At 33.4% G+C, this 57671-nt stretch carries 55 protein-coding genes, 1 tRNA gene and 1 rRNA gene; 20 read left to right on the top strand and 37 right to left on the bottom strand.

Translation table 11 applies throughout. The features are described from left to right. Nucleotides 1-642: 642 nt before the first annotated feature. Nucleotides 643-873: a hypothetical protein gene (locus J2T59_RS06920; RefSeq protein ID WP_259135204.1), complete on the bottom strand. Its 231-nt coding sequence runs from the start codon at nt 871-873 to the stop codon at nt 643-645. Between J2T59_RS06920 and J2T59_RS06915 the strand changes: the two genes are divergently transcribed. Beyond that, a complete protein-coding gene (locus J2T59_RS06915) occupies nt 872-1570 on the top strand; it encodes a M23 family metallopeptidase (protein ID WP_259135203.1) in 699 nt (232 codons plus the stop codon). The genes J2T59_RS06920 and J2T59_RS06915 overlap by 2 nt on opposite strands. A 583-nt stretch (nt 1571-2153) precedes the next feature. Here J2T59_RS06915 and J2T59_RS06910 read toward each other — a convergent pair. Beyond that, nucleotides 2154-2996 carry a YihY/virulence factor BrkB family protein gene (locus J2T59_RS06910; RefSeq protein ID WP_259135201.1) on the bottom strand — a complete coding sequence of 281 codons (843 nt, stop codon included), beginning with the start codon at nt 2994-2996 and terminating at the stop codon, nt 2154-2156. A gap of 886 nt (nt 2997-3882) precedes the next feature. Between J2T59_RS06910 and J2T59_RS06905 the strand changes: the two genes are divergently transcribed. From J2T59_RS06905 to J2T59_RS06880, 6 genes are all read left to right on the top strand, one after another. Beyond that, on the top strand, nt 3883-4818 hold the full coding sequence (locus J2T59_RS06905; RefSeq protein ID WP_259135199.1) for a prenyltransferase: 936 nt from the start codon (nt 3883-3885) through the stop codon (nt 4816-4818). 161 nt (nt 4819-4979) lie between these two features. Next, the gene (locus J2T59_RS06900) at nt 4980-5159 is read left to right on the top strand and encodes a PLDc N-terminal domain-containing protein (RefSeq protein WP_259135197.1); all 180 of its coding nucleotides are present in this window, start codon (nt 4980-4982) and stop codon (nt 5157-5159) included. A gap of 177 nt (nt 5160-5336) precedes the next feature. Further along, entirely contained in the window at nt 5337-6023 is a 687-nt protein-coding gene (locus tag J2T59_RS06895) for a LiaF transmembrane domain-containing protein (RefSeq protein WP_374761082.1), read from the top strand. Nucleotides 6024-6223: 200 nt separating this feature from the next. Next, a complete protein-coding gene (locus tag J2T59_RS06890; RefSeq protein ID WP_259135195.1) occupies nt 6224-6802 on the top strand; it encodes a helix-turn-helix domain-containing protein in 579 nt (192 codons plus the stop codon). A 20-nt stretch (nt 6803-6822) separates the two neighbouring features. Continuing rightward, nucleotides 6823-7251, top strand: coding sequence for an acyl-CoA thioesterase (locus J2T59_RS06885; RefSeq protein WP_259135194.1), 429 nt, complete (start codon nt 6823-6825; stop codon nt 7249-7251). Nucleotides 7252-7311: 60 nt separating this feature from the next. Next, nucleotides 7312-8913, top strand: a complete 1602-nt coding sequence (locus tag J2T59_RS06880; RefSeq protein ID WP_374761083.1) for an AMP-binding protein — start codon at nt 7312-7314, stop codon at nt 8911-8913. Between the two features lie 24 nt (nt 8914-8937). Here J2T59_RS06880 and J2T59_RS06875 read toward each other — a convergent pair whose 3' ends face one another. From J2T59_RS06875 to glgP, 7 genes are all read right to left on the bottom strand, one after another. Further along, entirely contained in the window at nt 8938-10371 is a 1434-nt protein-coding gene (locus J2T59_RS06875) for a 2-oxoacid:acceptor oxidoreductase family protein (RefSeq protein ID WP_259135192.1), read from the bottom strand. A gap of 1 nt (nt 10372) precedes the next feature. Next, nucleotides 10373-11434 (bottom strand): 3-methyl-2-oxobutanoate dehydrogenase subunit VorB, encoded by a 1062-nt coding sequence (locus J2T59_RS06870; protein ID WP_259135191.1) that lies wholly within the window; start codon nt 11432-11434, stop codon nt 10373-10375. 16 nt (nt 11435-11450) lie between these two features. Continuing rightward, on the bottom strand, nt 11451-11684 hold the full coding sequence (locus J2T59_RS06865; RefSeq protein WP_259135190.1) for a 4Fe-4S dicluster domain-containing protein: 234 nt from the start codon (nt 11682-11684) through the stop codon (nt 11451-11453). Nucleotides 11685-11755: 71 nt separating this feature from the next. Beyond that, nucleotides 11756-13420, bottom strand: coding sequence for an AMP-binding protein (locus J2T59_RS06860; protein WP_259135188.1), 1665 nt, complete (start codon nt 13418-13420; stop codon nt 11756-11758). Nucleotides 13421-13456: 36 nt separating this feature from the next. Further along, nucleotides 13457-14014 (bottom strand): helix-turn-helix domain-containing protein, encoded by a 558-nt coding sequence (locus J2T59_RS06855; protein WP_259135186.1) that lies wholly within the window; start codon nt 14012-14014, stop codon nt 13457-13459. 94 nt (nt 14015-14108) lie between these two features. Next, nucleotides 14109-14690 carry a ferric reductase-like transmembrane domain-containing protein gene (locus J2T59_RS06850; RefSeq protein ID WP_259135185.1) on the bottom strand — a complete coding sequence of 194 codons (582 nt, stop codon included), beginning with the start codon at nt 14688-14690 and terminating at the stop codon, nt 14109-14111. Nucleotides 14691-14720: 30 nt separating this feature from the next. Further along, nucleotides 14721-16397, bottom strand: a complete 1677-nt coding sequence (gene glgP / locus J2T59_RS06845; protein WP_259135183.1) for an alpha-glucan family phosphorylase — start codon at nt 16395-16397, stop codon at nt 14721-14723. Nucleotides 16398-16676: 279 nt separating this feature from the next. Between glgP and J2T59_RS06840 the strand changes: the two genes are divergently transcribed. Genes J2T59_RS06840 through J2T59_RS06830 form a run of 3 tightly spaced genes read left to right on the top strand, consistent with a single transcriptional unit; the run spans nt 16677 to nt 18526 of the window. Next, nucleotides 16677-17183 (top strand): ArsR family transcriptional regulator, encoded by a 507-nt coding sequence (locus J2T59_RS06840; RefSeq protein WP_259135181.1) that lies wholly within the window; start codon nt 16677-16679, stop codon nt 17181-17183. Next, entirely contained in the window at nt 17184-17978 is a 795-nt protein-coding gene (locus J2T59_RS06835; RefSeq protein ID WP_259135179.1) for a DUF7839 domain-containing protein, read from the top strand. A gap of 17 nt (nt 17979-17995) precedes the next feature. After that, nucleotides 17996-18526 (top strand): metallophosphoesterase, encoded by a 531-nt coding sequence (locus tag J2T59_RS06830; protein WP_259135177.1) that lies wholly within the window; start codon nt 17996-17998, stop codon nt 18524-18526. 17 nt (nt 18527-18543) lie between these two features. Here J2T59_RS06830 and J2T59_RS06825 read toward each other — a convergent pair whose 3' ends face one another. Genes J2T59_RS06825 through J2T59_RS06815 form a run of 3 tightly spaced genes read right to left on the bottom strand, consistent with a single transcriptional unit; the run spans nt 18544 to nt 20346 of the window. Further along, entirely contained in the window at nt 18544-18777 is a 234-nt protein-coding gene (locus J2T59_RS06825) for a hypothetical protein (protein ID WP_259135176.1), read from the bottom strand. A 54-nt stretch (nt 18778-18831) separates the two neighbouring features. Continuing rightward, entirely contained in the window at nt 18832-19404 is a 573-nt protein-coding gene (locus J2T59_RS06820) for an RPA family protein (protein WP_259135174.1), read from the bottom strand. After that, nucleotides 19405-20346, bottom strand: coding sequence for a replication factor A (locus tag J2T59_RS06815; RefSeq protein WP_259135173.1), 942 nt, complete (start codon nt 20344-20346; stop codon nt 19405-19407). 214 nt (nt 20347-20560) lie between these two features. On the opposite strand from J2T59_RS06815, the gene J2T59_RS06810 reads away from it, so the two are divergent. Beyond that, nucleotides 20561-21271 carry a sulfite exporter TauE/SafE family protein gene (locus J2T59_RS06810; RefSeq protein WP_259135171.1) on the top strand — a complete coding sequence of 237 codons (711 nt, stop codon included), beginning with the start codon at nt 20561-20563 and terminating at the stop codon, nt 21269-21271. A 17-nt stretch (nt 21272-21288) separates the two neighbouring features. Here the strand turns inward: J2T59_RS06810 and J2T59_RS06805 are convergent, their stop codons facing one another. Then, nucleotides 21289-21879 carry a DNA polymerase ligase N-terminal domain-containing protein gene (locus tag J2T59_RS06805; RefSeq protein WP_259135169.1) on the bottom strand — a complete coding sequence of 197 codons (591 nt, stop codon included), beginning with the start codon at nt 21877-21879 and terminating at the stop codon, nt 21289-21291. Nucleotides 21880-21940: 61 nt separating this feature from the next. On the opposite strand from J2T59_RS06805, the gene sfsA reads away from it, so the two are divergent. From sfsA to J2T59_RS06785, 4 genes are all read left to right on the top strand, one after another. After that, nucleotides 21941-22609 (top strand): DNA/RNA nuclease SfsA, encoded by a 669-nt coding sequence (gene sfsA / locus J2T59_RS06800; RefSeq protein ID WP_259135167.1) that lies wholly within the window; start codon nt 21941-21943, stop codon nt 22607-22609. A 104-nt stretch (nt 22610-22713) separates the two neighbouring features. Continuing rightward, nucleotides 22714-23577 (top strand): class I SAM-dependent methyltransferase, encoded by an 864-nt coding sequence (locus tag J2T59_RS06795; protein WP_259135165.1) that lies wholly within the window; start codon nt 22714-22716, stop codon nt 23575-23577. A gap of 53 nt (nt 23578-23630) precedes the next feature. After that, on the top strand, nt 23631-25052 hold the full coding sequence (locus J2T59_RS06790) for a TIGR00297 family protein (RefSeq protein ID WP_259135163.1): 1422 nt from the start codon (nt 23631-23633) through the stop codon (nt 25050-25052). Nucleotides 25053-25084: 32 nt separating this feature from the next. Continuing rightward, nucleotides 25085-25480 (top strand): Mov34/MPN/PAD-1 family protein, encoded by a 396-nt coding sequence (locus tag J2T59_RS06785; RefSeq protein ID WP_259135162.1) that lies wholly within the window; start codon nt 25085-25087, stop codon nt 25478-25480. Between the two features lie 47 nt (nt 25481-25527). Here J2T59_RS06785 and J2T59_RS06780 read toward each other — a convergent pair whose 3' ends face one another. The 8 genes from J2T59_RS06780 to argH form a co-directional block, all read right to left on the bottom strand. Next, the gene (locus J2T59_RS06780) at nt 25528-26376 is read right to left on the bottom strand and encodes a methanogenesis marker 8 protein (RefSeq protein WP_259135161.1); all 849 of its coding nucleotides are present in this window, start codon (nt 26374-26376) and stop codon (nt 25528-25530) included. 98 nt (nt 26377-26474) lie between these two features. Further along, nucleotides 26475-26711, bottom strand: coding sequence for a hypothetical protein (locus J2T59_RS06775; protein ID WP_259135160.1), 237 nt, complete (start codon nt 26709-26711; stop codon nt 26475-26477). A 23-nt stretch (nt 26712-26734) separates the two neighbouring features. Beyond that, on the bottom strand, nt 26735-28036 hold the full coding sequence (locus J2T59_RS06770) for a phenylacetate--CoA ligase family protein (protein WP_259135159.1): 1302 nt from the start codon (nt 28034-28036) through the stop codon (nt 26735-26737). 434 nt (nt 28037-28470) lie between these two features. Then, nucleotides 28471-28544: transfer RNA gene (locus J2T59_RS06765), tRNA-Val, on the bottom strand. A 134-nt stretch (nt 28545-28678) separates the two neighbouring features. After that, entirely contained in the window at nt 28679-29377 is a 699-nt protein-coding gene (gene rpiA, locus J2T59_RS06760; protein ID WP_259135158.1) for a ribose-5-phosphate isomerase RpiA, read from the bottom strand. 30 nt (nt 29378-29407) lie between these two features. Beyond that, entirely contained in the window at nt 29408-30742 is a 1335-nt protein-coding gene (aspS, locus tag J2T59_RS06755; protein ID WP_259135157.1) for an aspartate--tRNA(Asn) ligase, read from the bottom strand. Between the two features lie 99 nt (nt 30743-30841). After that, on the bottom strand, nt 30842-32092 hold the full coding sequence (gene gatD, locus J2T59_RS06750) for a Glu-tRNA(Gln) amidotransferase subunit GatD (protein ID WP_259135155.1): 1251 nt from the start codon (nt 32090-32092) through the stop codon (nt 30842-30844). A 79-nt stretch (nt 32093-32171) separates the two neighbouring features. Continuing rightward, on the bottom strand, nt 32172-33641 hold the full coding sequence (gene argH, locus J2T59_RS06745) for an argininosuccinate lyase (protein ID WP_259135153.1): 1470 nt from the start codon (nt 33639-33641) through the stop codon (nt 32172-32174). Between the two features lie 724 nt (nt 33642-34365). On the opposite strand from argH, the gene J2T59_RS06740 reads away from it, so the two are divergent. Continuing rightward, a complete protein-coding gene (locus J2T59_RS06740; RefSeq protein ID WP_259135152.1) occupies nt 34366-35331 on the top strand; it encodes an NAD-dependent epimerase/dehydratase family protein in 966 nt (321 codons plus the stop codon). Between the two features lie 309 nt (nt 35332-35640). Here the strand turns inward: J2T59_RS06740 and J2T59_RS06735 are convergent, their stop codons facing one another. Both J2T59_RS06735 and J2T59_RS06730 read right to left on the bottom strand, forming a co-directional pair. Further along, nucleotides 35641-36606: an arsenic resistance protein gene (locus tag J2T59_RS06735; RefSeq protein ID WP_259135150.1), complete on the bottom strand. Its 966-nt coding sequence runs from the start codon at nt 36604-36606 to the stop codon at nt 35641-35643. A gap of 135 nt (nt 36607-36741) precedes the next feature. Further along, nucleotides 36742-37362: an FmdE family protein gene (locus tag J2T59_RS06730; protein WP_259135149.1), complete on the bottom strand. Its 621-nt coding sequence runs from the start codon at nt 37360-37362 to the stop codon at nt 36742-36744. Nucleotides 37363-37665: 303 nt separating this feature from the next. Here J2T59_RS06730 and J2T59_RS06725 point away from each other — a divergent pair, with 303 nt between their 5' ends. Beyond that, nucleotides 37666-38823 (top strand): LL-diaminopimelate aminotransferase, encoded by a 1158-nt coding sequence (locus J2T59_RS06725; RefSeq protein WP_259135148.1) that lies wholly within the window; start codon nt 37666-37668, stop codon nt 38821-38823. 70 nt (nt 38824-38893) lie between these two features. Here the strand turns inward: J2T59_RS06725 and aroC are convergent, their stop codons facing one another. Continuing rightward, on the bottom strand, nt 38894-39994 hold the full coding sequence (gene aroC, locus J2T59_RS06720; RefSeq protein ID WP_259135147.1) for a chorismate synthase: 1101 nt from the start codon (nt 39992-39994) through the stop codon (nt 38894-38896). Nucleotides 39995-40154: 160 nt separating this feature from the next. Here aroC and J2T59_RS06715 point away from each other — a divergent pair, with 160 nt between their 5' ends. Both J2T59_RS06715 and J2T59_RS06710 read left to right on the top strand, forming a co-directional pair. Then, entirely contained in the window at nt 40155-40928 is a 774-nt protein-coding gene (locus tag J2T59_RS06715) for an ATP-binding protein (protein ID WP_259135146.1), read from the top strand. Between the two features lie 32 nt (nt 40929-40960). Further along, nucleotides 40961-41875, top strand: a complete 915-nt coding sequence (locus tag J2T59_RS06710; protein ID WP_259135145.1) for a TIGR00269 family protein — start codon at nt 40961-40963, stop codon at nt 41873-41875. Between the two features lie 5 nt (nt 41876-41880). On the opposite strand, the gene J2T59_RS06705 is transcribed toward J2T59_RS06710, so the two are convergent. The 5 genes from J2T59_RS06705 to ftsZ form a co-directional block, all read right to left on the bottom strand. After that, nucleotides 41881-42816, bottom strand: coding sequence for a DUF7847 domain-containing protein (locus tag J2T59_RS06705; RefSeq protein WP_259135144.1), 936 nt, complete (start codon nt 42814-42816; stop codon nt 41881-41883). A gap of 136 nt (nt 42817-42952) precedes the next feature. Continuing rightward, on the bottom strand, nt 42953-44971 hold the full coding sequence (locus J2T59_RS06700) for a sodium-translocating pyrophosphatase (RefSeq protein ID WP_259135143.1): 2019 nt from the start codon (nt 44969-44971) through the stop codon (nt 42953-42955). Between the two features lie 371 nt (nt 44972-45342). Further along, complete coding sequence (locus tag J2T59_RS06695; protein WP_259135142.1) at nt 45343-45798, bottom strand: hypothetical protein; 456 nt, start codon at nt 45796-45798, stop codon at nt 45343-45345. Between the two features lie 466 nt (nt 45799-46264). After that, nucleotides 46265-47755, bottom strand: coding sequence for a dihydropteroate synthase-like protein (locus J2T59_RS06690; RefSeq protein WP_259135141.1), 1491 nt, complete (start codon nt 47753-47755; stop codon nt 46265-46267). A gap of 133 nt (nt 47756-47888) precedes the next feature. After that, nucleotides 47889-49076: a cell division protein FtsZ gene (gene ftsZ, locus J2T59_RS06685; protein ID WP_259135221.1), complete on the bottom strand. Its 1188-nt coding sequence runs from the start codon at nt 49074-49076 to the stop codon at nt 47889-47891. 314 nt (nt 49077-49390) lie between these two features. Between ftsZ and J2T59_RS06680 the strand changes: the two genes are divergently transcribed. Continuing rightward, entirely contained in the window at nt 49391-50035 is a 645-nt protein-coding gene (locus tag J2T59_RS06680) for an HAD family hydrolase (RefSeq protein WP_259135140.1), read from the top strand. 77 nt (nt 50036-50112) lie between these two features. Here the strand turns inward: J2T59_RS06680 and J2T59_RS06675 are convergent, their stop codons facing one another. The 8 genes from J2T59_RS06675 to rrf form a co-directional block, all read right to left on the bottom strand. After that, entirely contained in the window at nt 50113-52023 is a 1911-nt protein-coding gene (locus J2T59_RS06675; RefSeq protein WP_259135139.1) for a beta-CASP ribonuclease aCPSF1, read from the bottom strand. 131 nt (nt 52024-52154) lie between these two features. Then, nucleotides 52155-52787 (bottom strand): archaeal proteasome endopeptidase complex subunit beta, encoded by a 633-nt coding sequence (gene psmB, locus J2T59_RS06670; RefSeq protein WP_259135138.1) that lies wholly within the window; start codon nt 52785-52787, stop codon nt 52155-52157. 115 nt (nt 52788-52902) lie between these two features. Beyond that, nucleotides 52903-53415, bottom strand: coding sequence for an HDIG domain-containing metalloprotein (locus J2T59_RS06665; RefSeq protein ID WP_259135137.1), 513 nt, complete (start codon nt 53413-53415; stop codon nt 52903-52905). Nucleotides 53416-53499: 84 nt separating this feature from the next. Beyond that, entirely contained in the window at nt 53500-54000 is a 501-nt protein-coding gene (locus J2T59_RS06660) for a transcription factor (protein WP_259135135.1), read from the bottom strand. Between the two features lie 159 nt (nt 54001-54159). Further along, nucleotides 54160-55320 carry an ATP-grasp domain-containing protein gene (locus J2T59_RS06655; protein ID WP_259135133.1) on the bottom strand — a complete coding sequence of 387 codons (1161 nt, stop codon included), beginning with the start codon at nt 55318-55320 and terminating at the stop codon, nt 54160-54162. 45 nt (nt 55321-55365) lie between these two features. Beyond that, nucleotides 55366-56406: a 60S ribosomal export protein NMD3 gene (locus J2T59_RS06650; protein ID WP_259135131.1), complete on the bottom strand. Its 1041-nt coding sequence runs from the start codon at nt 56404-56406 to the stop codon at nt 55366-55368. Between the two features lie 23 nt (nt 56407-56429). Beyond that, nucleotides 56430-57374, bottom strand: coding sequence for a DUF362 domain-containing protein (locus J2T59_RS06645; RefSeq protein WP_259135219.1), 945 nt, complete (start codon nt 57372-57374; stop codon nt 56430-56432). A gap of 209 nt (nt 57375-57583) precedes the next feature. Continuing rightward, nucleotides 57584-57671 (bottom strand): 5S ribosomal RNA (rrf, locus tag J2T59_RS06640); the annotation flags it as partial.

The raw sequence follows: 57671 nt of genomic DNA, 5'->3' as shown, positions 1-57671 counted from the left end.
CAATTATTATCTGATATCACTTATAAGATTAGCACACCCTACTGTAGCCACAACTATAACTATAAAAAAACATATAGAATTTGTTTTGATGTTTTTGACATATAATACCTTCTAAAAAACTATAAAATAAATATTTGAGTGCTCATATAGAAAGATTTCTATCAGTTCCATATTATGATAACAATAAAAAAAGGTGAAATAGTGATATAACAAAAATTAAAAAAGAGCTAATAAAATCAAAAAAGATTAAATAAAAAACAGGAGTTCCTTTTTTGAAGATAACTATAACCCCGCATATTTGGCTATTAGTTTCTAGTAACCTTTAGTTATCTTAAATTAGATTTCAAAGCTGTTTTTTTAAGCTATACCTGCTTTGGTTAAGAGTATTTTTTGTTAGGTTTAATTAAAGCTGTTTAAGAATAATTTGAAAACTAGTATTAAAGGGTGGATTTCTTAAATCAAAAGTGTTTTTGCAAAGAATTATTTTCATTGATAAACACACACAAGTTTGATAAATCATAGTCTGCTTTTAATAGAAATGATTCCAATATTGGAGGAAATTTTTTTTAGATTCGATTTCGGAGCTGAACAAAAGAGGAGTAACACGGTGAGTACTAAAAAAAAAGTAATCAAGGTGTATTGTCAAATAAGTTCTAGATTTCGACGTATTAATTCTACAGTTGTTGGGTATCTTGGATTTATATCAGTCCCTGGTTTTTTATTCCCTTCATTACAACCGCTAACATTATGTGGGCTATTTTTCTTTTTTTGGCTATGGCCGTACATTTCGATGCTATGAACTACGCCCACAGATACTCCCCATCCTACCGATTGGATAGACTTTGGAGGTAAATCATATAATACAAAATTCATGATTACTTCAATCCTCACAATGTTCAATCCTTTCGTGCTTTTTGCCTCAATTAAACAACTTTTGGGTCATATTGCAATTTTTTTTCGATATTCGGAATCAATTCCTGGCATTGAGGAACACTCTAATAATATTGCTTACAGACTTCCTTTTGACGGCGAATGGACTGTGCTTAATGGAAATGTTGAAAAAGAACATTCACACTCGTGGTTCTTATATACTCAAAGGTATGCATATGATTTTGTCATCACAGATGAGAATGGGCGCACCCATAGAGTTTCTGGAATCTCAAATGAGGATCATTACTGCTTCGGTAAACCCATATATGCTCCTGGAGATGGAATAGTCATCGAAATGCGCACCTCTCATCATGATGCTCCTCGTCCAGGAGGATCACTGGATATTTTACAGAAAGATCTTCGAGGTAATTATGTTATTATTGATAATGGCCATGAATTCAGTGTCATTGCCCATCTAGCTTATAATAGCGTTACTGTCAACGTCGGTGACGTCGTAAAGCAGGGTACTTTGATTGGTTACTGTGGAAACTCGGAAACTCTACAGAACCACATCTCCATTTTCATATTCAGGATCATCCAAAGTTCTTCCTGGGAATGGGTTTACCTATCCTATTTAAGTCAATTGAGATTCATACTCCTAAAACTAATTCTACCGTGTTCAAAGAAAAAAGCTACGTGAGTGCAGGTCAAAGAGTCCAATACATTAAAGAATTCAGATGACATATAGTGAAATTTGTTTTTTTACACTTTAGTATTATTGGTCATTAAATAACTATTCAGCCTATGACAAATAAAAAATTGATTCTCATTTGACTGAAATCATAGGGATTTTAGGATGAAAATTTTTGAACAAAAAAAGCAACCACAAGCTGCAGTTAATCTAAATAAATTATAGATTATTTATGCATTAACCTTTTACTAAGGTGTTATAACTATCGATTTTTTCAGGGTTAATAGTTCCTACTCTATTAAAAATTATACAACAATAATTCCTAATACCCTACTTTTTTTGCATAAAAATCAATAACAACATGCAAAGACTTGTTTTCTAAAGCAAGCAGACATCCCATGCCCTACAAATATTGCAAACAAAACCTACAATAACTCCAAATAATGAACCTATTAAACCTAATAACAATTCATATGTCATCGATTAAGTGATGAATTCTAATAATCTACTTCAAGATTATAAATTTCTCAGTCTAATCTATTGTTATAAAAATAAAATTGAATAATAAATTTTTTTTTAATCTTAGAATACTTCACAGTTTATGCATGTAATCATACTCTTCATATATTTTTGTAAATTCTATCATAATGGTCACAATAACTGAAATAAAGAATACCCAGAGAAAGATAGCAATTAGGGATCCTATACTACCATAAAGTCCAGTTGGGTTAGCATGCATTAGATATATACTGAAAACATATTTACCTAAGGTCATTAGTCCAGCTGTAAGGAAACTACTTGGGATAATGAATTTATACTCCATTTTTATGTCCGGGAGTACTCTGTAAAGGTAAGCCAAAAAGAGTGAAACAATTATAAAATTCAATATTGAAGTTAGTGCTTGCACTGTCCAAGATGATATTGGTAAAATTTGTCCAATTTCTGGTAAAACAGTAGAAAATATTAATTCAAATATAGTTACCATAAATACAAAAAAAGTAAACACTAATACCGTAATTAAAGCAGTTTTTCTTTTTCCTATAGCTTTTTCATACCAGCTTTTTTCTTCATGAGATACACCCCACATAATATTAATTGTCTTCTGCAATTGTAGGAAAAGGTTAGTTGATATCCACAAAAATAAAATAAAACTTATTAGCAAACTAAAAGTGATGATATTAGTATTCGGAATGTGCTGGAAAATAATATGCAACAAGTTAATTGTTGATTGAGTTGCAATAGGAGAAATAAAATGTATAATTGACTCTTGTATTACCTTTTCCTTCAAAAAAAAGCTGCTTATAGATATCACAAATAATATCAATGCAGGAAAACTCATTAGAATCATAAAAGAAAGTGCTGCACTATAAGTGATACCATCATCATACCTCCACTTATGCACTGTTTTTTCAAAAATTTCTATTATTTTTTTCATGGAATCAATTTTTTAACCTTTTTTATATATGATTCATAAATTATTTTAACATAGTCCCATTTTAATTATGTCTTTTACCAAATCTTCCACTAAGTGTCTAGTCAGCAATGTAATACAATCCTTCCATATGAATCTTAGTAATTCAAAAAACCGAATAGTTATAAACATAACCATATTGTACCAACCATCTGGTTTTAGCTTTAAATTATAGTGTGAAAATACTTAGTTATTTAGTTGCATGAAATGAAAAATTATAATTACGTCTTCTCAATGTTCTTGCTACAACATGGCATCACAGAGGAATCGTATGAAGTTAACTGGTAGGATATATCTGACCTCTCAAAATTCTCAGGTTTATAGATTAAAGGAGTTATAGAACAAAAAATCAGCAAATAAATATAACTACACAATCTCAATTTGAAAATTAATTAACAGGTTCGACAGATACTATTGGTACAAATAAATAAAGTACTACCCTTTTTTATTTTTAACTTTTAGATTGTTGATACTAGCAGCTAATATTATTAAGAACCGTTTCAATCACAATAATTTCTTACAGGGCAAAATATTTCATGGACCAACGTTTTGAGGCATGATAGTTTTAAAAAAAGTGATATTTTCATGAAATATTTGCCCTGATATATTTAAAAACTACACACTTTAGAGATTAAGCCCATTTGTTAAATAGAAATAAGAACTTAATTTTCTAATTTATACTCTGAATAATTGCTACACGAATATATGTTAAAATATTTTTATAAATCATTATTATTTGTATATAAGCTAACTATTTATAAGATAAAAGCAGTTTTTTGTTAGTTTGTTAGTTATATGAATCAATCTAAAATTGTGCTTGCAGTAAGTGGATAAAAATATATTAAGATACATGAAATCAATTGAACCTACTTTTTTTAACCTTGTGAGAGGACATGGCCTCATTGCAATGTTAGCCCCTCTTCTAATAAGTACATCCACTACCTATATGATAACAAATGAGATATATATCCTGAATTTTTTTCTAGCATGCATTGTGGGGTTTAGTCTACACATATCTATGAATGTTTATAACGATATCTACGATACCAAACAAGGCTCAGATACACTAGAATCCAGCAAAAATCTTTTCAGTGGTGGTTCTGCATATTTAATAACTTACCCTAATTTAGAACAAAAAATGTTTTTCATCGCAAGAACTGGAATTATACTTGCATTTTTTGGAATATTAGGACTTCTTTTTGTTTCAGATAGTGAATTATGGCCTATATTTATCTTTATTTTTATCACTGCAACTTTTTTAAGCAAGTATTATACAGCATCTCCCATTAAATTTGCATATCGTGGATTAGGAGAAATTGTTGTTTGGTTTGGATTTGGGCCACTTGCTGTATTATTAGGAGCAGCTGCACAGGGCATAGTCATCCATCCTCTAATTTTTGCAATAATGCCTCTTACAGGAATTAGCACATTAATCTTTTCATTAAGTGGTGAAATGGTTGATCGCCCTTATGATATTAAAGCTGGTAAGAATGGTCTTGTAATCCGAATTGGCGTTAAAAAAAGCATTGTCATAGTTCTTTTATTGCATATACTTTTAATCTTAAATATTGCAATAATATCAACCTTAATAGAAAACAAAGGTTGGTACTTATTTTTGTTCCTCATGCCTTACTTTTTGTTACTACCTAAAACCTTCTCGTTCCTATTAAAAGGAGTAGATGATAGAGTAAACTTAGTTAAAGGAGCTAAATTCAACTTCACTACATTTGTAGTTTTTTCAATGATGAGCATAATTGGGTTTATTACATTAGCTTATATCCAATAAAAATAACACTATAAAATTAACTAGAATATTAGAACTATACTGTATTTTATTTCTATAATAATCACAACCATATTTATTTTTATTAATTAGTGTTAAAAGCAAAATCCATTGAGATAATTATTTATAAGGCATAGACTAAGTTCTAAATGGAGGTTTAAAAAATGCTTTCAACTATCTGGAGTTTAATTGTACTTTTTTCAGTTATATGGGTAGTATATGATGTATTAACTCAGAATACAGGACTGAAGCCTATTATGAAGGTTGTATGGATTCTTGCAGCTCTTTTATTTGGCATTATAGGCGCCATAGCATATTACTTCTTAGGGAAGAAAAAATTATGAAAAGGTCATATCTATAACTTTATTATTTTTAATGCATGCTATTTAAAAGAAAAATTAAGCATTAGTGACAACTAAAATCTTAATTGAGTGCTTTTTCTTTCAATTTAGAAGATTTATTATACTTATATCACAATCTATTTCCGTTAAAAATAACGAAGATTTGGTGGATTTCATAATATGAAGAAAATATCTTATCAACTAATTTTTGGTATAATTATAATCACAACTGGCTTTTTTCTCCTATTAGAAACTACTAGCATCTATGACACTAGTAATTTTGTTTTATTTATTCCATCTTTGTTTGTAATATATGGGCTGTATATCTTAATAGCAAGTAAATTTAGAAGATTTGTAAGTTCTTTATTAATTATATTATTATTTGGTCTTTTTCAATTGTATCTATTGGACATTTTAACAGCTACTTTGATAGTTGATTGGTCGCCTTTAGTTTTAATCTTCTTTGGTCTCTGGATAGTAATTAAAAAGTTTACGAGCAAACAAAATTCAAGTAATGATATGAATAATAATGACAGCGTGAATATGTCTAGTATTTTTGGAAATATTGAAATGATTAACGCTTCCAATAATTTTAAGGGTGGTAACATCAAATCGATTTTTGGAGCTTGTGATCTTAACTTGAAACTTGCTGAAACTGAAAATACAGCAGAAATTAAAGCTACTGTTATATTTGGAAGTGGTGAAATAATAGTCCCAAAAAACTGGAATATAAATATTGATTTAGTCCCTTTTTTTGCTGGGCTAAAAGATAATAGGTCTTTCATCAATACAGATAACAAAAAAGTTGATCTGATCATTACAGGAATAGTAGCTTTTGGTGAAATATCTCTAAAAAACGAATCTTAACAATAATAGGCCATTGGTTCATTATCCATAGAACTTTTGCTATTGATAAGGCAATAAGTTTATTTTACCTTTTTTTAAGTTGATATTTTTTTAACAAAAATTGTTTTTTTTTACTTCAATTAAATAAAAATGAAAACCTTATTTACGTATAATTAAAATTTGGCTTATACTAATAATATTAATTTAAAGAGGATGATTTAATGGAAAAATACAATTATGTAGGCGCAAAAGTTCGGCAATTACGGGAAGAACGAGAGATGAAACTAGAGGATCTTGCACATTCAAGTCAATGCTGTGTTGAACTAATTGAACAAATTGAAAATGGAAGTCTTATTCCTTCATTATCCCCATTGTTACAAATATCAAGAGGATTAGGAGTAAGGTTAGGTACACTCTTAGATGGTGCAGAACAAGATGGACCTATAATAACTACCTATGACAGTTCTCACAATGTAATGAGATTTTCAGGTAACACCTCTAATAACAACAGGCCAGCTTTAGAGTTCTATTCTCTTGCTGCCGACAAAAAAGATAGACATATGGAGCCTTTTTTAATTGATATTAAGTCTTTAAACGATAAAAATATTAATCTATCTTCTCATGAAGGTGAAGAATTCATTTTTGTTCTAGAAGGAGAGATTGAAATTGTGTATGGAAAAGATAAGTTTAACCTAAAAAAAGGAGATAGTATTTATTATGATTCGGTTGTCCCTCATAATTTGTACTCTACAAAAGAAGATGGTGCAAAGATAATTGCTATCATATACACCCCATTCTAATCAATACTAGGAGATAAAATATGTTCACTTTAACAGTCACACCACGTTTTGGAGATATTGATGGGTTAGGTCATATTAATAACACTGTTCTTCCGGGATGGTTTGAAACTGCTAGAAATCCGATTTTTAGAATATTTACACCTGACTTAGATTTAGGCGAAGATAAATGGAAACTTATCATGGTTAGGATGGAATTCGATTTTTTAGGTGAAATGTTCTTCGATGGTGATGTAGAAATTAAAACATATATCTTAAAAATAGGTAATACGTCTTTTACGATTGGACATGAAGCATGGCAGCACAATAAATTGAAAGTAAGGGGTAAAGCTGTAATTGTTCATTATGATTTCAAGGAAGAGATGTCTATTCCTATTCAAGGTGAATGCAGAAAGCGGTTAGAGAGCCATTTAGTTCCTGAAAATAACACTACCTGGGATTCTATAAAATGATTTTTGGAGTTAGATATTTTGAAATTCAAAGATGAAACAATTACCGATATTTTTGAAGAAATGGTGAAAATCGATCCGGAACATGAATTTATAGTTTATCCAGATCGAAATTTGAGGTTCACATATAGTGATTTCAAAGAGCGGGTAGATAAATTAGCTAAAGGGCTGTTAGCAATCGGATTACGTAAAGGAAATCACTTAGGAATATGGGCACGTAATGTTCCTGATTGGTTGACATTTTTGTTTGCAACTGCAAAGATTGGAGTAGTGCTTGTTACTGTTAACACAGCTTATAGAAGCCACGAAATAGCTTATGTGATAAAACAATCAGATATGAAAGCACTTGCTATAATTGATGGGTTTAGAGACATTAATTATATCGAAACCATTTATGAACTAATCCCCGAAATTAAAAAGAGTAAAAGAGGAAATCTGCAGAGCAAAGATTTTCCATTCCTTAAAAATGTAATTTTCATAGGACAAGAAAAACATCGAGGAATGTACAATACAAACGAGCTATTATTACTTGGAAGCACTGTAAATGATGATGAATTGACACGTATTTCAAGTTCGTTGAAAAGTGATGATGTAATTAATATGCAATATACCTCCGGTACTACGGGATTCCCAAAAGGAGTTATGTTAACACATAAGAATATCTTAAACAATGGTTATTATATTGGTGAGCGACAAAAATTTACAGAAATTGATAAGTTATGTTTACCGGTACCTTTATTCCACTGCTTTGGAATAGTTCTAGGAGTCTTAGCAACATTAACACATCGAGGTACATTAGTAATGATTGAGAACTTTGATCCCCTGATGGTTCTTGCAGCAGTCCAAAAGGAAAAATGTACTGCACTTTACGGAGTGCCTACAATGTTCATCGCAGAATTCTCTCATCCAATGTTTGAGTTATTTGACCTTTCATCACTGAGAACAGGAATTATGGCAGGTTCCCCGTGTCCAACTGAAGCTATGAAAAAAGTAATGACTGATATGCATTGTGATGAAATAACTATTGCATATGGATTAACAGAAGCTTCACCGGTATTCACACAAACCAGTACAGATGACCCTATCGAAAAAAGAGTGAACACAGTAGGGACAGCATTACCTGAAATAGATGTTAAGGTGATAGATACAGATACCGGTGAAGAGCTAGGTCCTAATCAACCTGGGGAGATTTGTTGTCGAGGTTATAATGTTATGAAAGGATATTATAAGATGCCTGATATGACTAAAAAAACAATTGATTCTGAAGGATGGTTACACAGTGGAGACCTAGCTATTATGGATGAAGATGGTTATTATAGTATCACTGGTAGAATAAAAGACATGATCATACGTGGTGGAGAAAACATTTATCCAAAGGAGATTGAAGAATTCTTATATACAGTCCCTGGAGTCAAAGATGCTCAAGTTGTCGGTATACCTGATGAGAAATATGGTGAAATTGTAGGGGCATTTGTCATATTAAATGATGATTCTGGTATAAATGCCTCTGATATCAGGGACTATGCTCGCACTAAAATTGCTAGGTACAAAGTACCAAAACATATTTTTATTGTGAATGAATATCCCATGACTGCTAGTGGGAAAGTTCAAAAATTTAAGTTAAGAGAATTAGCACAAGAACTAATTAAACAAAAAAAGGCATAATAAACTTGGCTTAAAAGCCAAGTTTCATTTGATGTTTTTTTCAGCCCATTTTACTGCCGCATTTAACACTTTTTTATTTAGCGGTATGAGCTTAGGTTTGTTTATAAAAGTTTCATCAAGTGCTTTATTAAAAGCTTCTGGTGGAAGTTTAGTTCTACCTGTGGCTAACATTATGCCTAACATCGCAGTATTAGCACCTTTTTTAGATCCAGCATCCATTGCAATTTTGGTTGCAGGTACTGATATCGATTTGATTCCCTCAGGAATAATATGGTCACAGTTACCTACTGTTGAATCATAAATTATTACACCATCTTTTTTAACATCTGAAGCGAATTTTTCCAATGAGGGCTGGTTAAAAGCAACTAGAATATCGGGTTCGTATACAATAGGCGAGCCTATAGCCTCACCTGATATAACTACCGAGCAATTGGAAGTACCCCCCCTTTGTTCAGGACCATATGATGGATACCATGAAACGTGGTACTGTTCATCACAAGCAGCTCTAGCAACCATTAATCCCATACTCAGCACCCCTTGCCCACCAAATCCAGCTATCTTTATACCTATATCACCAAAATTAGGAGTGTCTACGGAGTCAAGTGATGAATCTTTTTCAAGATTAAATATATTGTCCAAAGATTTTTTTGAAAAATCACTTGCTCCTCTAAACAAAGGAACTGTGCAATCTGATATATCTCTAAAATTCTTTAAAGGAAATTCCTTTTCAACTTGATTATTAATGAACCTAATACTTTCTTCACTACTTTGTCTTAGGTTTGTAGGACATGCTGCTAAAATTTCAACAAAAGCATACCCTTTACTTTCCTTTTGAACTTTTAAAGCTTTACTTATAGCTTTTTTAGCTTTTCTGATATGACCTATATCAGAAACTGATACCCTTTCAATAAAAACAGGTGCTTTCAGCTCGTTTAAGAGTTCAGCCATATGTAATGGATAACCAGCCTGTTCTGCAGTTCTACCTTCGGGACAAGTAACGGTTTTTTCTCCTATCATTGTAGTTGGAGCCATTTGTCCACCTGTCATGCCATAAACAGTATTGTTCACAAAGAACACAGCTACCTTTTCACCACGGTTTGCTGTTTGTATTGTTTCATTAAGACCAATTGATGCAAGATCTCCATCACCTTGATATGCCATTACAACAGCATCGTCTCTTGCCCTAGACATCCCTGTACCTACAGCAGGAGCCCGGCCATGAGCTACTTGAAGGTTTCCACAATCAAAGTAATAATAAGCGAACACTGCACAACCTACTGGGCTAATCATCACACTCCTGTCCTGTATATCAAGCTCATCCATTGCTTCTGCTATTAATTTGTGTATTATTCCATGACCACAACCAGGACAATAATGTGTTGCAGTTGGAGCAGCTCCACCTTTACGAGCAAATTCTGAATACATAGAGTCAGGTCTTTTAATAACTTTTTCTGCCATTTTAATTCTCCCTATCTGCAACTTCATATACTTTTTTCATAACCCCATCTAAAGTGACTATATTTCCACCCATTCGATTAACCAGCTCTACTGGTCTACTATACATTATAGACGCAAGGATATCCTCTCTCATCTGGCCATTACTCATTTCTACTGAAATAAAAGTACATTTTCTAGATCTAGCAAGTTCTAATAATTCTTTTCCAGGGAATGGAAACAGAGTTTTTGGTCTAAAAAGACCCACTTCAATTCCATCTTGTCTTGCAACATCGACAGCAGACCTACATATACGGCTACTGATACCATAAGATACTAGAATTATCGATGCATCTTTTATTTTATACTCCTCGTAATCAAATTCCGAGTTTTGTATGACATCATACTTCTCCTGCAATTGAAAGTTAAACTCTTCAAGTTGATCAAAATCAAGGAAAATTGAACTTACCAAATTGTGTTTAGTTTCAGCATTACCGCAAACTGCCCATGATTCATCAGGTTCTGGTGATATAGATTTTTCTGGAAACTTTAATGGTTCCACCATTTGACCTAATACGCCATCTGAAAGTACAAAGGCAGGATTTAGATATTTAAAAGAGAGGTCAAATGCCTGAATTGTCATATCACACATTTCCTGTACTGAGTTTGGTGCTAATACGATATTTTTAAAGTTACCATGTCCACCACCTTTTACCACTTGAGTATAATCACCCTGTTCTGGTCCAATATTTCCAAGTCCAGGACCTGCTCTCATTATATCAACAATGACAGCTGGTAATTCAGAACCCGCTAAATATGAGATACCTTCTTGCTTTAGACTTATACCCGGTCCAGAAGATGCCGTCATACTTCTATGTCCTGCAGCTGCTGCACCATATACCATATTAATAGCAGCTTCCTCAGATTCTGCTTGAACAAATTTTCTACCTACTTTCGGAAAATGAGCAGAAGCTTCATGTAATATTTCACTTGCAGGAGTTATAGGGTAACCAAAAAAGCAGTCGCATCCTGCATAAAGTGCTCCGATAATAACTGCAGTGTTGCCTTTTATTAATTGTGTAGCCATAATTAATCTCCAAAAATCAATTTTTCCTTTTAACTGGTATGTGTACCTCTATAGCAGATGGTTCTGGGCACGTATAATAGCAATTAGCGCAGCCTGTACAGCCCTCCCCAGAATATACTATGTAGTGATATCCACGTTCATTTAGATCACTGCTAAGGGAAAGTACATCTTTTGGACAATCTATGACACATCGTCCACATCCTTTACATTCAACTATATGTATTACTGGATAAGCATCGTTAGAACTCATAAAATCTACCACTTTAAATATTAGCAAAAGGGTAATATCAAATAAAGAATCTAAAATTTATCACTTTTACTTTAATTATCATATGATCTAATTTCAACACGTCTAATCTTTCCACTGATTGTTTTGGGTAATTCAGTAACAAACTCAATTACACGAGGATATTTGTATGGTGCAGTTACACTTTTCACATGTTCTTGAAGTTCCTTTTTAAGTTCCTCGGAGGGTGTATAACCACTTGATAGCACAATAGATGCTTTAATCACATGTCCTCTGATTTCATCTGGAACGCCGGTAATTGCACACTCTAGTACTGAAGGATGTTCTATCAAAGCACTTTCTACTTCAAATGGACCAACCCTATATCCAGATGTTTTTATGATATCATCGGCCCTGCCAACAAACCAATAATACCCGTCTTCATCCATCCATGCCATATCACCAGTATAATAATATCCATGTTTCCAAACATTTTTAGTTTTTTCAGGATCTGCACGGTACCCGCAGAATATACCTATAGGATTGTTTTTTTTCGTGTTCACTACTATCTCCCCTTCTTCTCCAACATCACAATGTTTACCCTCAGAGTTTAATAATTCAATATTATATTCAGGAGATGGTCGGCCCATAGAACCTGGTTTAGGTTCCATCCATGGAAATGTAGCTATGCTGACCACTGTTTCTGTTTGTCCAAAACCTTCCATCAGTTTGATACCCGTATGATCATAGAATTTCTGGAAAACTTCTGGATTTAGTGGTTCCCCAGCAACAACACAATACTTTAAGCTACTAAAATCATACTCATTTAAATTTTCACGTATTAAGAACCTATAGATAGTTGGAGGAGCACAGAAGGTATTAACACCATATTTTCCTGCTCTTGCTAAAAGGTTCTTAGCATTGAATTTATCATAGTCATAAACAAATACAGCACTGCCACAAATCCATTGACCATAAATAGTACCCCAAACACATTTAGCCCATCCTGAATCAGCTACTGTATAATGTAGCCCATTCTCTTCAACATTTTGCCAGTACTTTGCAGTTATTATGTGCCCTAATGGATATGCAAAATTGTGTTCTACCATCTTTGGAAGCCCAGTAGTACCCGATGAAAAGTACATCAAAGAAATATCACTATTATTAGTTGCTTGGTCACCAGTGGGTCTTTCAAACTTTTCTGATGCATCATCCAATTCCTTACTGAAATTAATCCAGTCTTCACGTTCACCTGAAAAAACTGCTTTATATTCTATTATACCTTTAGTCTCTTCATCAGCCTCATCAATTTGATCAAGTAGGTTGTCATCATGTACACTGATAATCATTTTGATATTACCATGCTCAAATCGATACTTTAAGTCTTTAGAAGTTAGCATATGAGTCCCTGGAACTGCTATTGCACCAATTTTATGTAGCCCTAACAGACAAAACCAAAATTCATATCTGCTCTTTAATGTCAACATGACATTATCGCCTTTCTTAATACCAAATTTTTTGAATACATTAGCAGCTTTATTACTAAAAGATTCTAAATCCTTGAAAGTAAATTTCATTTCTTCATTATTATCATTACACCAAACCATAGCTACCTTATGAGGATCCTTTTTCGCGTACACATCTACTACATCATATGCAAAATTGAAGTTATCTGGAACTATTATGTGTAAATTGTTTTTGAAGTCTTCATATGAATCAAATTCCGACCATTTTACAAATTTATCTAACATTGTAGACATTCTTTTTTCACCCGTAATTTTAAAAATATACCTAGATTATAGGATTATTGCTAAAAACTTAGCTGGTTTACCATCAAGTGCTTCCATTGCATGTCCATAATTGGAGTCAAAAAATAAAGAATCCCCTTCATTTAAAATAATCTCATTATTATGGATATATACTTTTAATCTACCTTGTAATACATAATTGAACTCTTGTCCAGGATGATGGTTAATAGAAGGACTCGTATTTCCAGGCTTTGGATCAACAGTAACTATAAATGGTTCTGCTTTCTTATGAATCATATTAGATGCTAGGTTTTGATAATCGTACTGTTCTCGTCTCTGAACACTTACACCTTTATCTTTTCTGGTGACTGTAAAAATATGCATTTTGGGATCTTCACCTGTTAATAGCACAGACATATCGACATTCAACTTTTGTGAAATCTCTAATAACATACTAGCCGGAATGTCTTCATTACCGTTTTCAATATCTATATAGGTTTGAAGTGGTATATCCAAAAATTCTGCCATTTCTTCAATTGAAATATTGGATAGTTTACGCAATTCTTGTATCCGTAAAGAAATTTCTTGCAATTTTTCTTTTTTCATAATATAACCTGTTTACTAGTAAATCATTTAAATGGAATAATAAAGAACCAAATTTAGAGAAATAATAATATTATTTATATCTTTATATTCTAAGTTATTTTCTCTTATCGAAAAATATGTAAATTACAACAATTCCCATCAAAATATACAATATACCAAGTGGATTATTGAAAGATAGGTCTGTGCCTATTAACAGTCCATGTATCAAAGCAAATAAAATCGCAACATAGTTAACTAAATGTATCTGTTTCCAAGTTACTTTTAGTCTTGCCCTATAGATACCAGCTAAAGCACCAATCATAAACAAATACAAAGCAGGCCTTCCAGCAAGTTCTAGAAAGGTTTCTAGTGGTGTGAATACCGGAATGAACGGTGAAAGACTGCCTACCTTTAAAGAAAAGGCCAAGGGATGAACTAAAATGAGTATTACTCCAGTGTATGCAAAATAATGATGGACTTTCAAAAACGGTTTACCTACTATTTTTTTAATCTCTGTCATATATTCAGTCATAACAATGGCTAGAAACAAGCTCATGAAACCAAACAAGGCTGAACCCCTTATAACTATCTCCAAGATATTCCCAGGGTTAAGATACATAGTATAAATGATCATGATTGCAATGACCATTATTCCTCCGTAAAAAAGAGACCTCTTCTTATCATTATCCTCTGTCACAATAAATAAACTCCTTAGATATTATTTGTTTTAAAGATAAGCATTTGTCACATATTGATGAACTACTCGATGACTATTAAAATAATAAGCTATCATCCCAATAGAGTTGTTCATAATTCTAATCCATCTATTTCTAGAGTGATAATATCCCGGAACAATCACATATTCAAGTTTATTGTAAAAATCATCATGCTCAAGTTTTTTTACTTGTTCATGGCTCCAATTTTCACTCGGATGTGGTCCTATTGACCAACCAGTTACACCTTCTATGCAACCTTCAATCCACCATCCTGCAAGCACACTGAAATTAATGACACCATTATGAGCAGCTTTCATCCCACTTGTTCCAGAAGCCTCCAGAGGTCTTTGTGGTGTATTCAGCCATACATCAACTCCAGATGTCATCTTGGACCCCAAATCCATATCATAGTCTTCTAGATAAACTATTTTGATATCATCTTTAAGTTCATCAATTATTCTATGGATATCTCTTATAAGTTCTTTACCTTCAATATCTTTTGGATGTGCTTTGCCTGCAAAGATTATCTGGATCTTACCTCTAGCATTAATTCTTCTTAATCTATCAATATCGTGGAAAATGAACTTTGGTCTTTTATAACCTGTAGCACGCCGAGCAAAACCTAGAGTCAAGGACTCATAGTCCATACCTATATCAGTCCTATCATTAACATAGTCAATCAAAATCCTTTTAGCACTCATATGTGTTTCCCATATTTCACTATCAAGTATTCCATGCGTCCTGACAAGCAGTTCTGGCTCATTTGCCCAACCAGGTATATATTTATCATATAATTTCCTGAAACATTCACATGTCCAGGTATAGGAATGTACTCCATTTGTTATAGCTTCAATTTTATAACCCGGAAACATTTGTGCAGATATTTCTTTATGCCTCTTTGCCACTCCATTAATAAAATTAGATAAATTCAAACCAAGTAGTGTCATGTTAAGTTTATCATGCCCACCATACTTTCTCAATAACATTCGGGTCTCTTCATCTACTATCAGCTTATCTACGATATCATAACTAAACTTATCGTGACCTGCATCAACTGGAGTATGTGTCGTGAAAACACAAAGGTGTTTTACAACCTTTGCATCCATATTATTCTTTTTGAGTAGTTCTATAGTTAAAAGACCTGAATGCCCCTCATTCATATGATATTTCCTAACGCTAAACCCAAGTGCTTCAAGCATTTTAGTGCCACCCATTCCAAGAACTATTTCTTGTTTCAAACGGTACACCTGGTCTCCACCATAAAGGTAATGAGTTATTTCTCTATCCACAGGTAAATTCTCATCAATATCAGTATCTAATAAGATAATGGGTATCTTAAAACCAGTTGGTGAAACGTGTTCATAAAACCATGCTTTAATTTGTACATCCCTACCCTCAATTTGAACCGTAACCTGAGTAGATAGTTGTTTCATAAAATCTTGCGGATTCCAATCATCAGGCTTCTCAATCTGATTCCCATTTAAATCTAGTTCTTGCAAAAAATATCCTTTCTTGCTCACAAGGGTTACACCAACTAGAGGAACACTCAAATCAGCACTTGCTCTGATAGTATCACCTGCAAGTACCCCTAGACCTCCTGAATATGTCGGAATTATATTATTAAATCCAATTTCCATAGAAAAATAAGCTATTTTCTGCCCTTCCAATACTCCTTCAAAATCGTCCATTATATACCTCAGTTCATAAAAATGAAAATACATTATTTTTAGTATATGTACATAAATTGGTCAATCAATATTAAAATATTGGATATTATAAACTAATATTTAACTAATTAGATGTATATATAAGTTAATTGAAAATTGAGAAAATTAATCAGTTTACATTTGACACATCTCTACTATGTATACTTTTTTTAATCCAAGGCCAATAAAGATGCATAGAAACACAATAGTTTTATTAATCTTAAAATCCATAACTAATAGTTTGTCATAAGAGGTTTATTAATGGGAAAAAGAACTCGAATCATAAACGATCCTTCTGAATTAGTGCCATTGCTTCGAACATTTGGTTCTAGAACAAATAAAAATGTCTTTGATGCATTATCAACCAAGTGGATGACTGAAGAAGAGCTCAATGAATACCTTGGAAAAGATTCGAGCAATAGTATACTATTATTAAAAAAAAGTGGATTGATTGAAAGTCAGTGGAAAATGCCTGAGCCTGGAAAAAAACCCAGTATGGAATATCATACGTCATACTCAAAAGTTCAAACCAATTTCCAGTGTTCGTTTGAAGACTTAAGTGATATCATTATGTTGGCATTTAAACCTTATGAAGAGGTTAGTGAGGCTGTTGAAGAACTTGAAAAGCTAGTCAGCGAAGGAAACCAATCAATGAGCAATCTAACAAGGATTTTGAACAGGAGTCCACTCTACATACGTGCTGTTGCTCGTAGATCCCCAAAAATCGCTGTCATGGGGCAGAGACTTAAAATTAGTGAGGAGCTATAAATGATAAAGCTCTTGCATAGCAAGAGTGGGATTACCAAATTCCAGATACTCATTGAAATCGCTGCCCATCAACCTAATGTTCGTCAAAAAGAGATTGCTGATAAAATAGGGATTACACCGCAAGCAGTCTCAGAGTATATCAAAGAGCTTGTTAATCAAGGTTTTATTGTTTCTGCAGGTAGAGTAAAGTATAAAATAACCAAATCTGGTGTTGAATGGGTAATTGAAAATGCTGCCGAAATGAAAAAGTTTGCTCAGTTTGTCATGAGTGATATTATCAGCCATGTTTCTACATGGACTGCTATTGCTGAACATGACCTAAAAAAGGGTGAAACAGTTCATTTAGCTATGAAAAAAGGATTACTCTATGTTAATAGAACCGAAGTTAGTGAAGCTAAAGGCATAACAATATCAGATGCTTTTGAAGGTGAAGATGTGGGTGTAACCGAACTTATGGGTTACATGAACGTGGAAACTGCAAGTATTTCAATATGTAAAGTACCAAGAGTTGAAAGAGGTGGTACTAGAAACATAGATATGAGTCGACTGGAGACAATTGTTAAGTCAAAACCTTTTATTGCTTCTGTTGGTGTAGAATCTTTTATTGCTCTAAAAAAAATAGGTATTGAACCCGATGCATTATTTGGAGCAAGAGAAGCAATAATAGAAGCAGCATTTCATGGACTAGGTTCGGCAGTAGTTACAATTGATGAAGAAGTATCTTCAATTCTAAGTCGATTAGAAGCAGAAAACCTTGATTATGAACTAGTAGACCTAACATTAAATGCAGTATAAATAAATTGGAGATGCTTATGAAAATTTTAGCTATGTCTGATACTCATATAAAAGATGGGGACTCTATACCAGAGTTTCTAACTAATACTAAAGATTTTGACATGATTCTTCATGCAGGAGATTTTTCTTCTAGACAATTTTATGAGTTCCTTAACTCTACAGGTAAACTTAAAGCTGTCCATGGTAATTCAGATGAAAGGTCTATCAAAAAAACATTACCCGAAAGATTAGTCTTTGAAGTAGATGGAATTAAAATAGGTGTGGTTCATGAAGGGTCATTATCAATAAATGATACTACTGCACTAAAATATTTAGCTATGGAGATGGATGTTAAAATTTTAATCTTTGGTCATTTTCACAGACCTTTAATAGATGAAAAAGATGTGATTCTTATCTGCCCTGGTTCACCCACTAAACCGAGAATGTCTAACCCGACTTATGTTGTTATAGATATTCAAGATGGAATCCCATACTTTGAAATTCGTGAATTTGAAGGTCACTGTTGCAGTTACTTAGAATTTCTAAAAAAACTGGATGAAGAAAAATAAACTATTTTCATGTGAGTTTAGCTTTTATTGTCAACTGTTTCAATCTTAAACATTACACCCATCCCTTTAAGGCTCAGATGTACTTTATCACCAAACTCGAGAATTTCATTTACATCCACATTATCATCCCAATTATACACAAAGTCATATGAGCCTTGCATTGCCTGAAATCCTAAAGACATAAGGGCTCTATTTACCTCTGATGGTCTGGTCCCTTCACTATTGAACCACACTAAAAGATAAGTTTTCAATTTTATCACCTAACTACTAATTACAAATTACAAGTTTATTTTAGTTTTGGTAACTCAACGAATAACTTCTTCTTCCAAAGACTCCAAAGCTTTTAAGACCAGCTCAACATAATACTTCTTATCAGTATTATAATGCTCATTAGCTTTTACAATGTTGGGTTGTGTTTCATCGAGTACTTCAATTCGGTCTAATGTGTTTTCTGCAGTATCCATTACCCATAAATCACGTGTACCTTCATCCACGACATTAATAGACTCCGGTCTTACTGATGTAATAATATCTCCTTCTTGAGTAGTAAATGTAGTCGGTTTACCAACAACCGCTACAAATGATGGTGTTTCACATTCCGATAACATCTGTGCAGCTTCTGGTTGATATTGGCCCGCATAAACTAAAAAAGATCCAGTTGGATCTGATACTCTACCCCTCCAATATTCGGTCTCGGTTCCGATGTCTTCGGTTTCTGTAAGAGTTCCCACAATGAACAACCTGTTTACCTTCGCGGCTGTTGGTGTTAATAAGTACTGAGGAGCATAGATATCATCTCCATCTTTAAAGCTCAAATTAGATTCTCTAAATTCTTGAGCAAAAATTCTTTGTGCAACTTCTCTAACATATCCTCTCATTTACACCAGCTCCTGTGCTTTGGAAATAAGTTCAACTAAGCGTTCTTTATTCAGTTCAGTTTCCATATAAATCTCATCTACCAGTATATATCTCTCCAACTTCGAACCTGATATAGTATAATACCTTCCATTCAATGTTTTCATTAAATGTTCATGTACTACCCCTTGATCCAGTGCATCCGCAGCCATTGCAACTGCATTATCTAAACTTATATCAGCTAGCTTTTCAGTCATCTCTCTACCGATTATAGCTTCTTGGATAGAAAATCCATCGTCAAAAACAGCTTTTATTCTAAGATCATAAATTCCATTAACTTTACCGTGTTCATTACATGCCCCTTTTGTTAATGCCCTATTACATTCTGGACATCGTTTAATTAATCCTGATCCAGTTTGAATATCTACCATAGCTCCAGTAAATGTTATTACAGAGGTTCCAATCTCTATTTCATCATCTTCCTCTACAATTGAACTAGTTTTGTTCAGATTGAGCTGAAATTTTTCGTTCCATTCATTCACAACTACATTTTTGAATGTGTATGTCTTATCTTCCGCAACTTCGGGGAGGTTTGCATTTTTCCATTTCGTAAACTTAATGACACCTGTTTCATCGCCTATGAGTCCAACTTGATCAATAGATTCATGAGAATTTTCCCATAGTTGTGCAATTCTTCCTTTAATGCTTACCCACTGACCATCTTCAGACAAGTCACTTATTTTCATTTGAGGTACATCGAATTGATTAGATGAATAAAAGCTATTCTTACTTACATTATGTTCTTTTAAGAAATAATTCACTACACTCCGGTAGGCTTCATCTTCAGGGACCTTGAACTTTGTCAATAATTTCTCAAGTCTTTCTTCAATTTCATCTATTGAAATATCCAGGCCAAGTTCTGAAAATCTAGCCCGTATGTTATTTGCAGTTTCTTTAATATCCATGTGAATCTACCTCAAGTACTTTATAAGCTATTAGAATTAGATATAATATGAATCTTGTTTTATTTATACGTGTAGCCTCAAAGATGAAAGTGTTTTTGGTTAAATGAAATAACAAATTTAGCATAAATCGCAGCAATTAACTCTATATAGCTAAAATCCAAATTCATATCCAAATATTTTTTGGCTTCTAACTAATTCGAGGTACATCTAAACAATGGAAAACATTATTTTCTTCCTAATTGCATTTTTGGCAGAAATTATAGGAACCATGGCGGGATTTGGATCATCAACCATTTTAATGCCATTTTCATTAATTTTCTTTGATTTTACAACAGCTTTAGTACTTGTAGCATTTTTCCATATGGCTGGAAATATTGGAAGAATCTTATTTTTATGGAAAAGTATTGATAGAAAATTAGTTCTTACTTTCAGCTTACCAGCAATATTGTTCACATATATTGGTGCATCAGCAGTAGCTCATATATCAACACATTATTTTGAACCACTGCTTGGGATTTTTCTTTTAACATATAGCGTCACATCACTTCTGATCCCAAATATATCCATGAAATCTACTATATCAACTCACGCTATAGGCGGTATACTATCAGGATTTATTTTTGGTATTATAGGTACAGGTGGCGCTATTAAAAGTGCATTTCTTACTTCATTTAAATTAGAGAAAACAAAATATATAGCAACTGGTGCTTCAATAGCACTTATCATTGATTTTATTCGAATTCCTGTTTATATAGCAAATGGATATATTTCATCTGATCAATTAATTTACATTCCTATACTCTTCTTTATAGCAATAATAAGCTCATTTATAGGAACTAGAGTTATTTTCAAAATATCTGAAACTAGATTCAAATTTTTCGTATTGGTCATAATAGGAATAATGGGAATATATTTCATCTTGTGAAAATATCATTGATAGTATCAACTTTTAGGTTCCTTATTGGCTATATCATCAATTGTTTTTCCACTTAAAACAGATTGAGGTGCTTCGTTTAATATGTTATCATTATATTCAATACCTTGCTCCTTCATTTTGAAAAATAGCCATTGATTCTTTTTTTTTGATGTTTGTAATAAAGCAAATTTGCCATGAAGTTTTTTACCTTTTAAACTAATTTTAATATGGCCATTTTCAATAGATTCAGACATAGATACTAGTCTTCCATTTTTTTCATTGATATTTTCATATACACCATTATCCCACACTAGTACAGCGCCTGCGCCGTACTGACCTTCTGGAATTACACCTTCAAATTCAGAATATTCAAATGGATGATCTTCTGTTTGTATTGCTAATCTCTTACTTAAAGGATTCATAGATGGTCCTTTTGGTACTGCCCATGATTTTAGTACACCTTCTACTTCAATTCGAAAGTCATAATGTAAGTTTGATGCATCATGTTTTTGGACAACAAATAACTGACTCTCAATCTTCTCCTCTGTTTTGCCTTGGGGTTCACGTGTTTCTTTAAAATTTCTTTTTTTTAAATATTCATCTAATTGCTCTTTCATCGAAGCACCTATTCACTTTATCCCATTAGTTTTTAAATATTAAAAACATTTCATTTTTCAAATGATAGATTTAACTAAGCCAGTTCTCCATATTCCATGGGACTCTGAAGGTACTTTTGTTAATAGGGAAAACAGGTTTCTAGGGCTAGTAAACATCCCTGGAATAGGAACCGTGAATGTGCACATCAAGGATCCAGGTAGACTTGAAAATATTCTTATCCCTGAAAGTAAAGTTATTTTACAAAAAAAAGACGGTTCTAAGAGAAAAACTGCTTGGGAGCTTATCTCGGCTAAGGTCGGATATGATTGGGTATTAGTTAACTCAGGTTTCCATCCACATATTGCACAATATATATTAAAAAATGGATTTGTTAATGAATTAGGTAATATCAAAAAGATAGTACCTGAGAAACAGATTGGGAATAGTAGGTTAGATTTTTTAATTTTAACTGATACAAATAGGGTTTGGATAGAAGTAAAAGGGTGCACCATGGCAATAGGGGATATTGCTACATTTCCTGATGCAGTTACATCAAGAGGGAAAAAACATGTTGAAGAGTTAATCCAGATTGTAGAAAAAGGAGATATTGGTCTTATAATAATACTAATATTTAGAATAAATGTTAATTGTTTTAAGCCAAACTTTGATATTGATCCAAAGTTTGCAAAGGTATTTGAGCAAGCTAAAAAAAAAGGTGTTACAATAAAAACAAGTGTCATTTACTTATAAAGATAGCTATATTTATTATGTAAAAGATATACCACTTTGTGATTAAGATTCTAGTTAATGTATAATGAACATGTTTTTATTTATTGAACTATTTTGACTTATCCATGAACACTCTACCCATTGGTAAAATCAAAAACTATGCAACTGAAGAGTCTTTGAATATACTAGCATTATGGAAAGATGCGGTTTCAATTGTAGACATTCATTCAGAACACATAGGCACTGTATTCACATCTAAAGAGTATTCCCACTACATCATAATCCATGATCCATTACAGATGAAATTTTCTGATAAAAGATCAGAATGGAACCATAGGTTTACCAGTAAAGTAGGTGTTTCTATAGTACAATTACTCAAATATGACAAAAATAAATTGTACTTGAAAGGATTAATCGCTGAAAATGGTTCAAACGTTTATGATATATTACCTTACACCAGTTTTGATCACCAGGAAACAGATTTCCCAGTAAGACAAATAGAACATACAAGAAAACAAGTGCTAAAAGAAATAATTGAAAGAATAGATGGAAACAATATACTAGATGTTGGATGTGGTGTAGGTTCAATTACTATGAAAATCGCGAATAAAAACACCGGGTCAAGAGTATACGGTATAGACATCATTGAAGACCTAGTAGGTCAAAGCAAGCTTAATGCAGAATTTTATGGCATTAATAACATTCAATTTAGTAAAGGTGATATCTATAAATTATATTTTGAAGACAACTCTTTGGATACAGTAATATGTTTTTTCATGTTACATCACTTAGATAACATACCACATGCTTTAAGTGAAATAAACCGTGTCTTAAAAAAGAATGGCACCTTAATAGCTTCCGATCCTCTAGGGCATCATCATGGTCCACAATTAGATGAAAATGATTGGAAAAAGTTATTTAAAGATGCAAACTTTCAATGTTCAACTGATATTATAGGGACTGCGGTAGTATCTACATGTAAAAAATAAGATCCATATCAACTAAACAGTCAATTATCCTTTTTCCTTAGGAGATAATACTTATGAACAGTAAGTCTAAAAGATATATATTGCAAGGATTTACTGGCCTTCTCTTTATATTATTTCCATTTATAAATATATTTATATTGACATCTATTTTTTTAATTATATATCTTTCATTAAAACATCTACCTGAGAATAAAACTATCTTTACATACATTAAATACGAGTTATTTAATGAAAATGAAAGGTTTCAAGAAAAAATCAATTCAACTATATCTAACTTTAGAGCTTTATTCCTTTCAACCCTAATATTATTATTGATAGCATCCATATTAGAATTCACTCCATATTACCTACCCATTTTCATTATTAGCTCTGCTTTTGCGTTATCCATATTTGGTGATATTACAGGAACTATTATCAATGAACACAAAAAATCAAAGCAAGAATTAAAACAACAGTTAATGGAGTTAAGAGATAACAGTGCTATAAAAAAATGTAGGTTTTGTACATTACCATCTACTATAGGTTTTCTTGCGGTAGGAATAATAGCAGCATTTATTGCAGGTGCATGGACATCATTCCACGCAAGTGGAACTGTACCTTATAACATAATCTTTTTCGTTTCAGTTATTGGGTCCATGACAGGTGCTCTATTTGAATCAATTCCTTCAAGAATTGATGATATGTTATCTGTTCCACTTAGTGCAGCTATGATTATGTGGCTGTTTTTTGACTTTGGGTATTCTGTATCACCCTATGAATTAACTGCCGCTTTGATTTTCTCTTTTTTCCTAGCATCTCTTGCGTATAAAGTAAAAATTGCAGACATTTCTGCATTAATCAGTGCAGCAATACTAGGTGTTTTAATCATTGTGTTCAGCAACATGTTATGGTTTGTTCTATTGCTAACATTTTTTATTTTAGGTGGAATGTTTACTAAATATCGATATAAATATAAGGAATCTATTGGGATTGCACAATCAAAAGGTGGAGTCCGAACTTATGACAATGTACTAAGTAACAGTTTAACTGCACTTGCACTTGCAGTATCATACGGTATATTCCAGCAATATAGCGAAGTTATTCTTTATGCATACCTTGGTGCTGTTGCAACAGCTACGGGTGACACCCTAGCAAGTGAAATTGGAACTACAGCTAAAGGAAAACCAAGAATGGTGACTAATTTAAAAGTAGCTGAGCCCGGTGCCGATGGTGCAGTATCTCCTCTTGGAGAAATTGCAGCGTTTTTTGGAAGTGCTGTTATAGGGATATTAGCACTGTTTTTCGGGTTAGCTGAAGATCCATTACTTGTTGTATCTATAACTGCATTTAGTGGATTTATAGGTACAAACATTGATAGTTTCATGGGTGCAACTTTACAGAAAAAAGATCTATTATCAAACAGTGGTGTTAATTTCGTAGCAACTGTTGCAGGTGCTCTGATTGCGGGGATATTGTTCTTACTAGTTACTGCGTAAAAGCTTAATAGATTCTCAGCTATTATCATACAATGAATATACAGGGTATTGCTGCAGAAACGCTTGAATTTATATTAAATGTGAGTGAATCATCTTATCCCTACGAATTTGCAGGGTTATTACAGGCAAGAGATGGAATAATATCAGAAGTGCTAATATTACCGGGTACAGAATCTACTGATAGAAGTGCAGTTATGAAGCTTTTTATGATGCCTAATGTGAAATCCGCAGGGTCTGTACACAGCCATCCTAGCTCAAATATAAATCCATCTAAAGCTGATTTGAATATGTTTGCTAGGACTGGAAGTCATCATATAATAGTTGGATACCCTTACGATGAAAATAGTTGGGAATGTTATGATTCTCGTGGTAAAATTATTGAACTTGAAGTTCTTGATGTAGAGCTAGAAGATGAAGAACTTCTATAATGCTTTAAATCACCACATGTAAAATCTATTCCTGTAAAAAAATTGGTTTAAACTGATGGTTTTGGTTTCTTTTTATCAGGCAAATATGGTAAAGGCATAGTATTCACAAGTATAGATGTATCTACATCTTTTGCTCTTTCCAGTAGAAGTTCTTTTCCTTTCTGAGTTAAGCCAAATAAAGGAATTGATGTACCTACCTGCACTAATGGCTGAGTTAATTCACGAATGCAATAAGATGCACATGCAGTAACTATATCTGCTGTTTTAACAAGTTTTTCAGCATTATCTCTTGATATACCCGTTAAGTGCGCACCAATTATCGTAATGTCTAGGTTTAGCTCATTCTCAATTTCTCTTAGTTTAAGTGCACTACTAGAATCAATCACCGAAACTGCAATCCTTTTATATCCAATTGAAGCTGCCTTCCTAACACCTTCCAAAGGATCAATAGTTGCAGTAGAAGGATCAAGTACAATACCGCCAAGTGACTCGATATTGTTTATAACCCGGTCGATAGGCTCAGTTTCAACAAGACCTGAAATTCTTGCACCCATCCCTTGGATTAAAGACGGATTACTGCTTATAACAGTTCCAGCACCATCACAAACCGTAACTGTAGTATCCAAAATATCTCTTTCAATTCCGGTCATCATAACCTCAGTTGCACCAAAACCTACAAAAACTGGTTGTTCAAGTTGCCTATCTGGTGTGAAAAGACCAAAATCATTTATTCTTAACTCAACGTTCTTTTTAACTTCCTCTGGATTAAATTGTTTAATGCCACGTACCTTATCAAAAATAGGGCACCAGTCTATCATAGGCTCACCGACTTCTACTACTTTCCCATCTTCAACAACAACACGGGTTTTACCTAGCATTTCCATTACATGAACCATATTATCATCTCTATAATATACAAGTAGTCTAATGATTTAAATATCTAATACTATGTACATTTCTTAGATACTAAAAATAAATTTTGGATAAAAAAGCTTTATCCAATATTTGGATATTTTTTCCAATGATCTACAACAAGCTTTTTTCGAGGTATGGAGTTTGTTCCTTTCTCCTTATAGTTCATTTCACTTTCAAAAGCTTCAAATGATCTATATAAGTACCATATACCATCCTCTTTAAAAGATTGGGATACTTTAGGATCTCCATCAGCATTATTATTGATACTTTTTTCAAAATATTCAATGTACCCTTTGTATACTTTATTTTTTTTCATACAAAATTGACTCATTGATTTTTTTATAGCGCATTTCGCCTATCAATAACTTTTTGAGATTTTCCACCGGTTCTAGGTATTGTACCTTTTTCCACCAATTCAACATTGGTTCTTATATTAAGTATAGTCTTTAACTCATTCTCTACATGTTTACGAACTGCAGCCAAATCCTTTAGTTCACCAGTAAATGCATCATCATCAAGTTCTACACGAACAAGTATTTCATCAAGATGATGCCTACCTCGGTCAATAATAACCTGGAACTGGTCTGTTATTTCTTGTATCTGAACAATAACTTGCTCAATTTGAGATGGGAATACATTAATACCTCTTACTATAAGCATATCGTCAGCCCTACCAAGCATTCTTGAGAGTCTAGTAGTTGTACGACCACAAGCACATTCACTTTCAAGCAATCGTGTTATATCTCCTGTCCTGTATCTTATTAATGGAAGTGCTTCTTTAGTAAGAGATGTTATTACAAGTTCTCCTTTTTCACCTTCTGCAACTTGTTCACCTTCTTCATCAAGTACTTCTACTAAAAAATGATCATCCCAAATATGGAGTCCATCTTGTTCTTGACACTCGAAAGCTACTCCTGGCCCATACATTTCAGAAAGACCATACGAGTCAAATGCCTTAAGGTCAAGTATATTCTCAAGATCTTTCCTTGTATTAGATGACCATGGTTCAGCTCCAAAACATCCTATCCTAAGTGATAGTTTATCGATAATATCCATTTCTTGTGCAGTCTCTGCTAGGTATAGTGCATATGAAGGAGTGCAATGTAATGCTGTCACGCCATAATCTAACATCATCTCTAATTGTTTCTTAGTGTTACCTGTACCACTAGGAACTACCATTGCCCCAAGGTTTTCAACACCATAATGGACACCTAAACCTCCAGTAAATAGACCATAATTCACTGCATTTTGAAATACATCATCTTCAGTGAGACCAATCATAGCCATGTTTCTAGCCATTATATTTGACCAGTTTTTAATATCAGTTGAAGTATAGCCAACAACAGTTGGCTTTCCACTAGTACCTGAAGATGAATGTATCCTAACAATCTTTTTCTTAGGCACTGCAAATAAATTGAATGGATAATTATCACGTATATGATGTTTGTTTGTAAATGGCATCTTGGTTATTGCATCTAATGACTTAATATTTTCAAGTTTAATGTTTGCTTCATTAAATTGTTTTTTATAAAATGGAACATTTTCATAAACATTGGCAACTGTTTGCTTTAGTCGCTTAAATTGCAGTTCATGAAGTTCAGTATGATTCATAGTCTCGTATTCTTGTTGCCAATATACCATTTCAAAATCTCCAAAATATAATACCTCTAAACTTATGACGCTTGATTATGTTAATTGTAGAATAAATGGTTTACTGTTTTTTACTTTCTATAAAATCAATTTGTTTTTTTGCATTAATACTTCAAGTATTTAATAAAGCAAAGAATTCTCTTAAAATTAATTCCTATGTCAGACTGTAAAGCAATCTTTTTTCAAAAAATAAAGTAAATAAGTATAATAAATATCCTTTACTAGCATTAACACAAAAAAAGAGTGACATAGCTAGGCATGATGTACAAATCTTTGAACCATCACATAGGGAAGAAGATTATTTTCTTGCAACAAACAATGTATTGAACAGAGAAATTGTACAGTCATCTAATAATTCCAATTAAAATAAAAATAAATTAAAGAGAAAAAAGTGAAAAGTCTACCAATTGTTTGCTTTTGAACAATGGGCCCGCTGCGATTCGAACGCAGGATCCCCGCCGTGTAAAGGCGATGTCATAACCAGCTAGACCACGGGCCCTATCAATTAACAGATATTTAGTATTATTTCATAAAACAAACATGATATAATTGATTTCAACTCCTTAATGTAATTAGTGGTATATATCCTTTTTTAATCTACTCCAAGATATAAACGACATTGAAGCTAAAATATTAAGAAATTATTTCAACATTTCCATCCTTTTTACCAACATAAATTTCGTCAACATTAGAAAATATACCGTGTTCTACAACACCTACACATAAAGATAACTTTTTAGAAAAAACTTCAGGTTCTTCTATAGTTCCAAAATACGCATCTATTATAAAATTACCATTGTCACTAATAATTGGTCCATCTTTACGATTAGCCATACGTAATTCTGGACTACCATTCATTTCTTCTATCTGTTTACAAACAATTCCCCTTGCATATGGCAGTATTTCTAGTGGAACAAAGTGGTCAAGTGTATATGATAATTTAGATTCGTCTACCAGTAAAATAAAATGATTTGCTGAACAGCTAACGACTTTTTCACGTGTCTGAGCTGCACCACCACCTTTTATAGCAAAAAGGTTGGCATCAACTTGGTCTGCACCATCAATAGCTAAGTCAAGAACTGGATTCTCAGCAAGAGTTGTTAGTGGCACACCAGAATCTATTGATAGCATCTCTGATTGATATGAAGTGGGTACTGCTTTTATGTCAAGACCTTCCTCCACAACTCTCCTACCTATTTCTTTAATCGCATAAGCAGTAGTTGAGCCTGTACCTACACCAATAACCATCCCATCATTTACAGCCATAGCAGCAGATTTTCCTACAGCTTCCTTCTCACTTGAACAACTTTGAATGTTTCTATTTTGCTGCATACTCATCAACTCGAGTGCAAATAAAATTGATTATGGGGATAATCTGCGTCTATCCCTTGGGAATAGCACAACATCTCTTATGTTATCCACTTCTGTCATTGTCATCAAAAGTCTTTCACAGCCTACACCCCACCCAGAATGTGGTGGCATACCATACCTAAATGCATCAAGATAAAAATCAAAATTGTCTGGATTTAGTCCTTTAGCTTCTATTCTATTTTTGAGTATATCATATTCATGTACACGTTGTGCACCTGAAGCCAATTCCATTCTACGATGCATTAAATCAAATGATTTGCTTATCTCAGCATTATCTTCATATCCCATTGCATAAAATGGCTTTATTTCAGTCGGCCAGTCTATAATAAAATAATGTGATTGACCAGTGCGCTCGAATACATCCTGTCCCACCAAGTTCTCCGCAATAGTACCAAGATCTTCACCCCATTCTAGTTCCTCATCACTTTCAGAGTTAACAATATTTATAGCTTCTTCGTACTTTAATTTCAAGAATGGAGTTTTAGGAACTTCAAGATCTAGGTCAAGGACATCTAACTGACTTTCACAGTTTTGTTTTACGTTTAAGTAAACTTGACTTAACATATCCTCCAAAATCTGCATTACATCATAATGATCACTAAAACTAGACTCTATGTCAATAGAAGTAGCTTCATTCAAGTGACGACGAGTATCATGTTCTTCTGCCCTGAAAATAGGACCAATTTCAAAAACATTATCCATTCCACTACTCATCAAAATCTGTTTGAACAATTGTGGACTTTGGTTCAAAAAAGCCTCGGTCATGAAATAAGTTATCGGAAATAAAGACGTACCTCCTTCTGTAGCTGTAGCAACTACTTTTGGGGTAGTTGTTTCAATGAAACCATTACATGTTAAAAAATCACGAACACTTCTTAGAACTTCGTGTCTTATTCTGAAAATAGCGTTAGTTTTAGGTTTTCTCAAATCAATGTACCTAGCATCTAATCGTGTATCAAGTTCTGCTTCCACTTTACCTGTTGTATCCATTGGTAAAGGAGAATCAGCATTATTTAACAAATTGATTTCAGATGGTATTATTTCGAATCCGTTAGGTGCTTTATCAGATGGTTTAACAGTTCCAGTAACTGAAATGACTGCTTCTCTAATCAACTTTCTTGAAAAATCAAATAATTCAGAATCTGTTTTTTTCTTAACTAAAGTTACTTGTGCTTTACCCTCACGATCACGGACAACAACAAAACATATTCCTCCAAGGTCACGAACCTCATAAACCCATCCAGCAACCTTTATTTGTTCACCTTCACCAATCTCTTGTGGTGATATCTGATTGGTATAATGTGTTCTAAGCATATTTGATAACATGATTATTCTCCATTTAAACTTAAGAGACTCTAGATTACATTCATCAATAAATTATTTTCCATATATGAATATTATATATCAAGTGATAATCAAAGTACTTTAAAGCAAACTTCTTAGTGAAAATTCTCCTGATATGTTGGTGTTCATGAACTCAATTACCTTATTTCTTTCATCATACTGACCTAATGCACACATCAGCTTGACTAGTGCAACCTCAGGCAACATGTTTTTACCTTCAATTGCACCAGCTTGTATCAAGTCCCTGCCAGTGTCATAAACTCTGTCACAAACCCTTCCATACAAGCACTGTGATGTTATTACAACAACAATACCTGACTCAACAACTTGTTTTATGTATGGTACCCACTCTGTTGAAACATGACCAAGTCCAGTACCTTCAATTACAATACCACGATACCCTTCATCTACGTAGTAAGATAATATATTGGGTTCAGCTCCAGGATAGTACTTGAGAAGTGCACACTTTGAATCAATTGCTGTGTTTAATTTAAGAGCATTGCAGCCTTTCTTATTGTAATCTGAAATAGTGTCAATTTTTTGATTCGAATAGTTAACATACCCAATTTTTGTATTATTGATGTTAAAAAATGCATCTCTTCTTGATGTGTGCATCTTTCGAACACATGAAGCCCGGTATATCCCACATTTATCATCTGAAATACTATCATGCATTACCACACATACCTCTGCTATTTCACTAGTTGCAACTTTAGCAGCACTGATAACATTCATTATATTGTCGCTACTTGGTCTATCAGCACTCCTTTGTGAGCCTACAAATACTATAGGCACGGGTGTTTCTATCATGAAGGATAATGCAGAAGCTGTATACATCATTGTGTCAGTTCCATGAGCTATTATGATTCCATCTGCTCCTTTTTTAATTTCTTCATAGACAGCTGTTGCAAGTTGTGACCAGTATTCTGGTTTCATATTCTCTGAAAGAATATTGTATACTACACGTCCTGAAAACCAAGCAATATCTTCAAGTTCAGGGATTGAAGAAAGAATTTCATCTGCTGAAAATTGAGATGATACTGCACCGGTCCTATAATCAATCTTACTCGAAATAGTTCCACCAGTTGAAATAATTGAAACCTGTGGCAACTCTTTATTTGTTTTACAGACATCTTTTTTTTTAGGTGAATCCGATGGAGAAATTGAGTTCTTTTCTATCAATTCAATTAAACTATCTTCTGGATTTATGCCCACATTATATCCACTTGCCATTTTTATGACAAGGTGATCTGCTGACTTTGGCATGAGAACACCTTCATAAATAAAGCCATTTTTCTTAACTCTAATTTTATCTCCAGTTTCTAACTCCATACTATTACCTACAAATAATGTTAATATAATATTACTATTCTTCTACACGGTTGATATTATTATAACAAAGGGATAATTGTTACATATAAGAATCAACTACTTTCATTAGCTTATCAACACATCTAATTAACTTACTATTACAAGCTTCCAAATTTTGGTCATCTACGCCTAACCTATCTCGATGAGAATTTATAGACCTTAGAGTCTCATTTGTTGCAGGGCCACCTACAACATCACGTCTATTAATATTATGGAACGGATCTAATGCATCATGAACGTGTTTTTGGGTTAAACCTCTTTCACTCATTTTAGAATTAGTTATTGAATATGCAACTTCATCAATTTGTTCTAAAGTTGGACTTGAAGTGTTTTTAGAAATAGTTCCTATTATTTGATGTGCTGTCCTGAAAGGAATACCAGTAGAACGAACTAGTGTATCCGCCAGTTCAGTAGCTGTAGTAAAACCAACACTATTAGCAGATTCCATTGCTTTTTTGTTCACATTTAAAGTCGAGATTATACCGGCCATAATAGACACTGAGGTGATAGTAGTATCCATACACCTCCAAATATTTGGTGTTGCTTCTTGCAAGTCTCGATTGTAGCTTAAAGGTAAGGATTTACATATAGTGATTAATGACATTAAGCTACCTATAACTGCACCTGACTTCCCCCTAATAAGTTCTGCTGTGTCAGGGTTTTTCTTTTGAGGCATTATTGATGACGTTGATGCATATTTATCGTGAATTTCAATGAAATTAAACTCTGAACTTGACCAAAGCACTATCTCTTCAGACATTTTGCTTAAATTAATCATTATATTCGAACATAATGCTGCGGTTTCTATTAAAAAGTCACGAGAACTTACTGCATCCATTGAATTTTCAAGAATGTCATCAAAACCTAGCAGTTCTTGAGTTCTAGTTCTGTCAATGTTAAATCCCGTTGAAGCAAATGCAGATGCACCTAATGGACATAAATTAATTCTTTTATATGCATCAAATGCTCGCCCAAAGTCTCGTTCTAGGGAACCTGCATGTGCAAGGAAATGATGAGCTAATGTTGTTGGTTGTGCATGTTGCAAATGAGTGTATCCTGGCAAAATAGTATCGATATTAGACAAAGAAACGTCTAATAGTGCTACCCTTAGTTTATTAATCTCTTCCATCAGCTCAATTAACTGTTCTCTAAGAGTTATTCTAATACAAGTAGCAACCTCGTCATTTCGAGATCTTCCTGAATGCATACGTCCGCCTACATCTTCACCAACTAGATCAATCAACTTTGATTCCAGTGAAATGTGTATATCTTCATAATTCCAATCTAGACCTACAATTCCTTCATTTTTTATTTTTTGTAGGCCTCCCAGAATAAGTTTACACTCTTTTCTTGATATTATATCTTGTTCAAAAAGCATAACAGTATGCGCAAAATCTACAAGAATATCAGCATTAAATATCCATTTATCGTCATTCATTGATGAAGAAAAATTCTGAATTTTTTCATCCGGAACGTCTGAAAGTCTTCCTCTTCTTAAAATATCACTCATTGAAATCCTCAGTTAGGGAATATAAAAACAATATCAAGCTTCAGCTTTGTACATATTATAATAAAACGCATATTTATAATTATGGTCTAGTTAAGCATCCATAATTACTTTCAATAGTAAAATATATTTCGGATTCTAGAAGTGGTTTATTTTCTGCTCTAATAATGTTTCTTCAAATGTGCTTGTATAAACAACTTGTATCCTACAATTTGAATAGGCAAGCATCATAAAGTTTAATGGTGCTTTAAACAAATGAACAGAGCACTAACAACAAATCGCTTTAAGAATCATGTACATTATTCGTATTGTAGCATTGCTACAAATATTTCTTTTGCTCAATAATAAGTAAGATGATTACCAATTTATTTGAAAGTCATTTTATTACATGATTAAGGTCAGAGTTTTATATCTTTCAATGAGCATGAATACTGATAATAACTTTCATTCTAAAATAGCCCAGTTTATTGACCTCAAAATGCCCTGGATATAAATTGAATTGCACCTTAATTTCTAATATAGTAACATTTAACTCCAGCAGTTAACTAAAATTTGTTACATTAATGCTTTTAGCAGACCACCTATCCTACATAGATAATTCGAGCGGATGTTAAGGGATGGGTAACTTAGGATATAATCATTAATCAAATACATAAAACCAAATATAGTAGGATATGGCTTAATTAAGATTATATAATAATACCCCCCAAATATATATTCGATATATATGCAAACACATGAACAAGTTCATTTAGTGCTTGGGGGTGCAGGAGTTGTTGGGGATTCGGTCATAAAAGAGCTGAAAAAACAAAAAATAGCTGTTAAGGCTCTCGAACGTACTAAAAAAATACACTGTGTAGATACCATAAAAGCTGATTTGCTGAATTTTGAAGAAGCTAAAAAGGCAATAAATGGTTTTTCCCATATTTACCTGTGTATTGGTCTACCATATAGTAGTGAGATCTGGGCTCGTGACTGGCCCAATATAATGAGAAATATTATAAGCATATGTAAAGCTGAAAAGAGTAAACTTATTTTTTTTGACAATGTTTACATGTACGGCCCCCCGCCATTACCTGTTCCATTTGATGAAACTACAAAACAATTTCCTACTAGTAAAAAAGGCGCAGCAAGGAAAGAGACTGCTGACATTTTACTCGAGGCTATGAATTCAGGTATGATTGATGCACTTATTGCTCGTTCAGCTGATTTTTATGGCCCCCATGCTATAAATAGTCAGTTTTACATAAATTTCTTGGCCCGAATTCTTGATAAGAAGAGTCCAAGGTCCATCTCAAAGCCTGGCATTAAACACACATATGCTTATACAGTAGATAATGCTAGGGCTCTAGTAAAACTCGCCCTTGATGATGGCTCATATGGAGATGTATGGCACTTGCCTGTAGGTGACCCTATCACCATGGAGGAAATAGTTGAGTTGTTTAATAAGGAATTCAAAACAAGGCATAGAGTCAGGTTCATGCCATTTTTCCTGCAGACAGCACTCGCACCTTTCATACCAGAACTTAAAGAAGCACGTGAAATGTTATTCCAGTTCAACTACCCATATATAATGTCCTTTGATAAATTCAAAGCCAGATATCCAAATTTTAAAGTAACTCCTTATGAGGAAGGTATAAAAGAAATGATTCATTCCTTTACTGAACCTGAATTACTTAAATGGTGTACATAATACTAAATCTTAAAATAAATATATGTAACTTCTTATAACTCAAAAGAATAAATAGAGAAAAGTTTAGCTAAGAAATCGAATAAGATAAAGAAATGGCTAAAAATTCGCACGAGTATATTTTTGTTCATGACGAAAAGATTAGGAATAATCACAACATCATTGTACTCCATTTGCAACTAAAAAAATGTTCTCATCATAAGGTATAATAGCAACTTCTATTAGTATTAAGCCTTTCTTTTTTATCAGTTATTCCAATATTTAAAAATGGTTTGTTACAAAAATACTCTAAACTACAATTATACTAATACTTTACCACCAATGATTTTTTGACCATAGCAAGATATTAGATACAATACTAAGCATTGGCAATTCTATCAAAGGCCCAATTACTAAAACTAATGCAATTAAAGGTTCATGTGGAAATGCTATCAAAGCAATAGCTAAAACAATAGGTGAGTTTCGTGCAAGTGTTGTCATACTTAAGCTTACAGTGTCTTTGTACGACAATCGAGCTAGTTTCCCAACCAGCTGAGCTATAATGAAAACAGTAGCAAAGAACAAAATAATAGGAATAAATAATTGAAGGAAAATTAATGGGTTGTCTAGCAATTGTTCACCCTGAGATGCAAACATTGCTACTATTGCTAAGTTCAAAAAAATAAATTGTATTTTATCAAGTTTTGGAAAAATCTTCATTTCTAGCCAATCTTTTCCTTTTATCCAAGGAATAATCCATTTTATAATAACCGACATAGTAAATGGTAAAAAAAGTACTAAAACAACGCTTTCTATAAGTAAAAATATATCAATCGTAGCTATAGTTCCTACAAATATGAATAGGTAAATTGGAAGCAATATTAGTTGCAATATAAGGTTCATTGGTAATATTGAAGTTGATAATGGTAGATTACCTTTAGCAGTACCCGTAAATAAGAGATACCAATCGGTACATGGTGTTACCATTAACATGATGAAACCAATCCATAACGCAGGCTCTTCTCTTAAAAACAAGAAACCTAATAAGAACGCTAAAATAGGATTTAAAATGAAATTAATGCTTGCAGATATTCCTGCAAATCTCCAGTTACGCACCGCTTTTTTCAGTTGTCTGAGAGGTACTTGGAGGAAGATGCCTAACAGCATTATAATAAGAAAGGGTAATATAAAGATAGATGCATAGTTATTAAAAAATTCATACTGCCCTATAATTAGACCTAAGAACACAGATAGAAGTATGAATAATGATTGAAATTTTTCTATAACATTCAACTTCACACCTCATTATGACAAAAGTTCGATTCGATAGGTCTTTGACCATATTGAATATATACAGTTGAAAATTGGGAATGTATTCTAGAAATATAGAATCAAATAGTGAAAAATAAACGTATCTATGTCGGCAAAAAGTCATCAAGATTGTTCATCTTTTTCGTTATAGCAGGGAATACACACTGTTTTTGAGCCGCTTTTTTTTGCCAAAGGTTCCATCACATGTTCTTTACATTCCTCACATTCAATCGATGGATATATTCTAGCTTTTTTAGGAATTTTCATATTAACTTGTTCTATCTTAAATAGATCATTAGTATCAAAATTTAGAATATCCAATATCTTTTTATCTTTCATTTGATTATGTATTTTTATCTCTTCTTCTGTTGCATTCCCATTTCTTACTTTTTCAAATAATTCAATATTTTTCGATGTAGAGCTAGAATTAGATATAGACAAGTCTTTTATTAGTGAAATTCTAAAAGCTTTATCTTCATCTCTTCCAAAAAAAGTGTATACATGTTTCCCATGATTATTAAATATAAGATTACCTTTTCCAAAAGTGCAGCCATTAATAACTTGAATAGCATCAATTGAACAAGAATTATTTTCCACAATAGCTACAATCTCTTCATCTTGAGACTTATCTGGAAAACAATCTATTGCAATCAAAGCAACCCTGTAACCAATAGCTAAGCCTGGACATCTATGCCCATGGAATTCGATAGCTTTTTTAAAATCAGTATCTATAAAACAATCCATTATAAATTCCTCCTTGTTTTAGCCAAACACTTATCTATGTATATCCATATGAATTTTTGCATTTAAATTAATATTATATGCTACATTATTTAACAATATAGCATATAATGTAAGTTATAAAGATATTAAGGTTTAAAAGATGTTGAAACTTTTATTTCATGGACTTTATAGAATGAGCAACAACTACAATAAATTGAACCCTTTAATAGATTGTTGATAGGATTTAAATATTAAAAAAAGAATTCTAATTCAAATTAAAGCTGAATTACTAAACAAATTTACATAAAAATGTTGGTGAAAAAAATGTACGCTGAAAGAATTAATGCATTACCCCCATATTTATTTGCAACGATCGATGAAGCTAAAGCTGAAATGATGAATAAAGGTGTAGACGTAATAGATCTTGGAGTTGGTGATCCTGATCAAGCCACACCTGAACATATTATTGAATCTATGTGTGAAGCTGTTAAGGATCCTGTGAACCATAAATATCCATCATACAGTGGATTGATAGATTTCAGAGAAGCTGCAGCTACCTGGTTAAAAAATGAAAAAGGTATAGACGTGGATCCTGTAACAGAAACTCTTACCATGATAGGTTCAAAGGAAGGTGTGGCACACATTCCATTAGCTTTTATAAATCCGGGCGATATTGCACTTGTCCCAGACCCTGCTTATCCCGTGTATAAAATAGGAACACAGTTTGCGGGTGGAACTCCATATATAATGCCATTACTAAAAGAAAATTCATTTTTACCCGACCTTAAAAACATCCCACAAGATGTATTGAAGAAAGCTAAATTGATGTTCTTAAACTATCCAAATAACCCTACATCAGCTACAGCAACAAAAGATTTCTTTAAAGAGGTCGTCGATTTTGCAAAAGAAAACAACATTATAGTCATCCATGACAATGCCTATTCTGAAATGGTCTATGACGAATACAATGCTCCAAACTTCTTAGATGTGGATGGTGCAAAAGATGTAGGTATTGAACTATATTCATTATCAAAAACTTATAACATGACTGGATGGAGAATTGCATTTGCTGTTGGTAACAGTGATATTATAAGTGGACTTGGAAAAGTTAAATCGAATATTGACTCCGGTGCATTTGATGCTATTCAAAGAGCTGGAATTACAGCATTAACTAGCTCACAACAATGTGTTGCTGATATGAATAACCTTTATACTAAAAGAAGAGATACTTTATTAAAAGGTTTAAATCAAATGGGATTAGATGTAAAGCCGCCGAAAGCTACATTCTATGTATGGGCCCCTATCCCTGAAAAGTATACTTCAATCGAGTTTTCAAAGCTTTTGTTAGAAGAAGCTGGAATTGTAGCAACACCTGGTGTAGGGTTTGGCGAATATGGAGAAGGCTATATCAGATTTGCACTTACTCGGTCAGTAGAACGAATAGGTGAAGCTGTCGAAAGAATGGAAAAATTAGAACTGTAATTGGATAGATTAATTTCTAAGCTATCCATCTAACTACTTTTTAAGTTAAAAATAAAAATTGTTTTCGTCTCTATCTTGTTGTATGTCGGGTAATAAGCCCTGACAATAACAAATGATCAACTAAAACAAGTGCCATCATAGCTTCTGCAACTGGAACTATTCTAGGAGGTATTGTTGGGTCATGGCGACCTCTAATAAACAGTTCAGCTTCCTCCATTTTATCAGAATTAATACTTTTTTGAACCTTAGATATTGATGGTGTTGGCTTAATTGCTAGTCTACAAATTATCGGCATACCTGTAGAAATTCCACCTAATATACCTCCAGCATTGTTAGTAGTCATCTCAATAGTGCCATTTTGAACAGTTATTTCATCATTCATTTCACTCCCTTTCATAGAAATACAGTTGAAACCTGCACCAAATTCAATACCTTTTACTGAGCCTATGCTCATCATTGCCTTTGAGATATCTGCATCCAATTTATCAAATACGGGTTCTCCAAGTCCTGCTGGAATACCTTTTACCAAGACTTCAACTTTTCCTCCTAAACTATCTCCTTCCTCTTTAACCCTTTCAATAAGTTGCATCATAGAATGAGCAGCATCGATGTCAGCACATCTGACAGGTGTTTTTTCAACATTCAAGGAAACATTTTCGAAATTCATTTCTTTTGCATTAATATCACCAATTGAGATTACATGACCGACAATTTTAATGTTCTCCCTATTTAACAACAGTTTAGCAACAGCACCAGCTGCGACTCTAGCAACAGTTTCGCGGGCTGATGACCTTCCACCTCCTTTATAATCCCTAATACCAACACCATATTTCATATCATAAGCAAAATCTGCATGTCCCGGTCTTGGTATGTGTTTCATATATTCATAAGCACTCGAGTCAGCATCCTGATTCCAAATTACCATAGATATTGGTGCACCTGTTGTTTTTTCATCAAAAACACCCGACAAGATTTCTACAATATCTTTTTCTTTCCTTGATGTAGAGATTTGACTTTGCCCAGGCTTTCTACGGTTCAGTTCTTTCTGGATATCCTTAGAGCTGATAGCTATTCCGGGTGGGACTCCATCGATTACAACGCCTAAGGCTTTACCATGAGATTCGCCCCATGTAGTAACTTTAAATATTTTACCAAAAGTACTTCCTGTCATATTATCACAATATCATTACTATACTGTATTATTTCTATATTACAAATACATTCTACCTATACTTGTTCGTTTTTACAAAGTATTAATATATTTTAATCAAACTATAATCAATAGTTCAATAACGCGGATTATTCATCGTTACATGAATGAGGGATAAAATATGTTTAAGATAGCTATTACAGGTAAAGGCGGCGTCGGTAAAACTACCTTCTCCGGTACCTTAGCAAGAATGCTCGCAAAGGATGGATACGATTCAATAGCAATTGATGCGGATTCTGATATGAACCTTGCATCTTCCTTAGGTATCAAAAACCCACCTAGACCTCTAACAGATTATAAAGATTTAATACAAGAAAGAGCAGGAGAAACAGGTGGGTTCTTTAATTATAATCCTAAAGTAGATGATATTGTTGAAAAGTATGGGGTAGTTGGTCCCGATAATGTAAAAATGCTTATCATGGGTACTGTTGAAAAGGGGGGAACTGGATGCATGTGCCCTGCCTCCTCTTTCTTACGTGCGTTTCTCAGGCATGTGGTATTAAAAGAAAACTCAACTGTAGTCCTCGATATGGAAGCGGGTATTGAGCATCTTGGAAGAGGAACAACAAAAGGTATTGATCTGATGATAGTTGTAGTTGAGCCTGGAATGCGATCAATTGAAACCGCATCTAGAATAAAAAAATTAGCCCATGACATTGGAATAAAAAAACTTGCTGCTGTTGTAAATAAAGGAGAGCTTGAGCCCGTAAAAGAACATCTTGAAGAGCTAAATATTCACCTGCTTGGGGGTATACCATACGATGAAAATATGGTCAATGCCGATTTGGAGGGAGCTGCACCTATTGATTATGGAGGGAAAGCTGTTGATTCCATTTGGAATATAAAAAACAATGTGCTTCAGTTATTATTAGATAAAAGCAATAATCCCAATTAAAATTCTTTAGCTATTTATGAATTAGTGGTTTTATGTCATATAAATGCAATAAATGCAATCAAAAGCCTGTGATTTTTCAAAAGTATTCGGGAATGCACTTATGTGGTCAACACTTTATAGAAGATGTTGAAAGAAAAATCAAACTTTCAATCCGGAAAGAAATGAATATTAATAAGAATGATACTATTGCAGTTGCTCTTAGTGGTGGAAAGGATAGCAGCGTTCTAGTTTATATTCTACAAAAAATATTCAAGCATAGACCAGACATCAGCTTATTAGCCATATCAGTAGATGAAGGAATTCATGGTTACAGAAATAGTACTATTGAAAGTGCAAAGGAACTGGCTGACAAGTTGGATGTAAAACACCAAATAGTATCATTTCAGGAAGAGTTTGGGAAAACTTTAGATGATCTGGTAGCTCGCAAAAGAATACAAGGTGCATGCACGTATTGTGGCGTGTTAAGAAAACATATATTGAATCGTGTTGCAAGAGAAATGGGCGCAAATAAGCTAGCAACAGGTCATAACTTAGATGATGAAGCTCAAACTATACTATTAAACCATATTCGAGGAGATGTAGAAAGACTGGTAAGACTTGCCCCTACAAAAGAACTCGATGGGTTGGTTTTAAGGGCGAAACCACTAAGAAAAATACCTGAAAAAGAAGTTGCATTATATGCATATCTCCACAATCTTCCAGTGGATTATAGTGAATGTCCTTATGCAAAAGAAGCTATGAGAGGAGAAATTAGAGATCATTTAAATGAACTTGAGGTTAATCACCCAGGCACAAAATATTCTCTTTTAAGTGGTTTTGATAAAATGGTGAAGATCCTTGCTACAGCCTATCCGGAAACTAACATTGGAAGCTGTAAAATCTGCAACGAACCATGCACATCACAGTTATGTCAGGCCTGTAAAATTCTTAATAGTTCTATAGAATAGTAAATTTATATATTTGATTCAAGTTCATCTAATTCGCCATATGACAAAAGCTCGTTTTTATCATATAGTTGCTTATTTGTTAATGTGAGATATAGGTATGTCCACCATGCTGCAGTCAGGGGAGGAATTATTGCAATTGATAAAATAACACTAGCTATTGACCATATCAAAGACAGTAACTCAACATATACAAATATCTCATTAAAGATACTGATAACAAAAGAAATTGATATTATAATAATCCATAAAATAAATACATTGAGCTTATTGTCCATGAAAAAATTAAAAGCTGTTTTAATACTGTTTAATGGATCTAGTTCTTCTATTACAAGAACATATTCAGATAATGCTAATGAAACAGTAACAATCAGTGCATAAACTATCCATATCAATATACCTATAACTAAAAGTGATATCCTATCAATATGAAGTAGTGGGTTTTCAATAAATTGTGTAATATCTCCAAGTAACAGAATTCCAGGTATTGTAAATACAATTCCTGCAAAAATCAATAGAGATATAATAATGTTTAAGAGGAACAAATTTACCACATACAGTTTCCCATAGTAGAACATCTTGGTAAGTTTTGTATTTCCAGTATATGCAATTTCTTTAATCATTCCAATTGCTGCTGCAATGAAGTATGCTTGAACAAAGTAAATTACCAGTCCAGCTACAATACCTCCTATTATCAAAATTGTAATATTGTCTAAAAGCGTAACGATGACTAAATCGGTAAGAACATTGGAATCTATAGTTAGCGGATCAACACCTAGCTGCTCCACTTCTGGAAAAATGAATGCAACAAAGACTAACATAAAAAAGATTATTACAATTATCAATGAGATCAAACTCATGAAAATGAACGGTAACGATAATATTAGATTATTGGACCACGCCGTGAATCCTTTTCCAAGTACATTAGTGATTTCATCTGCCATCTTTTTTATATCCTATGATCTTTAGATTTAATCTGTACTATAGTATAATATTAGGTCAATAAAGGCAGCTAAATATAAATTTCTTGTCATTAAAAAAAAGAATTCCGCCTGGTTTTGGCGGAAATGTTGCTTTGACTTATAATAAGCCTCCACCAATAAAAAGTGAAGAGAAAAGTAAAGCAACAACGTTAACTACCTTAATTAGCGGATTTATAGCGGGACCTGATGTATCTTTGAACGGATCACCAACAGTATCTCCAACAACAGCAGCTTTATGTGCTTCTGAGCCTTTACCACCATGCGCTCCGTCCTCAATTAATTTCTTTGCATTATCCCATGCTCCTCCACCATTGGCCATAGTCAATGCTAGAAGCAGACCAGCAGCAATAATACCAATTAAAAGACCACCCAACGCAAGTGGACCCAATATGACACCAACCAAAATAGGAACTACTACTGCAAGTATACCAGGAATAGCCATTTCTTTAATAGCTGCACTTGTAACAATATCTACGCATTTTCCATACTCTGGTTTTGCAGTTCCTTCCATAATCCCAGGTATTTCTCTAAATTGTCTTCTTACTTCATTTACGACCTTAAATGCAGCTCTTCCAACGGCACGCATTGTAACTGCACTAAATATGAAAGGTAATAAAGCACCAATGAACAATCCTACAAGAACAAGAGGATTATCAAGTGCTAATACTCCAATATCTAGCTCAACCTTGTGCCTATAATCAGCAAATAACGCGAGAGCCCCTAATGCGGCTGAGCCTATAGCATACCCTTTAGTAACAGCTTTTGTTGTATTACCAACTGCATCAAGTGAATCTGTAATCTCCCTAATATCTTCAGGTAGACCTGCCATTTCAGCAATTCCACCAGCATTGTCAGTAACTGGACCATACGAATCGAGTGCAACAATCATACCAGTAGTGGATAACATGGCAGATGCAGCAATTGCAATTCCATAAAGGCCTATTGAAGGATCGGTCGCTCCACCTACAACAAAAAAAGCTGCTAAAATTCCACCAGATATGAAGATCATTGGTAATGTAGTACTTTCAAATCCGATTGCTAGCCCTGAGATGACATTTGTACCTGCTCCAGTCTCAGATGATTGAGCGATTGTTTTTACTGGACGGAAACTTGTAGACGTATAATATTCAGTGAACACAACCATTAAGACCATTATAATTACACCAACTATTGCTGCAAAATAGAATGTTGCATCACCAAATAGAGTAACAGTCACGAAATAGAAAGCTAGCAGACATAAAATTGCAGAAACTGCAACTCCTTTATACAATGCTTTCATTATTTTACCATCATCACCAACTCTTACAAAAAACATTGCAATGATAGATGCAAAAATTGCAACTGCGCCTAATATCAATGGATATAATACAGCATTTGGATGAATTTCAATAATAAGTGTACCTAAAAGCATCGCAGCGAGAACAGTTACAACATAGGTCTCAAAAAGATCTGCACCCATACCAGCACAATCACCTACATTATCACCTACATTATCTGCAATCACACCAGCATTTCGGGGATCATCTTCAGGTATTCCAGCCTCAACTTTACCAACTAAATCAGCACCTACATCAGCGGCTTTAGTATAAATTCCACCGCCAACCCTTGCAAAGAGACTAATTAAACTTGCACCAAATGCAAATCCGAGAATTAGGTCGACATCACCATATAATATATAAAAACCACTAGTCCCTAGCAGAGCAAGACCAACTACAGCTAAACCTGTAACAGCTCCACCTCTAAAGGCTACTGAGAGTGCATGTTTTAAGCCTTTTGATGCTGCATTTGCAGTTCTTACATTTGCTCTAACAGAAACATGCATGCCTATATAACCAGCTAACGCAGAACTTGCTGCTCCAACCAAAAATCCAATTGCAATCTTTAAAGCATCATCACCTAACAAAACCAGTATTAAAATTGCTATAATAACAGCAACTACTGCTATAGTCTTGAACTGACGATTCAGATACGCCATTGCGCCCTCTTGAATTGCCATAGCAACCTCTTGCATTTTTTCATTCCCGGTGCCTTCTTTTAACACACTACGTGCAAAAAAGGCAGCAAATACAAGACTAATAATACCAGCTACAGGTGCAAGATATACTAATGTATCCATTGTATTACTCCTATAACTTATTTTTACATATAATTTAACTCAAAGTTTTTAATCAATACAGTTTATAATCATCTATACACTTAATAATAGTATTATCACAATAGAACCTGAATTAGCAAATTCTATATGATTACACTAAATTTTCAACTTTATATATAAATAAGCCGTTTTATGGAGAGTACAGTATTGGTTTAAATTAGCTTATTATACCATGTTAAATGGGTATTAGATTATGTACACTGACTTCCTCAGTCAACAGCTTTTTTCATATATGCAGATTAGGTAGATGGTATTTTCCAAAAACATCTAACACAAATCAGGTTGAGATAGAACACAATAAATATGAATGTATCGATTTAAGGTTGTAACTATTAGATTCCACCACTGATATATGACAAATCAAAGTCAATTCTCTCAGGAACTCTTGCTGTAAAAACAAAAACATTATAACCCATTTTTCGAGCTTCTGAGATAGCTATTTTATAGTCTGGACTGATTTGATCATTCTCTGTAGTTATACACAAAGATTTTTTTTCTGCTTTAACCAAAAAGTTAAATTGATTGCCATAAGCTTTCAAAAAATCAACAAAGTTTTTAAGTTCATCCCATGTAGAACACATGTGTATATTTTTAGTTACTGAGTTCGCTACATACCAGTCTCTGCTCATATAGGGATATTCAATATATTGTTGATTTAATTCTTCATATGCCGAATAAATTTTTTCAATATCATTCTTCAAATTAATCCAAATCCAATCTTGACACGAGAAATATCTTGCTGCAACTATGTTTATAATTGCTTCTTTATCTTCTTGTTCTAATCTCATCACTCAAAACCTCGAAATATGTAATAAAAATAATGCCGTATTACGTTAATACTAATATTTAGTTTAACCTATATTTATCTTCAGTGAACTACTACCAGCTTAAAGGTAGAATTTATTTTTACTTCATTAGTTAGTTAGTGTTCACAAGTAAGCAAGCTCTTTAACTTGCTATGAAGATTTCACAGTAATTAGACTTTGTTCATAAAGCACAAATTCTTGTATTTTACATCTCCCTAATGTTATTATCGTGGTTATTTTTAGAACCAATATAATCAAACTATTTAAGGAGATTCTCTTATAACCAGAGGAAATTATTCAAGTATGTTTCTTTTTGTAGCATTATAATAATTATTAGCACTGAAAACATAAATTACTACATAGAAACTTAGTTAGTCTGGTACTATCTCTAATCAAATATAAACCTAAGTCCTTTATGATTATAGTTAAAAAGTATATCTTAATATAATCAAAATTCATCATCCTGTGAATAACTTCTACCAAATTTCAAAGCAATCTCAGCTTTTTGAAGTTCTCGTCCCAAATAACCTGCATGATCCAGTCTCGACACGAGATTGTTTTCAATTAATTTATTCAGTATAGCACTGGAGTTTGTGCCAACCAAACAGCACTCTTCATGTTTTGCTACAATCAGGCCCTTATCAAAATTAGATCCAATAGAACTGTATTTAGGAATTATCCCTATTTTAATAGGACCTTTAGGATCAAGTAACCACGTTACAGAATCAGAGACGTATAGTGGATTCTCACACAACTCCATAACAGAGCGTTTACGTTTTTCTTTAAGTTGTAATAAATCAATACCCAAGTCTTTTGGTGAAGTGTTCCTTTTTTGAGATAATAGCATCATCATAGAAGCTATTTTAAGTTCTCCAATAGAACCATGGTTTTTATCACTAAACTCAGGAGTGAACACAATAGAACAACCTGTTTCATAAGCAATTCCACAAAGAATCCCATTAACTCCAACTGAGTCCACATCAATTAGTTCAGTTACATTACCAACTCCAAAGAACATGGGTATGTTAGGATATCTTAACCTAAATTCTTTATACCTACCAATAGAATCCACCAATCCATATCCAAGAGAATCTAAAACTGGATCAGCTATAATATTCTTTATTCCATGCTGCTTCGCCATTTCAACATTCGAGATCAGACTCTGTAAACCCTTACCAAGATCCGGAATTATAACTACAGAAACGTTATTATCAATAATCAAATCTAATAAAGAGTTCATATTACTACTATTTAAACTAAGAATTAAATTAATACCATTCTTGATTGCTGCTTGAATTAATTCCGGGTCAAGGGAATCAAAGCTTAAAGGTACAGAAGAATATTTCTTTGCTACATTTACTGTCCTTTCAACCTCCTCTGGGGACGCAGTTAAACTGGCACCAAGATCAATTAAATCTGCACCTTTATCGATAAATTCCTTAATTTTATAATAAAGGTCTTCCTCGTCCATGGATGTAGCATTGACGATCTCAGCCATCACTTTTATCCGTGAATTACCACCAATCTTTAGATGCTCTAAAGTAAAAAGAGGAGTAGAATTATACTCTATTTCTGCTACCTCATCAAGTGCAAGCCCTTTTCTTATACCTGAAAGTAAATCACATGCTGGAACTGTCTTTGAAAAATTAAAATCATTTGTATAATTTAAAATATACCCAAGGTCATAGGCATGTTTTGGGCCTAAATAAACTTCAGTATCGAATTTATCTTCAACAACTGAAAAGTCCCCTAAACAAAATCCAGGAATGAAAACAATATCATATTTCTGTGTATGATAACTTTTTAATGCTTTAATAAGTTTATAGGGTGTAATAAAGGCCGCAATGTCAGTATCTAAAACTAACACATCTGCATTAGAACCAACTGATTCTCTAACAGTATTTTCAGCACAACGGCCTGTAGCAACTAAAATTTTCATAAACTTAATAGAAGTAAATTATATTAAAAAGATTATGTTTGAAATAAAAATAGAAAAATACAAGTCCTCAAAAAATATGAATAATGTCCTCATTGAAATATGAGGCATTATCAAGAATTATAATTCTTTTATCTTATTGAATCATATCAATTATAGATCCACCATTTTTAGTAGAAGACAATGGCTCAGCTGTTGCCCTCCTCTTCTTTTTCATGTTAGCATTAGTGCTGCCATACATGCTGTCATAAGATGCACCTACATTTTGCCTACCTACCACATTTGCTTCATAGGGTTCGCCCAGTATCTGTGGTGACTGTACTCCAGTCATGATAGCCATTACACGAATCTTTCCTTCATAATCTTCTCTTATTCGTGCACCCCAAATAACATTTGCATCTGGAGATAATTCATATGTTAAAGATGCTGCAACTTCCTCAGCTTCTTTCAAGCTTAGATCTGTTCCACCTGTTATGTGTACCAAACTACCAGTAGCTCCTCTATAATCAACATCTAGCAATGGATGATTTAAAGCAGCGCGGACAACATCATCACTTTTATCTTGATGTTTACTTTCACCCACTAGCATCACTGCAACACCACCACATGACATAATCGACCTGATATCGGCATAATCAAGATTAATCAAAGATGGTTGAGTGATAGTTTCTGTAATACCCTTAACAGTTTCTGAAATTAGTTGATCCATAACCGAAAATGCTTGTTCAATAGGTAAATTTGGAACGTAGTTTAGTAGCCTATTATTATCAAGAACAATAACAGTATCTGCAGCTCTACGGAAATCTTCCAAACCTTCTTCAGCCTTAAATGTCCTTGCACGCTCTACTCTAAAAGGACTTGAAACCATTCCAACAACAATTGCTCCCTGTTCTTTAGCAACTTCTGCTACAACGGGTGCTACTCCAGTACCTGTGCCTCCACCCATACCTGCAGTTACAAACACCAAATCACTGTCTTTGAACACTTCTTCAAGAGTTCCACGAGCAAGTTCTGCCGCTTTAGTACCTACTTCAGGATACCCGCCAGCACCTAATCCTCTTGTCAAGGTTTTTCCAACAAGGATTTTTTTGTCAGCCTTTATATTATCAAGGTGTTGCTTATCAGTATTAATCGCAACTGTTTCAGCACCTGCTATACCTATATTGTATAATCGATTAACTGTGTTGTTTCCAGCACCACCACAGCCAACAATCATAATCCGGGGTAGCCCGAACGTTTCGATCTCATCAGCTGCATTTAGTGATTCTCTATACGCTTTTTCATTTTCTGCTTGTTTTAGTGCTTCTTGTACTATTGCTTGCAAAGTCATCCCCTCTTTGCTTCTAATTTTTGCTTTTAAAGTGACTGTATTCTAGCCTTATCTAAACAATAATCATCTAGATTTCATGTTAGGTAACCATTTATACGTTTTAGCTCTATAAGTATATTGCTAGATAAATTAGTTTCTAATGTTAAGTTATCAATTATCTAAAAAGATAAACTTAATATTAACTTTTAAAGTTTTTTGTATATAAATATATCGTATATTAATCTAATTGAACACTTAAATGATTTTGTTAATTTGATGTAATATATGATTAAAATATTAAATACTATGCAAATAATAGATTAACATCTATGTTAAAAGCTATTATTTTTGATATGGATGGAGTTTTAATCGATTCTATGCCATACCATGCACAGTCGTGGATATATACATTTAATAAAGCAGGAATTGAAAGTGTTTCCAAAGAAGATATTTACAATTTAGAAGGCTCAAATAGTAAAGGCATGATAGAAAAAATCTTTGAACAATACAATAAAGTACCAAAGCGTGAGCATTTTGATCAGTTACCTAAATTAAAAAAAGAACACTTTTTTAATAATTGGGAAATAAAAGAATTTACAGGTATGAATGAGTGTCTAACAAAGCTTAAAATAAAGTTTAGCTTGGCTGTTGTTTCAGGAGCAGATCAAAAAATTGTCAGGGAAATATTAAATCAACAGTATCCTAATATTTTCGATGTTATCATTACAGGAAACGATGTTAATAATGGCAAGCCAGATCCAGAGCCATATTTAAATGCATTGGAACAGCTTAAAATAGAGCCAGATGAGTGTTTGGTCGTAGAAAACGCTACCTTTGGAGTAGTTTCAGCTAAAAATGCTGGAATATATTGTATAGCGATTCCTACCTATGTGAAACCTGATAAATTAAAGGATGCTGATAAAATATTGGATAATCATCAAGAACTAATTAAATATCTTTATGCCTTAAGATAAAAATATGCTGAAATATCAATTTTTTACAAGCAAATAATTCTACTGGGCTCTACTATATATTTAATCAAACTCAATTCTTAAACTAGTCTAACTGTTTCTAAGTTGGTAAGTGCACGTGTTTCAAGCCTATATTTTTTATATATAGAACTAGCAAGGTCAATACAAGAACTTTCTTCTCCGTGCATTGTAAAAACTCTTTCTGGCCTTGGTTTCATCTTTTTTATGTAATCCATCAATTGTTTTCTATCTGAGTGCCCAGAGAAACCATCAACTATCTCTACATCCATATTAAGCTTAATCATTTCAGTACCGTTCTTTGTTGGTAGTGGAATATCCTTCCAACCCCTTTGAATCCTTCGACCCATTGTACCATCGGCCTGATATCCAACAAAAACCAGTGTATTTTTATCATCAGGTGCAAATGCTTTAAAATAATCAAGTATTGGGCCAGCATTCATCATACCTGCAGTAGCAAGAATAACACATGGATGAGGATTATCAATAATATTACGTCTGAGATCATACGAATCTACAGGTTTAAAGTTTTCAGAAAGGAATGGGTTCTGACCTTTTTGAAATATAAGTTTACGAAGTTCGTTGTTAAGATACTCGGGATATGTCGCGTGTATTGCAGTAGCTTCCCATATCATTCCATCCAGGTAAACAGGTATGTCGTTAATGATACCTTTTCTTATAGCCTCTTCTAGAACAATCATTACTTCTTGACTTCTACCAACCGCAAAAGCAGGTATTATCACAATTCCGTTACGTTCGGTAGTTCGCTTAACTATATTCTGCAAGTTCTTTTCAGCTTCTTTGAGTGAAGGTTGTATTGCATTGGAATTACCGTATGTACTTTCAGTAATCACAGTTTCAACTCTTGGGAACTTATTGGTAGCTGTATCAAACAGTCTAGTAGGGCCATATTTATAATCACCTGTCATCACAATATTATGCAGCCCATCGCCAACATGGAAATGAGATATTGAAGACCCCAGAATATGACCAGCATTGTGGAATGTTAGTTTAATGTCAGGAGCGATATCTGTAACCTCTTCATAGTCCAAAGTAATTGTATGTTTGAGTACTTCACGAACATCAGCTGATTCATAAGGTATCTTTTTAGCATCTCTTGCTGCAACATCGATGTAATCAAGTTCTAGTAGTGCCATCAAGTCACGTGTTGGTGGTGTACAATAAATAGGTCCTTCATATCCATATTTATATAAGAGTGGAATAAGACCTTGATGATCAAGATGTGCATGTGTCACTATAACTGCATCCAGTTGGTTGAGTGGATATGCTTCAGGTATATATAGATAAGGTGTCATATTGTCATCTGACCCGACATTGACTCCACAATCTACCATTACCTTTGATTCTGGTGTTGAAAGAATAAAACAACTTCTACCAACTTCCCTACATCCTCCAAGTGATGTTATTCTTACCCATTCATCTTTAGAAGTACATTCTCGATGTATTTGTCTACCAACTGTTTTTAAAATGTCTTTTCTTTCTTTAAGATTTGTTCGCATGAACTCGCGAATATTATTTACAGTCCTTGATTTTATTGGAGGAGTACGGACAACTTTGGGGGTCCAGCCAATAGATTTAGTGATCTCACGTAAGGTCTCACCGTGCTTTCCGATAACAAGACCTGGTTTTTCAGCTTCTACTATTACCTCTCCAGCATCCTCGTCAAAATAAAAGTTAGATATAACTGAATCTTCGGGAACAATTGATTTTATACGCTCTATTGAATCTTCTGCAGGAACTAAGACCTTTGGGTCTGGCCTAACAACTATTCTTGTTCTAAGGTTTTTAGCCAGATTCCTTACAATATCACCGTTTCCCGCAAATTTGCGTGGCTCTTCAGTATAAACTACCAGTTGAGGGCCTTCAAACTCAACATTTGAAATTGTAGTACCCTTGGGCAATTCATCTTCAATTTTCTTTTTTAAATCTGCTAGAATTTCTTCAACTGCCATTAAAAAGCCTTCCTGTTTCAGAAAAATCAAAAATGTGCATTCATTTTTAAAAGTTATTTAAAAAATACTGACCTCTTATTAGGAGATCAGATCAAGTCATCTAGAATATACTTAACAAAGTATCTTTATACTTAATTTAAGGACTGGATTTTTTCATTTACTGCACTTTCTTCCATGCAGGAATATCCATCGCTTGTGATACATACAACATCAATTGAGTTACCAGATGCAGAGTCTCGCTTCATTGCATTATGAAGTGCACGTATTGCAAGTTCTGCACCTTCGTCAATAGCCATATCTTCATGATACCTATCTTCAAGTACACCATATGCTATGGGGGAACCTGAACCAGTAGCTACTGACTTGGTCTCTTCAATAACACCACCTAAAGCATCTAATGAATATAGGTTAGGCCCTTTTTTGTCAACACCACCAATGAGAAGTTGAACCATTAAAGGATAATATCGCTGTCCACTAAGAACATTGGATAAGAGTGTAGTAATTCCTTTTATGGTCATAGATTCTTGTCTCCTCATCTTATATAACCTTGATTCTACGCTTATAAGTCGTACTATCTGTTGAGCATCTCCTACTGACCCAGCAGTTGTTAAACCAACTAAATCATCAATTTGATAGATTTTTTTTGCTGTTTTACTTGCAATCAAATGACCCATAGTTGCTCTCTTCTCTGTTGCTAGAACAACACCGTCTTTACATACTATGCCAACAGTAGTTGTACCTTTTAAATGTTTATCATCAACCATTAAACATACCTCAAATAAAAATGAGAAAAGTTATTGTTAGTAAAAATGAAATGTACTGTATAAAGCAGTACTATTCATTCAATAAGCAATTGCAATATATATTTCTTTTCCCGTATTAATAATTTTCAATTTCACTTGCTAACCTTACAATTCTCTTAATAATATAATCAGACATATTTTCTTTTTTCATATGTTCAATACGTGTTTGTAAGGATATTCTTTTGTTACCTTTAACTAAATTATCAGCATGCGCCACTATTTTTTGTTCTATAGTTTGTGGAACATATGTACCTAATGGGAATCCCAATTGTCGTGCTTCTTTGAATGTTATTCCAGCACCAACATGAGTCTTTATGATACCTATGACTTCAGGTTCTAATGAGAAATTTTCAGCAAGTTTTACTCCTTCTATTACGTGAGTTACATCATGAGTCACAGCACGCCCAACATCATGAAGGAGTGCACCTTTTATTATCAACTCAATATCTAAATCAATTCCTTTAGATAGAAGCTTAACCCCAATTTCCTCAGCGAGTGAGGATACCGCAATTGAATGTGCTATTACATCTTCTGAACAACCTGCTTTTTTCAAAAGAGCTAAGTAAAGTTCTTTATCATGATCATTCAAGAAAATCACGTAATTCGATGGGTAGTATGAATAGTACACTCAATGTTATTTAAAGTTTCTTAATTCAATTATCTGAAATAACTTTCAAGATTCATCTATATTGAGTGCATCAACCCTTTTTCTTATAGCATTTACCATTTCACTATTATCTTCAAAAACCAAATCTTCTCCACAATTGATGCACAGAAACTCTGTCTCAGTAGCTTCCTCAAAAACCATGCGAAGGCAGCTTTCTGGACACCTATAAAAAACATTGTTTTCCTCGAAATCAAGTCTTGTTCGTAAGTTTCTAAGAAGTTTTTTTCTTTCCTTTTCTAACTGGTGTTCAATATCTGACAAATCTAGATGCCATAGATAAGTGAGCCATCCACTACTCGAATCTCTTTCTCTTGTGCAAACAGCTAATTTATTTTCATAAAGAATGAAAAGTGTTCTCCTGACTATGTTAAGCAATATGCCTGTTTCTTCAGCTATTTTTTCATCAGTAATATCACCTTCAGGCATTTTTTCAATCATTTCCAAACCATCATCTCCAACAAGGCGTGATAAGTAACCACGAACAACAGGATCATTCAAATCTACCAAAATAATCACCTCTAATAATGCAACTAAAGTACATGCCTTAGAAATTTTTCATACAATGAACAATAATTGATTCTTTATTCTTTTGACTTTAATATCTCTAATTTTATTTTTGAAAGTTAAAAAGATCTTTCGTACAGCTATATCTAATATGCTAATTACTTACTTAACTTCTCCTGAAGTATTAATTGAGTTATATATAGTTTTTGAAGATGTCCATAAACTCTGTAAAACTTCATGTCTCGAAAAACCTTTCTTTATAATAGAAGTAATTGGGTCACCCGTGCATATAAAATCACCTTTGTTAGGAATATCACTACTATTTTCGCCAAGAATTGTTTCAAATATAGAATCAGTTACAACAAAATCTTTCACTGCATATGCAACTGCTTTCCCTGCATAACTGGAATTGAGTGGATTAACCGATGGAAGTATAGATCTAAAAGAATTCACATGCGCATTAAAAAGATTCAAATTAGTTGCTAATTCTACGGTATCCAAACTACCCTGAAACCTAGCATTAACCTCTATAACAATAGGCCCATTTTTAGTTAAAATGAAATCTACACCGTTGGAACCAAATAGATTAAGTTCGTTAGAAATATTTGCAGCAATCTTTTCCATTTGTTTTGAATAGAAATTTTTAAGTGGAGTAATGTTACCACAATATGTATAAGCATAGCTTCCAAGCCATTCTATACCAATAAGTTGTTCATTTATAGATAGTGGAACTGATTTCGAGCCCGCTGAAATCAAAGATACGCTTGCAGGAACTCCTTCCACAAAATCTTGTAAAATAAAGTCAGTGAGCTTACCACAAGATACCTCCAGATGATCTTTAAACTTATAGTAATCTTCCAAATCCTCCAATTTTTGATTAAATGTTCCTCCTCCTCCTAAGATAGGTTTAGCAATTAAAGGGAAAACACATTCTTCAATATCGTATGGACAATATATTTTTGGGTGAGGAATATTAAGCTTAGATAGTTCCTTTGAAAGGTTAAGCTTATTTGAAACTTTTTCCAAGACATCATACTTATTGTTCAATACAGGTACACTAAATTCAGAAAAATCAATATGCTCAAAACCAGCACCTAGTATTGCAAAATCAAATTCAACATTAAAACTCTTAGTTAGTTCATGAATTTCCTGAAAAATGCAACTTTTTGTTTTATCACCCAAATCAATTATCCTAGTGCTTTGGGAGTAATATTTGCAATCAAAATCACAAAATGAATCTATCGAATAAACATTATATCCAGCATTATTAGCAGATTTTACAATATTTCTACTACTAAAGCCTATAATAAGCACATTTTTCATACAAATCATTATTCTAAAAAATCTTAGAAACAAGTATTTACTGAATTAAGGTAAAACAAACAACTCATCTTCAAACTTGATCACATCTATTTCTTTTCCAGAATCAACCTCTAAATGTAATGGTTTTTTCATCGTGATAGTACGATAATTAAATGGATCAAGTACCATTATCATATCATCCTCTTTTGCAACAAGAACAGTACTCTTCGAATTATTTATATCCCCAACCAAGTTAGCATTATCTAACTCTTTAAGTTTTAAAGATATTCTTGTACCAGTTGATAAATCAAGCACGTTTACAGTCTTACCTACACTCCTAATCAAAACCAGCTTATCATTTACATGAACAATATCTCCAGCTTTAAATTCTGGTAAACGCATAGAGAATGTAATTCTGTACAACTCTTTTCCATCTTTTTGTCCATAAAGAGACGGTGATTCTAAAAAGTGCCCTCCCAAATCTTCTTCTATAGATTTGCACACATTTCTACCAGCTTTTGAAGAACCTATATATATATCTAAACCTGCCTTTAATTCTTGAACATCAGTTATAAACGAGAATCTATCACCTTTATTATATTGGGCCCCAAGGACTTCTGATGTAACTGAAAGACTTCTTTCTTTTTCCTTTCTTGTTGGTAATCTATTAGTGGCTCTTAATTGAATAATACCTTCATAATAGCCACCTGAAATTCTGCTACAAACATCACATGACCTAAAGCTTACTCTAACTTCAGTCATAATTGTCTGCTTTAAATTCTCTCCAAGAATAGTAGCATCCAATTTAACTTTAACATTATATTTATTCGTAGAAAGTTTTAAAATATCATATTCTATTTCAATATTCTTAGCTTCATCATGAATTAATAAATGCTTTTCAATTTTTTCCATGATAATTTCTTCAATATCTTTTCTATCGTTCCATTGTCCACGATCAAACATTGCACCGCATTTAGAGCAGATATCAACTTCTATTACATGAGGAAGATGTGCAAGATCATATTTTTGAATATAGCAGTCCTTACATAAGCTGCCCATTAGACTTTCAATGAATTTACCACATTTTGGGCATACTATTGAGTTCATATGTGATTTAATATCTCCATTATTTATTTAATATCTTTAATAAGGTTATAGTTAGAGGTCCCTAAATTCATTTTTTCTGCTTGAAATAAATGAATTTTTGGGTCAGTATCCCAAAGATCAATAAGGCCAGTTCTACCAAATTTCATTTTTTCGTTCGTCAAATCAACTGAAGCTGTATCAATTGCGACTGGGTCTTTTGAAGCCAAAATTCCAATATTTTCAGCTATATTCGGCAAAGAAAAATCTGAACAGTCACAAAGAGGTGCTATATCATAAGCCCAGTTAATGTATCCAATTTTACGATTAAGAGCTTTTACAGGACCTAATGCAGCTTCACCTAGCCTAAGTTGCATCTTTTCATTGCAATCTACTGGTGGTACAATTGCTTCATTTGGACAACATGAAATACAGGACAATTCACCCTTACAAAGAGATTTATCTAAGTATACCTGACCTTCAATATTTTTTTTAAACGCATTCCAACCACATTGATTTAAACACTTTTCGCACGAGGTACATTTATTATAATCAATTGAAGGTATTCCAACTTCATGTACCGCAGTTTTTCCTTTTTTATCAAGACAACCCATACCTAAGTTTTTAACTGCACCACCATATCCAGACCCTGGATGACTTTTTGAATGGGATAAAACAATCATTGAATCAGCTTTACATATAGCAGAAGCAACACTAATATTAGATAAGTACTCTCCATTAATGTCTATATTTATGGCATCATCTCCTCTTAAACCATCAGCTACTACAAAAGGAGCATGAATAGATGCCTCTGAGAAACCATTTCCAAAAGCTGTTAAAAGTAAGTCTACTCCATTGAATCTTTGGCCCTTGTACAACACAGTAGTGTCAGTTAAAAATGGATTTCCGCCCTGTTCCTTAATTAAATCAACAATTTTTCTTACAATTATTGGTCTAATATAAGCAATATTTCCATATTCACCCGGATGGATTTTTACAGCAACAATATCTCCTTCATTTACTGGAGAAACAAGATCAAATAGATCTTTAATTTGATCTAAATGGTTATAGTTATGGTTGACATCTTCGGCTGATTTAAAATAAACTTCACTAATATTAGCAACTCCATAACAAAATAGATATTAGTTTTATAAAAAAGTAAAATTCAGCAAAGGTATTTTTTATTTACTTGAATGATCGGACCTAGCAGCGATCCACTGTTCCCGGAGGCTCTCGCACCGCAGTACAGAGTGGAACGCTGGCAGTCTTATCTTCTGTGTTCGGCATGG

Source organism: Methanosalsum natronophilum (assembly GCF_024808815.1).
GTDB lineage: Archaea > Halobacteriota > Methanosarcinia > Methanosarcinales > Methanosarcinaceae > Methanosalsum > Methanosalsum natronophilum.
Note: the sequence above shows the minus strand (reverse complement) of the source record. Positions and strands in the feature narration are given on the sequence as shown.

Coding starts and splice junctions, on each gene's coding strand:
- J2T59_RS06915 (WP_259135203.1), top strand. CDS start 872: ATGATTACTTCAATCCTCACAATGTTCAATCCTTTCGTGCTTTTTGCC.
- J2T59_RS06920 (WP_259135204.1), bottom strand. CDS start 873: ATGAATTTTGTATTATATGATTTACCTCCAAAGTCTATCCAATCGGTA.
- J2T59_RS06910 (WP_259135201.1), bottom strand. CDS start 2,996: ATGAAAAAAATAATAGAAATTTTTGAAAAAACAGTGCATAAGTGGAGG.
- J2T59_RS06905 (WP_259135199.1), top strand. CDS start 3,883: ATGAAATCAATTGAACCTACTTTTTTTAACCTTGTGAGAGGACATGGC.
- J2T59_RS06900 (WP_259135197.1), top strand. CDS start 4,980: ATGCTTTCAACTATCTGGAGTTTAATTGTACTTTTTTCAGTTATATGG.
- J2T59_RS06895 (WP_374761082.1), top strand. CDS start 5,337: ATGAAGAAAATATCTTATCAACTAATTTTTGGTATAATTATAATCACA.
- J2T59_RS06890 (WP_259135195.1), top strand. CDS start 6,224: ATGGAAAAATACAATTATGTAGGCGCAAAAGTTCGGCAATTACGGGAA.
- J2T59_RS06885 (WP_259135194.1), top strand. CDS start 6,823: ATGTTCACTTTAACAGTCACACCACGTTTTGGAGATATTGATGGGTTA.
- J2T59_RS06880 (WP_374761083.1), top strand. CDS start 7,312: ATGGTGAAAATCGATCCGGAACATGAATTTATAGTTTATCCAGATCGA.
- J2T59_RS06875 (WP_259135192.1), bottom strand. CDS start 10,371: ATGGCAGAAAAAGTTATTAAAAGACCTGACTCTATGTATTCAGAATTT.
- J2T59_RS06870 (WP_259135191.1), bottom strand. CDS start 11,434: ATGGCTACACAATTAATAAAAGGCAACACTGCAGTTATTATCGGAGCA.
- J2T59_RS06865 (WP_259135190.1), bottom strand. CDS start 11,684: ATGAGTTCTAACGATGCTTATCCAGTAATACATATAGTTGAATGTAAA.
- J2T59_RS06860 (WP_259135188.1), bottom strand. CDS start 13,420: ATGTCTACAATGTTAGATAAATTTGTAAAATGGTCGGAATTTGATTCA.
- J2T59_RS06855 (WP_259135186.1), bottom strand. CDS start 14,014: ATGAAAAAAGAAAAATTGCAAGAAATTTCTTTACGGATACAAGAATTG.
- glgP (WP_259135183.1), bottom strand. CDS start 16,397: ATGGACGATTTTGAAGGAGTATTGGAAGGGCAGAAAATAGCTTATTTT.
- J2T59_RS06840 (WP_259135181.1), top strand. CDS start 16,677: ATGGGAAAAAGAACTCGAATCATAAACGATCCTTCTGAATTAGTGCCA.
- J2T59_RS06835 (WP_259135179.1), top strand. CDS start 17,184: ATGATAAAGCTCTTGCATAGCAAGAGTGGGATTACCAAATTCCAGATA.
- J2T59_RS06830 (WP_259135177.1), top strand. CDS start 17,996: ATGAAAATTTTAGCTATGTCTGATACTCATATAAAAGATGGGGACTCT.
- J2T59_RS06820 (WP_259135174.1), bottom strand. CDS start 19,404: ATGAGAGGATATGTTAGAGAAGTTGCACAAAGAATTTTTGCTCAAGAA.
- J2T59_RS06815 (WP_259135173.1), bottom strand. CDS start 20,346: ATGGATATTAAAGAAACTGCAAATAACATACGGGCTAGATTTTCAGAA.
- J2T59_RS06810 (WP_259135171.1), top strand. CDS start 20,561: ATGGAAAACATTATTTTCTTCCTAATTGCATTTTTGGCAGAAATTATA.
- J2T59_RS06805 (WP_259135169.1), bottom strand. CDS start 21,879: ATGAAAGAGCAATTAGATGAATATTTAAAAAAAAGAAATTTTAAAGAA.
- sfsA (WP_259135167.1), top strand. CDS start 21,941: ATGATAGATTTAACTAAGCCAGTTCTCCATATTCCATGGGACTCTGAA.
- J2T59_RS06795 (WP_259135165.1), top strand. CDS start 22,714: ATGAACACTCTACCCATTGGTAAAATCAAAAACTATGCAACTGAAGAG.
- J2T59_RS06790 (WP_259135163.1), top strand. CDS start 23,631: ATGAACAGTAAGTCTAAAAGATATATATTGCAAGGATTTACTGGCCTT.
- J2T59_RS06785 (WP_259135162.1), top strand. CDS start 25,085: ATGAATATACAGGGTATTGCTGCAGAAACGCTTGAATTTATATTAAAT.
- J2T59_RS06780 (WP_259135161.1), bottom strand. CDS start 26,376: ATGGTTCATGTAATGGAAATGCTAGGTAAAACCCGTGTTGTTGTTGAA.
- J2T59_RS06775 (WP_259135160.1), bottom strand. CDS start 26,711: ATGAAAAAAAATAAAGTATACAAAGGGTACATTGAATATTTTGAAAAA.
- J2T59_RS06770 (WP_259135159.1), bottom strand. CDS start 28,036: ATGGTATATTGGCAACAAGAATACGAGACTATGAATCATACTGAACTT.
- rpiA (WP_259135158.1), bottom strand. CDS start 29,377: ATGCAGCAAAATAGAAACATTCAAAGTTGTTCAAGTGAGAAGGAAGCT.
- aspS (WP_259135157.1), bottom strand. CDS start 30,742: ATGTTATCAAATATGCTTAGAACACATTATACCAATCAGATATCACCA.
- gatD (WP_259135155.1), bottom strand. CDS start 32,092: ATGGAGTTAGAAACTGGAGATAAAATTAGAGTTAAGAAAAATGGCTTT.
- argH (WP_259135153.1), bottom strand. CDS start 33,641: ATGAGTGATATTTTAAGAAGAGGAAGACTTTCAGACGTTCCGGATGAA.
- J2T59_RS06740 (WP_259135152.1), top strand. CDS start 34,366: ATGCAAACACATGAACAAGTTCATTTAGTGCTTGGGGGTGCAGGAGTT.
- J2T59_RS06730 (WP_259135149.1), bottom strand. CDS start 37,362: ATGGATTGTTTTATAGATACTGATTTTAAAAAAGCTATCGAATTCCAT.
- J2T59_RS06725 (WP_259135148.1), top strand. CDS start 37,666: ATGTACGCTGAAAGAATTAATGCATTACCCCCATATTTATTTGCAACG.
- aroC (WP_259135147.1), bottom strand. CDS start 39,994: ATGACAGGAAGTACTTTTGGTAAAATATTTAAAGTTACTACATGGGGC.
- J2T59_RS06715 (WP_259135146.1), top strand. CDS start 40,155: ATGTTTAAGATAGCTATTACAGGTAAAGGCGGCGTCGGTAAAACTACC.
- J2T59_RS06710 (WP_259135145.1), top strand. CDS start 40,961: ATGTCATATAAATGCAATAAATGCAATCAAAAGCCTGTGATTTTTCAA.
- J2T59_RS06705 (WP_259135144.1), bottom strand. CDS start 42,816: ATGGCAGATGAAATCACTAATGTACTTGGAAAAGGATTCACGGCGTGG.
- J2T59_RS06700 (WP_259135143.1), bottom strand. CDS start 44,971: ATGGATACATTAGTATATCTTGCACCTGTAGCTGGTATTATTAGTCTT.
- J2T59_RS06695 (WP_259135142.1), bottom strand. CDS start 45,798: ATGAGATTAGAACAAGAAGATAAAGAAGCAATTATAAACATAGTTGCA.
- J2T59_RS06690 (WP_259135141.1), bottom strand. CDS start 47,755: ATGAAAATTTTAGTTGCTACAGGCCGTTGTGCTGAAAATACTGTTAGA.
- J2T59_RS06680 (WP_259135140.1), top strand. CDS start 49,391: ATGTTAAAAGCTATTATTTTTGATATGGATGGAGTTTTAATCGATTCT.
- J2T59_RS06675 (WP_259135139.1), bottom strand. CDS start 52,023: ATGGCAGTTGAAGAAATTCTAGCAGATTTAAAAAAGAAAATTGAAGAT.
- psmB (WP_259135138.1), bottom strand. CDS start 52,787: ATGGTTGATGATAAACATTTAAAAGGTACAACTACTGTTGGCATAGTA.
- J2T59_RS06655 (WP_259135133.1), bottom strand. CDS start 55,320: ATGAAAAATGTGCTTATTATAGGCTTTAGTAGTAGAAATATTGTAAAA.
- J2T59_RS06650 (WP_259135131.1), bottom strand. CDS start 56,406: ATGAACTCAATAGTATGCCCAAAATGTGGTAAATTCATTGAAAGTCTA.